Source organism: Sungkyunkwania multivorans (assembly GCF_042675645.1).
In the GTDB taxonomy this organism is placed as follows: Bacteria; Bacteroidota; Bacteroidia; order Flavobacteriales; family Flavobacteriaceae; genus Sungkyunkwania; species Sungkyunkwania multivorans.
The window spans coordinates 1152400-1209157 of the sequence record NZ_JBHTJH010000017.1 but is presented as its reverse complement, the minus strand read 5'-3'; the positions used below and the strand labels follow the sequence as shown (position 1 = coordinate 1209157).

Below are 56758 nucleotides of genomic sequence, written 5' to 3'. Positions count from 1 at the left end.
TTTTTAAATCTAATTCCAGTAAATGAGCCCATATTTCGCCGATTTGTCGCAAAATCTTCCCTAAAAATGGGCGTTCACAGCCCGTTTGTCGCAAATTGTTGATTGTCAAGAAATTAGAATATAATTAATTAACTGATAATCAGTTAATTAAAAACTAAAAGGAATCCGAAACATCGCGCAGCGTGTTACCCTCTTGCTATTCCTTTTCGTCCCGCGAGCGGGACAAAAATCCATACAATCCGGCTAAAAAGCCGATTGCCATTTTCAAGGAAAATGATTTTCCGATATGTTATTTTTCGATGTGCAAGGGTACCGGCGAAAGTCAAAAAGTGGATAACCTTACTGTAATTTGTGTGCTGAATTTCAGCGAAATAAAGATACGGTTTTTTATTGACTTGAAATTGATTGAATACAAAAACACCTCTAAAAATATAGAGGTGTATCAATTAGCTTTTCAAATTTCAAGGATTGAAAACATAGGTGTACGAATACAAATTTCGCATCGCTTCTTCTTCAATCATCGTTTCAAAACTAGTATGGTTTTTATTTACGTATTTGCGAATGCTATCGTCAAATTTTCGTTTTACATCCTTTTTAGAATTTTCTAAAAGTCGGTTTTGAGCCTCTTCGCTCAAGTCTGTAAAATTGAGATATATCATAGCTGTAAATTTTACAGAATTCCATTGTCAGAAAAGCTATAGTAATCGCCATCGGGCGCAAATATCAAATGGTCAAGAATGGTGATATCAAAAAGTTTGGATGCTTTTTTAATCTTGTTTGTGAGTTGTTTATCCGCATCACTTGGTTGTAATTTTCCACTTGGATGATTGTGCACCAAAATGATGGCTACGGACAAGGATTTTAAAATTACTGCAAACAATATTCGTAGGTCTATTAATGTGCTTGTTATTCCGCCCTGCGAAAGTTGATACACACCTTTTACCTTATTGCTGTTATTCAATAAGACGACTTTAAAAGTTTCTTGAATACCAATAGTATCTTTATCCCAGTCTTCAAAAAGCAATTCTGCTGCATCTTGCGAATTTCCTATTTTATGCCACATTGAGGATTTCAATTCCCCCTTATAACTAATCTTTATTTCATTAACTTTGTGTTTCATTGTTTCTATTATTAATAAGGATAATGAAAAGAGGGCGCATCTTTCGACGGTTACGCCCTCTTTAATTTTAGGTTTACTTATCGCCTTTACTTCCAAGTAAAAGGATTTCATCGGCTACTACTTCCGTAACATAGCGTTGCTCATTATCATCGGTTGTGTAGCTTCGGGTTTTTAGTTTACCCGATATTCCAACTTCTTTTCCCTTAGCAACATACTTCTCTACTATTTCGGCAGTCTTGCCCCAGGCTACAATTGTATGCCAATTCGTATCTGTTTGCTTTTCGCCTTTGCTGTCTTTGTAATACTCATTTGTGGCTAATGAAAAACGGGCTACTTTCTTTCCGCTTTCAAGGTTCGTAATGGTTGGCTCTTGTCCAACGTTTCCAATTAACTGTACGTGATTTTTAATAGTACTCATAATAAAATATTTAAGTGATTTATATTTCCCCTATTGATTTAAAACAGATTAAATTTTAAGGGGTGTTTGTTCTTTTCTTTCGTGCATCGCACAATGGATAGAGTGGGTTTTGTCAAGACTTTTAGGGTAAAATCAGGTGTGTTTGCGACGTAGTAAATTCCTTGGAATTTCAAGGAAGTAGAAGCCTTATTTTTCACTAAAACTCGTATAGTCTTGACAAGTTCCATAAGGGCATTAGCAATTCTTTTAAACGCAGTTGCGTTTGAGCGTACCGACAGTTAAGCGAAATAAGCAGCTGTGGTTAAATTAGAATTGGTTATGTCGTGCCTGTTTTTCGACGCCCCGAAAAACAATAAAGGCTTTATCCATTATAAACCCCTTAAAATCTGCAAGACAGCGGTTCGGTTTTTAAGGATTTTCGAGTGAGGGCTCAAGAAGACCGCGCCGAAAATCCTGTTAAGAAAACCGAAGTGATGGCTTTCCGATGAAAAAGCGGACTTAATTCACAATTTTGGCTCGGGAATGTAGTGTTCCTTCCCAGAGCATCGGGAAGGGTTAACGGAATAGAAAGCTAAAATTGGGGATTGTGTCCAAGATATTTGTAGTGAAGCTCTTTTCCCAAAATGTAGCTTTCCGCGAAATGTAGAGGAATGTGCTGAGTGGGTTCAGAAAATCAGATTTTCTATATAAGCGAAAAAATTCCTCTCTATTCCATTTAAATTTATTACTCCCAATATTTAAGTATATTGTATATCTAAAATTGCTTTGCGAGCTATCGAAATTGGGACAACTAATCAACACATATTATTTATTTAAGTTTTTCAAATCAAATAAAATTTGGATAGTATTATTTTTACTACTAATTAGTGTTGCTGTTTTCCAAGATTATCTATTCAGTAGATTACAACATACAGGGTTCTATATTTCTGAATCCCTGCTTTATAATGTGCTTTGGATTTTAACCATTCCTTTTATTTTTTTTGAATTTATCCTTTTAAGAAAATTATCCTTCACACGTAAAACGCCACAAATCATTTCAACTATTGCAATCAGTACGATTTTAAGCCTTACACAAATATTGCTTTCGGCACTCTTTTTCGTAACAATCAGTTACTTTGTATTTTCTCCAACACACCGATTTGACAATATTTTTAATGCCTATCTATCTAATCAATTCTTCATTCTTTTTTTAATTTATTTAATAGCTCCATTTGTAGAAAGCGCCATAAAGACTTTCCAAAATAAAACAACATCTTTAACCATTAAATACTCAAACAAAATTAAAGTTAAAATAGGGACAAAAATGGTTATGATAAAAACAGATAGTATCTACAGTATTTCCACCGACAAACCATATTCTACAATTCTTACCGATAATAGAACCTACATAGACGACCGTAGTCTAAGAGCATTTGAAGCATTGCTGAACCCTAAAGATTTTATTCGTGTACATAGGTCTACAATAATCAATTTAAATCACATCAAACAACTTAGTTCTCGTAAAAATGGTGATTATGATGCGGTGCTTGTAAATGGGGGAAAAATTAGAATGAGTAGACATTATAGAAAAAACTGGAATGCGCTACTCCAGTAAGACAAGTTTCTACTCCACATAGAGTTTTTATTCTATCATTGGTTGCATTCAATCTCCCTTTATCCTATATTTTTGTTAAAAACAATAATAATGAACAAGATTTTCAACGCTTTAATTTTAATACTGTTATTATTAAGTTTATCGAATTGTAATGGACAAAATAATTCTATTTCTACACAAAGAGAGACTCTAAGTAAAGATTTTGATAAGTTGTTACCCTTCTACTTCAAGATGCCTTCAAAATTATTTTCAGAAGATAGAAGCCCAGGATGGAAACAAAATGGCACAAAAATACTTCTGACCGGAACGGTTTACGAATTTGACGGGAAGACACCAGCATCCGGTGTTATTCTCTATTATTATCAAACAAATGTAAATGGTATCTACAGTACTAATCCGAAAGAGCCACGTAATATGCCCAAAAACAAATTGGGTCAAACCCATGGACATATTAGGGGATGGGTTAAAACAAATGCTGATGGCGAGTATTCCATCTACACAATAAAACCTGGCACATATCCCAGTAGGGATGAACCCGCACATATCCATATTAGCGTTAAAGAACCTGACTTAGAAAACCACTATTATATAGATGACTTTGTATTTGACAACGACCCTATGTTGACTTCAAGAAGAAGAAACGCTATGGAAAACAGAGGTGGCTCTGGTGTCATTCGCTTTGTTGAAAAAGATGAAATCCAAGTTGGCGAGCGGAATATGATACTAGGATTGAATGTTCCTAACTATCCAAAAAAATCTCTTAAAAAATATGTGTCTGGAAAAAAAATAGGGGAAGATGTAAGCTCATTTACACCTTTTCATGCCTTTGGCCCGGATAAGGGCACAAAAACCTGTCCTATTTGTAAATACGGATGGTACCACGGTATATTATATTTTGTTGGCAATGACCCTGATTGGATAGAAATTAGAAAGTGGCTTGTGTTTTTAGATAGCGAGAGTATTAAAAGAGAAAAATATCTTAAATCATATTTTGTATATGGCAATGATGAAAATTTCAATAAGGAAGACATTGAGAGAAAACTGGAAGAATTAGGCAAGGAACTTCAACTTAAAAATATTGCCTTGACCTTTGTACCCTCTCTTTCCGACAAAACTTCTGAAATCTATTTAAACAAGATAAATCAATATATTGCCAACACATTTCTAATCTATAGAAGAAGCAATATTATTGGAAAATACACAAACTTAAAACCAACACAAGGAAACTTTGATATGATAAAAGCACAACTTAACCAGCAAAGTGAATACTTCAAATTACCAAAGTCATCAAATAAATAGAGTGACCTTAAAAAGGTTAAGTAAACCTTTTTAAGGTAGTCATACTCTAATATTAAATTTAAAATCCAATTTAAGATACTGGGTAAACCTATAGACCTTAAGCCATTTCATAAACTTCATCGAATAGTTTTTTGTCCAACCGTTCTTGCTGACCAAAACTCTTCTTCAAAGTGTTATGTAATACTGAGTTAAAAGCGTTGTAACCTAACCACAGATTTGGTTCTTCATTGAGCAACAAGGCTTCGTAGTTCAAAATCTCAATGACCTCACGAGACTTTTTTGAAGGGTCACTATTCTTATCGCTACATTCATATCTAAAGAGCTTAGTCTTATCGAGAACTGCTTTTACAAATTCCTGCGTGTTGATGATTTTAAATTCCTTCATCTTATCGAATTTCTTGGTAATGGTGTAGAACTCATTATCCAGAAATTTATCGAACAGATTGCTCAACCTCGGCATTATGAGGTGTGTATTGTTCTTGATGTGCTTAATGGAAAACTCAATTTCCGCTTGTGAAACGTGCAAGCCATTGGAACACACTTTCCGATAGAATCCGAAGTGGCCAGAGGTCTTTTCGCTTCCATCGTATGAATTCTTAAATCGAAGCATCGGTAATATCAAATCTTTGTCGTTCTTCACCGTAAACTGGCTTTTGTCGTCGATTATAAAGTCGGTAATAAATGACCTATCGTTTTTATTAATGGTGCGCTTGTGGAAGTTCAGTTGTGCATCGGTCAGCATTTCTTCGGCTTTCTTGAAGAACATTTGATTCGGAATGTGGCCATAGCTGTTCGAGACCACATTGACGATTTTGCCATTTGATATGATGGCATTTTCAAGCCCTCGTCTGGATTCCATCTGTGTCAGGCTTTTTAAGGATTTCATTTCTGATGGAATAAAGATTTCATCCTGTTGCAAATTTTGTAAATACATAGCTTTTGAATTTTAGATTAAACATTTTGTAATAACACCGCATAATAGATTGGATGTTTTTCTCTGTAATAAGCCAAGTGGCTTTCTGCACTTTCAATGGTGTAATTTTCTTTACTCGATTGATAATGCATTTCAGCCTCTTGTGGCGAAATTTTAGGTTTTTCCGATACTCGTTTCATAATGATATATTTTGATTAAACAATATTTGAGCAGTACCCAAACGGAAGCTAAAATCTCAGCTCAAAAGGAAACGGAATAAATGAGAAGAGGGATGAGCGCAATGGCTTTATGCCGTAGTCTTTTGATGGGTGTATTTTACGAGTTTATCTTTGCGCTAACTATTGATTGATAACCCCTTCCTTGCGAATACATTCTTTTAGGCACTATTATTAAAAAGAAAAAGGGCCAGCACGAATGCCGACCCTTCTTCTAACAACAAAAGCTAATCGTTGAATTCCTGAATTTTCTTTTCAAGAACTGTGATACGCTCTTTCAAACGTGCTTCACGTTTGTCCCTCTTTTCGGCATATTCCTTCTCAATGCCGTCAATCTTGGATTTGTAATATCCCTGCATCGCACTGTAGAATGAAATGTTTGTCAGGTTATTCACGTGATTGCTCTCGCCAAAATGCACTTGCTTTGTGAGCATATAGCGTATCAGCTTGTGAAAGATTTCCTTTTTGAAATTCTTCTTGAAATTCCCGACCATTTCAACTTTGGTCATCTTGGACGTGTCGCTTAAGAACTTTGAAAAATACTTTTGTTGGCTCATATAGTCCACATTATTTTCAAAAAGCGATATTGAGAATGCCACCATTTCGTCTGTTGAAAGTGTCTTTTTCGTATTGATGTATTCGGTCTCACGAATCATCTGAACAACTTCTTCAAACTGCTTATTGTTCTCTATTTGCTTCTTACGGATTTCCCTTTCGTTGATTTTAATGATTTGTTCTTCAGGCGTACAATCGGCCATTTTCCTATTGGTCAATGGTGCTGAATATTCCGTGGATTCATCTTTTGATTTCTCAATTATCTTGACAAACACTTCCTTGTTCTGGTATGTCTCACGATGGAATACGATACCATTTACAAATCCATTGTCCGCTGCTAAATTGTAATTTTTCAACTCTTCTTCGTAATTCTGAATCGCTTCTTCCAATTCTGCCTTCAGTTCATCTTCGGAATAATCGTAATGTTGATATTCTATTTTGATGGCCTCTATTGTCGGCTTGGTAGGTTCTTCGATTAGTTCAACATCATCGAGAAGATAGACCTTCAATCCATTTTTTTCCAAATGTGAAATAATGAGCTGATTATTTTCGTCATCTACCCAATACTGTCGTATTTCAGGAATCAGTAGAATATTCTCTTTTTTCGATTTTTCAATCAGGTTCAAGAATGACTTCGTTTTCTTCGTTTCAAAACAAGCTGATTTTGTACAGACCATTTTACCCTCGCCGAACAGATTGCCTTGATTGGCCGCATTGAACGGACATTCTACACAAGACCCTGCTTTCGGCACCAACTTCTTATCCATTACATCAAAAGATGCTTTTTCCAAGTCATAGGTCTGGTCTTTAATCATCCTGTTGATTTGATGGGCACTAAAATCCTCGCCCATCGTTTCCAACATAATTTGTTGTTCTTCTGGTGTAAAAAGTGCGACACCTACACCCAATGAAATGGTCATTTCGCCATTGCGAACAAAGTGTTTGAAACCTTCTATCAAACCTGCCAATTTTAGGCGTTGTCTTACAAAGTTGTCCGTTCTGCCCAATCGCTTTGCGATTTCGGCAGGTACATACTTTTCACTTAGATAAGCAATCGCCTCAGCTTCTTCGGTAGGTTCTACATCTTGTCGTTGTAGATTTTCTATGATTTGAACTTCAAGAACATCATTGTTCTCATAAGTCCTCACGATACAGGGTATGGTCTTTTTTCCTGCCAGCTTACTTGCCCGATATCTGCGTTCGCCCATCACGATGACATAATGACCATTTAGTTGCCTTACCGTGATTGGCTGTAATACACCGTGATTTTCGATACTCGCAGAAAGTTGCTGTAATGCATCCTCGTTAAAAGTCTTTCTCGGTTGCTTAGGGTCAGGCTTGATTTTGCCAATGGGAATGTTCTCAATTTGAAGTGCCGGAACTTTCTTTCCGTTCAATTCTTTCTTCGCAGTAGTCGTTGTACTTCTGCGCTTTCTTGTGGTACTCGCTTTTGTTGTCATAATACTCAAATTTTAGATTAAACAATATTTGAGTAGAAACCAAACGGAAGATAAAATCTTGGCTCAAAAGGAAACGGAATAAATGAGTAGTGGAAGAAGCGTTGGCTTTATGCCGTAGTCTTTTGATGGAAGTATTTTACGAGTTTAACTTGCGGATATATTGTATGATAATAAACTTCCCTTCCGAAGAAAAAAGGTTGTGCTTTGGCAAAATTTATTATTTCATTGGTCAATTCATATACACTAAATTGAAATAATAGCATTTAGCATTAATACAAATGTTATCTTAAAAATACTGAAATGTTGTACCTATGTTGTACCTAACATTTTTTCCGACCCGATTTCAAACCAAAAAAAGCCGAAGATTTCTCTTCGGCTTTTGTGCGGGTGAAGGGACTCGAACCCCCACACCTTGCGGCATCAGATCCTAAGTCTGACGTGTCTACCAATTCCACCACACCCGCATAAAGTGCAATTTAACACTTTTTATTTGGTTTAATCCTAAGTCTAGCATGTCTACCAATTCCATCACATCCGCTTACTCATGATGTAACTTTACACGGTCGTGAAACAAGGTCTACCTTCTAAATACATGCTAGACTTCTAGCATGCCTGCCTATCGGCAAACAGGTCTACCAATTCCCAGCCCGTACCGAAAAGGTACGTTCGGGCGGGCGTCACATCCGCAAAAGGATATCGCTATCATCATCGATATCGGGCTGCAAATATAAACAAGAATTTCAATATAGCAATTAAGCACCATAAAAAAATCAGTGTTTTTTTCGTTACATTTGAAGTAGTATAACTGATCAATTAATGGAAGACATACGAGACTACATTCAGCAAAACCAACAACGATTCATCGACGAACTCATCGCCCTCTTAAAAATACCTTCGGTAAGCGCCGATCCTGCCTTTAGTCAAGATGTGCTGGACACTGCCCAGGCCATCAAATCTAGCTTGGAAAAAGCAGGCTGTGACCATGTGGAAATTTGTGAGACCCCAGGCTATCCTATCGTCTACGGAGAGAAGATTATCGACCCCAATTTACCTACAGTATTGGTATATGGACACTACGATGTGCAGCCGCCAGACCCTTTAGACTTGTGGGAGAGCGGCCCTTTTGAGCCTGTTATCAAAAAGACCGAATTGCATCCAGAAGGCGCCATCTTCGCCAGAGGCGCTTGTGATGATAAAGGCCAAATGTACATGCATGTGAAGGCGATGGAATTTATGACGACGACGGGGCAATTGCCGTGCAACGTGAAATTTATGATCGAAGGTGAGGAAGAAGTGGGTAGTGAGAGCCTTGGTTGGTTTGTAGAAAATAACCACGATAAGTTGGCGAATGATGTGATCCTTATCTCGGACACGGGAATGATCTCTAAGGAGACACCAAGCATTACCACAGGATTACGCGGACTAAGTTATGTTGAAGTAGAGGTCACTGGCCCCAACAGAGATCTGCACTCGGGACTCTATGGAGGCGCCGTTGCCAACCCTATCAATATCTTAGCGAAAATGATCGCATCCTTACACGACGAAAATAAGCAAATCACGATTCCAGGATTTTACGATAAGGTAGAAGAACTTAGCAAAGAAGAACGAGCCGAAATGGCAAAGGCCCCTTTTTCTCAAGAAGCGTATAACAAAGCATTGGACATTGAGGCTGAATATGGAGAAGAAGGTTATACCACCAACGAACGCAACTCGATCCGCCCTACCCTTGATGTCAATGGAATATGGGGAGGATACACCGGAGAAGGCGCAAAGACGGTTATTGCCAGCAAGGCTTATGCCAAGATCTCTATGCGTCTTGTTCCCAACCAGGACTGGAAGGAGATCACCGAACTATTTATAAAGCATTTTGAAGGCATTGCTCCAAAGGGCGTCAAAGTGAAAGTGACCCCACATCATGGCGGACAGGGCTATGTAACTCCAATAGACAGCATTGGCTATCAGGCCGCTGCGAAGGCTTACGAGACCACCTTTGGCAAAACCCCAATTCCACAGCGCAGTGGAGGCAGCATCCCTATAGTCTCGCTTTTTGAAAAGGAATTGAAAAGCAAGACCATTTTGATGGGCTTCGGTCTGGATAGTGATGCCATACATTCACCTAACGAGCATTTTGGCATCTGGAACTATCTCAGAGGTATTGAGACCATCCCGTGGTTCTACCAATACTTTACAGCGCTTAGCAAATAATTCAACCCATCATCAATTAGCGGTAGACCGTTAAAAAAATACCTCTACGTTTGTAGAATTAAAATTTTATTCTACATTTGTAGAGAACTCGCTAATTTTGTAGAGAATGAAATTATCTAAGACCGAGGAGGAATTGATGAATTATCTCTGGAAACTAGAAAAGGCCTTTATGAAAGACCTCCTAGACTGTTATCCAGCACCTAAACCCGCCAATACCACGGTTGCGACCTTATTGAAGCGAATGACCGATAAGGGATATGTTGGGTACCGATTGTTTGGGAAATCGAGAGAGTATTATCCCTTAGTCGCAAAGAAGCAGTACTTCTCAAAGCATATCAATGGCCTGATCAAAAATTTCTTTAACGATTCGGCAACGCAGTTTGCCTCATTCTTCACCGAGGAAACGGACCTCAGCAAAGAAGAATTAGAAGATCTTAAAGCGATGATCGATGAACAACTTAAAAAAAGATAGCGATGCTCTTTTATCTATTAAAATCCAGCGCATGCCTCTTGGCCTTCTATCTTTTCTATCGTGTTGTTCTAGAGAAAGAAAGCCTTCATCACACCAAGCGATTCTACTTAATGGCGGCATTATTGCTATCTTTTTGTATCCCTCTGATCACCTTTAGCGAATACGTCCAAGTCGATTACCCACTAACTCAGAACGCATCCTTCATTGACGAGTCTGGAGCAGTGTTACCATCCTCAAATAAAACATTCGACTGGGATAGGGTTGCATGGGGAATTTATATGATTGGTCTTGCGCTGTTTGGAACCAAATTCCTCTATAATCTCTTTGAAGTGATCTTTAGGATAAAGCACAACCCGACACTCAAAAAAGGATCGCTATTTCATGTTTTGATACAAAAAGATATTGTTCCTCATACCTTTTTTAATTATCTCTTTTTCAACTATGATGAATATGAGGAGAACCGAATCCCCAAAGAAGTGTTTTTGCATGAGGAAGCGCATGCTCATCAGAAGCATAGTCTCGACATCATATTTATCGAATTACTTCAGGTGCTGTTCTGGTTCAACCCCTTACTATTTCTTTACAAACGAAACATCAAGCTCAATCACGAGTTTTTAGCCGATAATGCCGTCCTGAAACAAGGAATTGAAACCTCGACCTATCAAAACTTGATATTACACTATTCATCATCGACGCACGGGTCTACGATGACCCATGCCTTCAATTATTCATCAACCCGCCTGACCAATCTTTTCTTTATTAATCATTTCGGGCAGGTCAAAAAACGATTTACACTTATGAAAACACAAACCTCAAAAAGGAGTATTTGGATCAAGAGCTTCTTGATCCTACCTCTCGTATCGATTTTGCTCTATTCCTTTAGCGAAAGGGTCACCATTGCAAGGGAAACCAAATATCCGCCGAAACAGCTCATCGATGACAAGGTTGAGCACTACAATCTTTTGGCAAGGCATTATGCAAACGATATTGCCTTCTACTCAAAGTATCCCAATGAAAAAGAATATAGCGAGCTTTTGAGCAACTATAAAAATCTCGAAGATCTTTATCACAACTTCACAGAAGAGGAGATCAACGCCCTCGAGATTGCTGCGCCAAAGCAACCTCCACTTAGACAAAAGGAGAAGCTTATTGAAAATAACGTTCAGGGAGCTTCTAAGAAAGAACTCTCGGAGTACGATACCTTGGCCAGGAAATATAATGCACAAAGCGAAAAAAACCGTTTCTATATCAAAAAGGAAGTGGAGCGCATGAAATACATCTTCAGCATCATGACCAAAGAGCAACGAAGAGTGGCTGAGCCATTTCCTACACTCGCGCCAATGCCCGATCCACCGCCACCACCGCCACCGGCCCCCTCGGCTCCGAAAGTAAACTTCGAGACTCCCAAGGCCGTTTCACCTGCTCCACCACCTTCACCTCCACCATCGCCTGAAGAGCATCTTAAAGAAATGGGCGCAAAAGGTGCCAAATTTTATTTTGAAGGTAAAGAGATCTATTTGATGGATGCCTTGAAGCTACTTCGTACCCAGAAAAAAATTCATATTTCTAGCAAGGAAACAGATACGCTTACCCCAATGGTCTTTCTTTCGATCAAGCCCTTAACACCCGATGATTGTTAATGTATTCTAAAATGTAACATTTTCTATAAAAAAGCGTTTCATTAGTATTCATCAATCTTATGTTCACTATGAAACGTTTTTTTTGGATGTGTGCTGGTGCAGACGAAGACATCCTATCTCAGTCCTCTAAATCCGAACAAATTAAGCAAGCCGGTATCGGTGGCACCGTTTTTTTTACTGCCGTGATGGCCTTCATTGCTGCTGGGTATGCTCTTTATACCGTTTTTGATAATGTTTATACCGCAATATTCTTTGGGCTTATCTGGGGCTTGTTGATCTTCAATCTAGACAGATTTATCGTCTCCACGATCAAGAAACGTGATAATCGTTGGGCAGAATTGGGACAAGCGATCCCTAGGATCATTCTAGCGATCATTATCGCTGTTGTCATTTCCAAACCACTAGAATTGAAAATATTTGAAAAAGAGATAGACCGAGTACTTCTCGAAGAAAAGAATCAATTCACCCTTCAGAATCAAGAACAGATAGCCCTTCAGTATACACCTGCAGTAGAAGCGTTAAAGATCGAGATCGAAGAACTAAAGAACGAGGTCACTTCAAAAGAAAAGGATGTGAATGATCTTTACAACACCTATATAACGGAGGCAGAGGGCACGGCAGGAACCATGAAGCTGGGTAAAGGCCCCGTTTATAAGGAAAAGCGCGAAAAGCATGATGCTGCGCTTCAGGAACTACAGCAATTAAAAGAAAGTAACAATCAAAAGATAATAGATAAGGAGGGTCAAATTGCACTCTTGGGCAATGAGTATGCCCAAAAGGTATCGAATACACAACCGATCATTGATGGCTTTGACGGGCTTATGGCTCGAATCAACGCTTTGAATAAATTGCCATGGCTCCCCTCGTTCTTCATTTTTTTATTGTTCTTGGCCATTGAGACCGCTCCGATCATTTCAAAATTATTAGCTCCTAAAGGTGAATATGACCTGAAACTAGAAAATATCGAAGGATCGGTGAAGACTTGGGTGGCTCAACAAAAAGACCAACGCGTTAAACTACTTGCTACAGACGCTGTGATCAACGACCAAGTTTATCAAGACATCGCAGAAGAAGAGGAATTGTATGCCTATAAGCGAAAAGTGGCCAGAGAGATCATGCAGTTGCAAGCAGATGCTTTTTATGAAAAGCAGAAGAGGATCCTTTGAGGTATCGTCTGGGTATAAATTGGAATGGAGATAGTAGCCTGGGTTCCCCTTAAGTTAAAACTTTCGGTCTGGAGAAAAGGGGGCTAGATCCAAGGAGGTCTTCTTTTGATCGACCGTTTCTTGAACCAATTTTCCGGTAGCCGTTGCCATGCTCCAACCCATCATTGCGTGACCAGTGGCTATGATAAGATTTTTACATTTCGATGATCTGCCGATATATGGTAATCCATCGGGCGAAACGGGTCGCAAGCCGCAGGCGGCTTTCAATTTTTCTTCCTCCAAGATTTCTATCTCTGGATAATATTGGGTTACGGCATTGGCGATAGAATCTACTCGTACTTTATTTATCTTATGATTGATGCCTGCGATCTCCATGGTACCGGCAAAGCGTGTAAAGCCATTCATCGGTGTAATGGCGACTTTGCGCTCGGCGAGAATAGCCGGGATCGTAATACCGAGTTCCCTTTTTGAGTTGATTCGATACCCTTTGCCAGCTTCAAGTAGTAATCGTATGCCTAGCTTTTTGCTTAAAAGGCCACTCCATGATCCTGCGGACAAAATATATTCATCGGCTTTCAGTGCTCCCTTCTCTGTTACCAATGCCATGAGTTTCCCATTTTTCACAGAGAGATCTTTCACCTTTTCACCTAGAAGAAAGCGAACGCCTTCCTTTTTGAGATGATCTTTCATCGCCCTCATAAATTCGTGCGGCGTGGTGTGCCAATCACATTTGTAATAGGTGGCTCCTATAGCTTCAATAATCACATTAGGTTCCAAAGCTTTCAATTCCTGAAGATTCACCGTTTTGCAGTCCAGCCCATGTTCTTTGGCCATCTTCGCGACCTCGATTTCCTCCTCCAGCATTTTTTCGGTCTGACAGAGCATCAACAGCCCCTTTTTTTCGCGATGCGCTTCGAACTCTTCGACCATCATAATGTCGTCGAACAAATACTGACTCAAAATTGTGATATCCTTTATGATGGGTATAGCTTTGTTCACATGGGATACATTACACGAACGATTAAAGGCGAAGGCCCATCTCAAGAAATCATTTTGCAATCTAGGTCTAATGTATAAAGGGCTTTTAGCGTCGAACATCCATTTAAGACCCTTTTTCATCACACCCGGTGCTGCGAGCGGAACAAGATGACTCGGCGACAAGTAACCGGCATTTACATAGGAGGCCCCACTATTCAATTGAGATTGATCGATGATGGTGATCTTGTGTCCTGACTTTTGAAGGTAGTATGCCGTACATAGACCTATGACTCCTCCTCCAATGATAATGATCTCTTTGTTCATGTTCTATTTAACATTTTGCTTCTCAACTTATATCACTTGAAAGCCATGGGCATACGGATCATCCTCATTATCTATAATGATGGTATTGTATCCATACACCTTTGCCCAACCTTGTATACTAGGTACGATCGCCTTTATCCCTCCAAGGGTCGTCACCTCTTCCACCTTTCCGACAAATTTACTGCCTATGTAGCTTTCGTGAATAAAAGGTTCTCCCTCTTTCAATTTCCCTTTCGCATATAGCTGTGCGAGTCTAGCCGAAGTTCCTGTTCCGCAAGGGGATCGGTCAATGGCCTTATCGCCATAGAATACGGCATTTCTTCCCGAAGAAGCAGCATGTAGAGGATCGCCCGTCCACAACATGTGACTTACATCTCGGATAGCATCATTTTCAGGATGAATGAAGGTGTCGGGATATTTTTTATTGATCTTTGTGCGTACCTCTTGGGAAAACCGTATGATCTCCCCAGCCTTATAATTATGAATACCCAAAAAGTTCTTTTGTGGATCGACGATGGCATAATAATTTCCGCCATAGGCGACATCGAAGGTCAATTCCCCAAGTTCATCACAGTCGATCGTCAAACCTTCTGCTGCCAAGTATGACTTAATATTAATGATCTTTACCCATTCTACTTTATTCCCACTTTGTTGATATTCGATCTCCACCAATCCAGCTGGTGCTTCCATACGTACCTTCCCAGGTGTCTTTGGTTTTATCAATCCCTCTTGGATACCAATGGTGATCGTACCAATAGTGCCGTGCCCGCACATGGGCAAGCAGCCTGAGGTCTCTATAAATAGGATCGAAAAATCATTGGCTTCATCATGTGGAGGGTACAAAATACTTCCACTCATCATATCATGTCCACGTGGCTCAAACATCAACCCAGTACGGATCCAATCGTACTCTCGCAAAAAGTGCTGACGTTTTTCACTCATCGAATTCCCTATCAGATCAGGACCGCCTTCCTTGACCACGCGTACAGGATTGCCACAAGTATGACCGTCGATGCAAACAAATTTATGGGCTGCCATCAGTTATTGGCTTTGATATAGTCATTGACTCGTTCTTCTAAAATTGGAAGAGTTACGGTGCCCTGTGCCAAGATGATTTCATGGAATTCCCTTATATCAAATTTATCCTTGAGTGTCGCCTCGGCTTTCGATCGTAATTCTCGTATTTTCAATTCGCCTATCTTATAGCTTAAGGCTTGGCCTGGCCATGAAATATAGCGGTCAGTTTCGGTATTTACTTCGTGTATGGAAAGCGCCGTATGGTCTGCCAAATAGTCGACCACCTGCTGTCGCGCCCATCCTTTGGCATGAATTCCGGTATCTACCACAAGACGACAGGCGCGCCACATCTCGTAGGTAAGTTTTCCAAAGTTTTCGTATGGTGTCCTGTAAATTCCAAATTCATTGGCTAGATATTCTGAATACAATCCCCAACCCTCGCCATAGGCAGATAAATAAAGGTCTTTTCTAAACTTTGGGATGCTATCACCCAATTCGGCATTGAGCGCAATTTGTAAATGATGGCCTGGTACCGCCTCATGCACGGTCAAAGATGGCAACACATACAATGGCCTGCTGGGTAAGTTATATGTATTCACCCAATAGTAGCCCGGGTCGGTCCCGCCGATGTCCGCAGGGATGTATCTCCCTCCAGTATATTTGGGTGCTATGGCATCCGGTACAGGTGCCACGCCATAGGGCTGCCTTGGTAAGGTCTTAAAGAACTTAGGGAGTTGCGCATCCACCTGCTTCGAAAGATTCCTCGCGTGCATCAATAACTCATCGGGTGTCTTTGCATAGAATTGTTCATTAGTGCGGAGGAGGGTTAGAAAATCTTTGAAACTTCCTTCAAAGCCTACTTCGGCGATGATCTTTGTCATTTCTTCCTTGATACGCGCCACCTCTTGCAGCCCTATCTCATGAATTTCCTGCGCGCTAAGGTTCAAGGTGGTGTAATAGTGTATTCTGTTTTTATAGAAGGCACGACCGTTAGGAGTTTCAGAAATGCCAAGTGTGGTTCTGGTTTTAGGGAGATATTCTTCCTCAAAAAATCTCTTTATTCTTTTGAATTGTTCGATCACATCATTGCGGACAATTTCTTTACCAGCATTGACGATTGAATCTTTCAATGTAATTTCGAGGGTAGCTGGTAGTTTTTTGAAGGGTGAGAAGAAGAAACTCTCTTCTGGTTTCTCTACAATGTGCGTGTCATAAGTTGATTCGTAACCGTTAAAGATCACACGTGGTTGGGATCGGCCTTTTTCGAGTCCTTCGCGAAGCAATACTAGATGTTGATCGACAAAATCTGGTATCGCTTTTAGTTTGTTCAAATAACTTCTCGCTTGGTCAACATTGGCAATAGGTCTTACTTCGTAGGTAAGATTGTTATGGAAGCCCGAATCCGATAATAATGGATTGAGATATTGCTCAAAGGCTACAAAATCGATCGTTTCCTGAAGTTGAAATTTGAGGAGTTTGGCCGAGATACGATCGGTTTCTGAAAGTAATTCAATATCTATCCCTTCTATCTCGGTTAAGAGTTCTTGCGCAAATGCGGCCTCTGCCCGGTAATGATCCTTGGTAAAGTTTCCCAATGGAAACTCTTTCTCGTCATAGCCTTCGTGGTCTTCATATTTTTTGATCACTTCCTGCAATTGACAGGCAGCATCGCATGACTCTTTGGAAGGATTACATGATACCAGCCATAAGAACACTATGATCGTTAAACCTAAATATCTGGTCATCTCTGTATAATTATTTTAACACTTCTGGAAGCAGGGCCTTGGGAAAATCCTGATAGGAAAATGGACGAACCCATCGTCGAATGGCATTGATCCCTACAGCTGTAAATCTACTATCGGTCGAAGCGGGATAAGGTCCTCCATGGGTCATCGACTCGCAGACTTCTACACCGGTCGGCACCCCATTGAAGATGATTCTACCAACACGCTCGCGAAGGGTATCTACCAAGACACCGAGATCGGGCACATCTTCGTCTTCTGCAATAATCGTTCCTGTAAGCTGACCTTCTAAGGATTCGATGATTTTTAATAATTGATCCTCATCTGAACACTGGACCGCCAAAGAGAACGGCCCGAAAACTTCTTCGTGTAACTTTGAGTTTTCGAGGAACTCTGTCCCATTTACCGTAGTAATTCTAGGGGGAGCATAATTTTCGGCGAGCTCGCTATAATATTCAGCTACCACCTGCAACCCACTTTGATCGCTGACGAGGTCTCTTTTGTTGGTATATCCTTTTTTGATATTGGGATGTAACATACATTGTGGGTCCTTCGCAATCACTTTATCCCCTAGTTCTTGTATGAAAGCACTGAAGGCCTCGCTTTCGACACTCAGAATCAACCCAGGGTTTGTGCAAAACTGGCCTGTGCCCAAGGTGATAGAGTCTGCATAGGTGGAAGCTAATTCCGACGCTCTTCTTTTCAAGGCGTTTTCGGTGATAATGACAGGGTTTATACTGCCCATTTCTGCAAATACCGGAATGGGTTCTGGGCGCTTTGCAGCCAAATCGTACAGCGCTCTTCCCCCTTTGATACTCCCTGTAAAGCCAACACCTTTTACGTGGGGATGCTGAACCAATTGCTTTCCAACTTCAATACCGCTACTATTCAAATTAGAGAAAACACCATCTGGCATCCCTGTCTTTTGGGCAGCATTGATCACTGCCGTCGCAACAAGTTGGCCTGTTCCTGCGTGCATAGGATGACTTTTTACAATGACGGGACATCCCGCTGCTAGCGCACTTGCCGTATCCCCACCAGCTGTAGAATATGCTAAGGGAAAATTGCTCGCTCCAAAGACGGCTATCGGTCCTATTGGTATTAGAAACTTTCTCAGGTCTGGCTTTGGCGCAGGCTCTCTATTGGGTATCGCCTCATCGATCGTGGGCGCTCTCCAGTTTTCATCTTCGATTAAATTTGCAAACGATCGCAATTGGCCAACAGTTCTACCGCGTTCACCCTTGGCCCGCCCTTCGGGCAGTCCTGTTTCGGAGCAGTATGTTCGAATAAGAAGATCATCTAGCGCCAATATTTCATCCGCAATGGCATTTAAAAAAGTTGCCCTTTTGCTACCAGAAATATTACGATATATCTTAAAAGCATCTTTGGCGAGTTCTGCGGCTTTGTCGACCTCTTCCTCGGAAGCTTCATAAAAGAGCTGTTCATTTTCAATGTTAAGTTCGGGATTATAGGTCTTGAATGTTACCGACCCCAAGGCCGATTGTTGATTCCCTATTTGATTTTTACCTGTGATCATTTTGAACTATGTTGGTTATAAGCGAGGTCGATTATCTATCTATAGATTTAGATAATCTGGAAGTTTGGGTCTTGTCTTCATGCCGTTTTCAATAATGCTCAGCACCTGTGCTCGTTCTTCGCCTGCTAAAGGCAATCTCGGCGCTCTCACGTTTTCAGTCCCGATGCCAGTCGCTACCTCTGCCAATTTTATGTTCTGTACTAATTTAGGGTTAATATCCAATTCTAGCAATGGTAAGAACCAACGAAATATGGCTGCGGCCTCATCGATCCTTCCGGCTTTTACCAGCCGATAAATCGCAACCGTCTCTTCAGGAAATGCACATACCAATCCAGCGACCCATCCATCTGCTCCCATGACCAGACATTCTAATGCCAAGGTGTCTACTCCGCCTAATATTTTCAGGCGATCTCCAAATCTGTTAATGAGTCTTGTAATATTCGTAGTATCTCTTGTAGATTCTTTTACCGCTTGAATATTGTCATATTTCAAAAGCTCTTCAAACATTTCTAGGGTAACATGAATCTTATAATCTACCGGGTTGTTGTAGATCATGATCGGTAGAGAGGTACTTTTGGCTATCTCCTGAAAATAGGTTACCGTCTCTCTATCGTCAGCCTTGTATCGCATGGGAGGAAGTATCATAAGTCCGCTCGCACCATCTTGCTCTGCCGTTTCAGCAGCATTCATCGCTGCTTTGGTCGCCTGTTCGGCGATGTTCACAACAATTGGTATTTTTCCATCTACCATATCGACCGCGGCCCTTGTTAAGACGCTCTTTTCTTCTTCTAGTAGCGTGCTCGCCTCACCAAGCGACCCGCCCAAGATCAATGCATCTACACCAGCCTTCATCTGTGCTTTAAGATTCACTTCGAACATTTTCAAATCTAGCCGGTCATCATCGGTAAACTTGGTGGTCATTGCGGGCATAACGCCTTTCCAGCTCATATTCATAGGTACTGAAACAGTTAAATTAACTAGGACAAATGTACCCTTAAAAAGTACGGAGTTTTTATGAATTCTTACCTCATGGTAATACTATATTACCATAATCATTTTTATATTGATGTATATTGATTAATATTCGCATATATTTGATATGGGATAAGTAACCAACGACCTCCGGCTATGAAAGTTTTCCCATTTAAGATCCCTATGACGGAAGGTGACACTTTGATCTACCAAGAAGATCGTGTCATCAGATTTTACGATAAGCTTCATCAACATGAGGAGATTCAGGTTTCTTTTATCGTGCGTGGTGAGGGCTCTCTTATCGTTGCTGACACTATCAACCATTTCGAACCGGGAGATACTATTGTTATTGGCAGCAATATCCCTCATGTTTTTAAGAACGACGTGGTAGAAGATACCCATGCGTTCATGATCTCACTTTTCTTTACTAAGAACAGCTTTGGTGAGGATTTTTTCGACACGGCGGACCTTGCGGAGATCGACCCCTTTTTTACTGCGTCGAAAAATGGTTTTTTAGCTATGTCTGATAAAAACTACTTGAAGCATTTGTTCTTACAACTGCGTGAAAAATCGAAGATCGATCGATTTATCTCATTCTTAGAGCTCCTAAAGGTTCTTGCCAAAGGAGATAAAAAAGCACTCTCTTTATTCATTAATAAAAAGCGTTATACTGATAATGAGGGCAAGCGCATGAGTGATATTTTCGAGTATGCCATGTCTAACTATGATCAGAACATTTCACTTGAAACGATCGCCAGTATCGCCAATATGAGCAAAAACGCGTTCTGTCGTTATTTTAAACAACGTACGAACAAGACCTTCTTTCAATTTCTTATTGAGATAAGAGTTGAGAATGCCTGCAAGATGCTGATGAAAAATCACGAATTAATGGTTGGTGAGATCGCCGCACTTTGCGGATTTCAAAATATTTCTAATTTCAATAGGAAGTTCAAAGAAATAAAGGGAATCACTCCCTCTAAATATCGCCGTTCGTGGATGTTCTCTAACTAAGGACTCATTTGCATAACCGAATGATAGCATTAAAAGGGGCAAAATTGCTGACTGTAAAGGATAGAACTCATGTTGATAACTCCTGCAGCAAATAATTCATCTCTAAAATCGCTATAATTCCTTTCGAACTTTGGCTGGAAGTTTTGCCACTACGAGATCGTAACTATGATCGATAAGCTCATAGATGAGCGCTGGCGGAAGATTGGTCAACCTAAGGGTGTTCCAGTGTTTCTTGCTCATGTGATAGCCACCAAAGATCTCTCCGTCATATGCTTCACGAAGCTGTACGGCCCGATCAGGGTCGCATTTAAGATTCACTTCTGGCGGGACGCGTTCTAGGCCAGATAGTGCAAACATTTTGCCCATTACCTTAAAAACCAACGTATGGGCATCGAATGGGAACTCTTCGGTAACTCCTTTTTTTGATAAACAATAGTCTCGAAACTCTTCTATATTCATTTTAGGCGATCAACTTTCTCTGAAAGTAATGATTTTAGTCTAGAATACAACCAGCTCTAATTTGTAATAATGAAATATAAATCCATCTGCCCCATTGATAGCATTTTGATCTAGTGATAATCTTTCATTTTCGAAGAACAAACGCCATTGATTCGTATCACTTGTTTTCAATAAGATATTCTCTTGACCATTTGCCGCGAAAAAATCGATCTCAAAAGTTCCCTCAAAAGTCAGTTGACCGTCTTCGAACTTTTTGTAGTTTCCATCTTCGTCAAAGGAAATGGTGATGTCATCTTCTGTGGGAGTTTCTGGTAACCCGGCTATTCCGCCTTCATAACTGAATAGTGTCCACTCTCCCAATAATTTTTGTATGATGTCATCCTTAGGATTGGTACTATCATCCGAAGAACATCCTAAGTTTAAAGGAAGTATAAAAGACAGCAGCACCAATACAGTCAGGGTATTTTTCATGATAGATCGTTTGTCAATTAGATGGAAAACCTATATGAAGGTTGCGTGAGTGCCCTTAGGATTTGATTCTTTTTTGCTCGTTAGCGTTAAGTTCTAAGGCCGAGTAATCCAATTGCCAACCGATGGCCTGAACCATATTCTCTATCATGAGCACGGCATCCAAAGCCTCTTTCTTCGCCGTCTCCATCAAGCCACTCTCCGGTATTTTATTCAAAATATGTTGTTTGGCTTCCTTGTTTAAAGTAGAAAGATCTTCGTGGTCAAATCGATTAAAGAGCCCATTTTGAATATCATAGTATTGCACATCTGGTTGGATACTCAGCACTTCTGGTTGAGGAAATTCGTCAAGAATAATTCGTTTTCTTTGATCGTCTGCCCTAAGTTTCACCTTGCCTAGATCATAACCTATATAGGCCTTTGCGTTGATGACCAATAAGGCTTTTTTCTTGCTCATCAAAAGGTTTAGAAATTTACCTTTGGTATCTTCATGATGGTAAATTTCTGCAAAGTCCCCTTCAACGGAGATCAATTTGCAAACGCTCCGTATCTTCTCTAGCAAAACCACAGATTGCTTTTTCGTCACTTCTTTACTTTGTCGTTTTCTAAATAGTGAAAACACCCAATACATAACGATCGCGCCCAAAATAATGCCTAATATCGTGTCGAAGAGATTATCCATATACTTACTTTTCTTTACCTATAATTCCAAGGTGCGTGTGATTAAAACCGGTTACATACTTCAGTCCATACCCGAAAATACGGTCCATTGCTGCATGTGCAAATGCTATAACCCCTATCAATTGTACAACTTCTTGCTGAAAATAGATTCCCGACAAATAGACAACGATGGCGATTGCTCTATGGTGGAAGAGGTTGTAGGTAAAAGCCCCCGCCCTTTTACCAAATAGATAGCCGAGCATCCCGATATCGGGTAAAAGGATCAGTATTGGAAACCACCACCATTGAAAGGAAAGCAGGGAGAAAAGATAAACTCCCAATCCAAATAATCCTAACTCTTCAATTTTTAAAATACGTTCCATTATTTGATAATTTCATAGAGAACAGGTCTGCTTGGCGCAGCATCATTCTCAAATGGTGCAACCTGGATATTTAAGAAATAAGTCCCGTCAATGATATCGTTTGGAACGTAGATCAATTCGGTGATGGTCGCATTATGACGCATCTGACCTCCCATATCCCAGAATGCTCTATGGGCCAAAAGTTTACCATCGTCCTTTTCTTTATCCACAGAAGGTAAGTCGATCAACAAGTGTTGTATGTTACGATCCTTTATAAAAGCTGCAGCCTCCTCCATAAGATAGGGCGGGTTGGTGTTGGAGTATTGCCTATTGAGCTTGTCAGAAAAATTGGGCATGGTGCGAATGATGACCGCTTCGCGCTTCTTTTGACCCAAAAGATATTGTAGTTGTTTTCTTGATATCACATAGTCATCACCATCTTTCTCTGGAGCAACGGTAATGAGTTCCGCGAAAAAGAAATAGCGATTTAAAGCTTTATTTATCGAATGTGCTTCCTTTGTAATGTGACCTAGGCATTCGGTATGCGTTCCATGCCCGTGTGGATTGAAATGGATATCATTGAAATTCACAGAACCGCCTTCTGAAACTTTTCCGATCCAATGATCAGTTTCTACCGGCGCTATTTTGGGTGCATCGACATACCAGGCTTTTGGATTATCATTGGTGGCGCGTAACGGAATAGAAATATCTCTTGGAAGTGATAGGTCGATCTCGTGATTCTTGTTGTTGAAAAAAATGGTTGTCTTCACTTTGTACTATACATTAGGTCAAGTTCACTAAAAATAAGTCAGATGCGATACCATCTGCAAGGAATTTTCCCTTTTTTGAGGTTAAAAGTGTTCCTTTATCGATGAATAGCAAATGTTCTTCAATATATTTCTGTGCTTGCTTCAGCAAATATTGATGATACGTTGGACCAAAATCGTCTTTGACCTTGTCTAAAGAAACACCCCAAATCGTTCGCAAACCGGTCATCACATACTCATTATAACGATCGGTGCGCGTCAAATTCTCAATTTCTAAAGGCAACGCATTCTCTTCTAAGATTTTGAGATACTTGCTATTGCTTGAAATGTTCCAGCTTCGCTGCGAACCATTGAAGCTGTGCGCGGAAGGACCAATACCCAAATACTTCTTCCCTTTCCAATAGGCCGTGTTATTTTTGCTGAAATATCCCTTTTTACCAAAGTTTGAAAGCTCATAATGAATATATCCATGGTCCAAAAGTCGATCGACCAACAGATGAAAGTGTTCTTGCGCCACATCATCATCAACTGGGTCCACCACTCCTTTTTGGATAAATTTTGCTAAGGCTGTTCTAGGCTCTACGGTCAATGCATAACTAGATATATGCGGGATGTCATAAGACAGCGCTTTCTGAATATTCTGTATCCAGCGCTGATTGTCCATTCCGGGAATACCATAGATAAGGTCGATAGATATATTTTTGAAATGCTTGCTGGCCATTTCCACACATCTTTCCGCTTCTTTGGCGTTATGTGCACGATTCATCAATTTAAGGTCTGTTTCAAAAAAGGATTGAACACCTATCGAAAGCCTGTTGATCTTGGTATTCGCCAATGCTTCAATTAGACCCGCTGTTAGATCATCGGGATTCGCCTCCAACGTGATCTCGGGACTCTCTACAACCGAGTAATTATCAACCACAGTGTCTATAAGCACCTGTAGATCCTCAATCGATAGTAAAGAGGGAGTACCCCCACCAAAATAAATCGTTTCAATAACTTCCTCGGCAAATTCGTTCTTTCTTAACTGCAGCTCCTTTTGAAGGGCCTCGACCATCGCATCTTTTTTCTTCAAGGATGTTGAAAAGTGAAAATCGCAGTAGTGACAGGCCTGCTTACAGAATGGGATATGAAGATAGATGCCGGACATGCTCAACGCTTAAATGCATTTGTCAAAGATACGGAGATCTTTGACCAAGGTATCACAGACTCCGTCACTGGTCTCTTGAAACGATATGACCGATAAACCAAACGGAAGAAAATAAAATATAATAAATGGTCAATCGTCATCCTTTTTTTACCCTTTTCTCGTTCTGCTTTACAAATGCCGACCATCCTGTGTAGCTTTTTCCCACGTCCATCCTATCTTCGTTATAAAAATGACAGACAGCAGCTGCTAGACCATCGGTAGAATCCAAATTCTTAGGAAGTGCTTTCAGTTTCAGTAGAGTTTGGAGCATTTTGGCAACCTGTTCCTTGCTGGCATTTCCGTTGCCCGTAATGGCCATTTTGATCTTTTTAGGTGAATATTCGGTAATTGGAACCTGTCTAGAGAGCCCTGCAGCCATCGCCACACCCTGAGCACGGCCAAGTTTCAACATCGATTGGACATTTTTGCCAAAGAAGGGTGCCTCAATGGCGATCTCGTCAGGATAGAACGTATCTATCAGTTCAACGGTACGCTCAAAGATGAGTTTTAACTTTAAATAATGATCATCGTACTTCTTTAGATGCAGTTCGTTCAATTGTAAGAACTCCATCTTCTTGTTCACCACTTTGATCAAGCCAAAACCCATGATCGTGGTTCCGGGGTCAATGCCAAGGATGATCTTTTCTGTTTTCAATATTGGTTGCACCTCAGCTCCGATAGGATGACAATTATTGTTCGTAAATGTGTTTCTTTGTAGCTATGCTTTATAGCGTCTCATACAAAACTAGGCAATTTCTTTTGCTTTTAGTGAAGCTATCCATTGTAATTGGTATGGCCTACTTCGTATATCATCGATTAACTAACAACCAACGACTAGATATCGATATTTTTTGGGAAACAATTCAGAACAATCGTGTTTTTCATGTTAATAATATCCTTGTCCTGTTGCTACTAAGTGCCCTTAATTGGATATTAGAAGGGTTGAAATGGAAAGCATTGACCGCTTCGCTAAAAAGGATCTCCTTCAAGGATGCGATGGAACAGAGTTTGGGTGCGTTAACAGCTTCCTTACTCACTCCCAATCGCATTGGTGAATATGGTGCTAAAGTGGTCTATTATTCAAAAAATCATCGGAAAAAAGTGTTGTTTCTCAATCTATGGAGCAATATGTTACAAATGAGTGTCACCATCATTTTGGGTGCCATAGGGCTATACTTTTTTTTAAGCCATTTTGAGGTAGCCATAGATTACTATAGGATTTTGCGATCTGTCGCCATATTGATCGCCATTGTGGTGGCAGGTCTATTTGGATTACGACACCGAAGACTTCAAATAAAAGGATTTTCATTTCAAAAGATCAAGGAATTTGTACAGAAGATGACCTTACGACTGCACATCCAAGCATGGGCCTTATCATTGCTTAGATATGCCACCTTTTCTTTTCAGTTTTTCTTTTTGCTCCAGATGTTTGGAATCACATTGACCTATTTTGAGGCTATGATGCTCATAACTTCTATGTATCTCATCGCCTCGCTGGTGCCAACGGTATTTATCTTTGATGTGGTGATCAGAGGCGGAGCGGCAGTCTGGCTCTTTGGTTTCATGCAAATTAATGAATTGACCATCTTATGTATCACCAGCTTGATGTGGCTTCTAAATTTTGTTCTGCCAAGTGTCTTCGGCAGTTATTATGTATTGAATTTCAACGCTTGGAAAACTGATAACGAATGATCTTCTTCATCATTATTTTAATTAGTTATGCCATACTGATCTTTTGGTTGGTCTATGGACTCTACAAATCAAACGATTTTGTAGCGTTAATAGATACGCCAAAGACCACTTTCTCGATCGTTGTCCCTTTTAGAAACGAAGCCGATAATCTCTCAAGACTGCTAGCAAGTATCTCGAACTTGGATTATCCCAGCAACTTGTTCGAAGTAATACTGGTCGATGATAACTCCGAGGACAATTCTATTGAGGTCATCAATGCCTTCACAGAGAAGCAGAACAATGCCGAAATGGCTATTCTTAAGAATACGAGAACATCACCTTCACCAAAAAAAGATGCTATAAGATCTGCGATCGCAGTAGCGAAATACGATTGGATCATAACAACAGATGCCGATTGTGCTTTACCAACAACGTGGCTGTCGATCTTTGATACTTTTATTCAGCTGAAACAACCCAAACTTGTCGCTGGTCCAGTGACTTACGAAGTTGATGATTCTTTTTTACAGCAGTTTCAACTGCTTGACCTTTATAGTTTGGTCGGGGCCACTATCGGTAGTTTTGGTCTAGGAAAGCCGTTTATGGCCAACGGTGCAAATTTAGCATATATGAAAAAGGATTTCATCGGAGTAAATGGCTTTGAGGGTAATGATCATATCGCTAGTGGGGATGATGTTTTTCTGATTGAAAAGATGGGAGAAAAATTTCCTGGTCAGCTTTTTTATTTGAAGTCGAGAGAAGCACTAGTGCATACCTTACCCGAAACCACATGGAAACAGTTATGGAATCAACGAATACGATGGGCTTCAAAAACAGCTAGCTACAAGAGTATTTTTGCAAAAAGCACCGGAATCATCGTCTTATTGATGAACCTATGCACTGTAGTCGCTTGGGGGCTACTATTTTCGGGACAGATAAGTGTTGTCCACTTCATTATTTGGATGTTGAGCAAGTTTATTATCGACACACCGCTCTTGGCGAATACCTCCAAATTCTTTCAAAAGCCGATACGGATGTTGCATTTGATGCTAGCTTATTTGTGCTATCCCATATTTAGCACTTTAGTAGCGGTGTTCTCATTGTTCTCTGGGTATCAATGGAAGGGAAGATACTTTAAGCAGTGAATTCGTCTTTCTAATTTTAATATTCAAAACAAAAAAATTCCATTCATCAATCGAAATGAAAGACACGTGCCCCAATTGGACATGGTGTTTCGTTTTTACAACAAATCTTTTCATCATTTTATGGCCAATTGGGGGAACATGTGGTATCAATTTTAATTTTTTTATTTTTACCTCATCTAAACCCCAATGTCATGATGAAGAAGTTGTTGTTAAGCGTTGCATTACTTATGTCCACCTATGTGGTACAGGCGCAGGAATCCTATACAGTTAATGGTGAAACATTGATATTGCAGAAGGAAGCCGAAGGCACCCTCACCTTACTTTGGAACGCCAACCGTTCTAATTATCGTTACTTTATTAAAAAAGGAACAGAGATCGTCGAGCTAAAGAATACACTCGGCATGGACCAGCAATATAAACAAGAGTACAAACAAACCTTAGAAGACTTGACGGGCAATGAAAATACGCAACGGGTGAAGTTTGTATTATATAGCCTTAAAGACTTTGTTGATGCCTACAATAAAAGCCAGGACAGCAGTTACGTTGTGAAAAAGCGGAGCAATCCACTAGCTACTAGTTTAGCGGTCATTGGCGGAATTACCAATAATCCTTTTGTAACCAATCCTGATAATAAGACCAATTTGTTTTTAAGAGCTGAATTTGAAGTAAGCGATCAAAATGTGTTGCCTTCCCATTCGCTTGTATTGGGCGCTAAACATTCTTTTAAGAGCGATGCGTTTGATTATTCGGCCACTCAATTATCGCTTAATTACCGTTATAAGATCATCAATGCACCCAAATTCAATGTCTTTGCCAACCTGAACATTGTCACCTACAACAATTTTAGTTCAAATTTGCCTCCAATCATCGATGGAGATGGTGAAGAGATCATCAGAGCGAGTAGTGGGTCTAACTTTAACGCCCCACTGATCTTAGGCATTGGCGCAAATTTTCGTGTAGCCGAAGGACAGTACATAACCTTTACCTCGTTAGATATGTGGGGGCTTAATGCAGATGATAATGGTCAATTTCCTGTAAATATTGGTCTGGGATACAGATTTGCTCTGTGACAGCAGAACTTCTGGATATAGCCTCTATTTTAGCAAGCGGTCGTCGAATATGAATTTTTCTGTTTTCAGGATCTTTATCCTCTTGAAGTCTTTGTGTATGGGATTGATTATAAAATTGTATTCTGAAGGAACCACGACCGAGGGCACCCTTAACACCAAGCCTCTCTCTTGCTTACAAAATCTAGTGAATATCTCTTGTGTCTCGTAGTTGTAAGGAAGACGGCGCCAATCTGTTGGTAATTTCTCTAAAGTTTCGATCTTGATGGTATTTGGTATTTCGATATGCACAAGGATACGATCTGTAGGCAAGCTCATCGTCATATTGAGATGCATGGCTACTTCCAGATATGCCAATGAAACATGTTGTGATGCGTAGATCGCTTTTGTACCGATCTTATTCCACCGACCTCCATATTCTTGAGCGCCGACACCCGAAAGCAGATCATTTTTACGTTTTTCGCGATCTATTCGGTAAACGACCATTTTTATGCGAAGATACCGTGGTCTATTCTTCCCAACTCGTTAAGTACTATCTGAACACCATAGCTAGTGTCCAATAGTGAAAACGGGGGTATTCCTCCAAGCGCAAGGTTGGCCTCATGAATCCAATTATTGAATTTTTTTTCATCGCCGAACACCTCGAAACCCTTGGCATACACTTCGGCTATCTCAAAAAGACGCTCGCTCACCTCCTTGTCATAATTACTTTTTTTGGAGAGCGTAGAATAGGATGCAGGGACTACCTCGGAGATCTTGGTCAATGGCAGTGCCACGCGCAGACTGAATTTTTTAAGGTCAGAGCGTGAGACTCCACTACGTGATGCGTGAATAATTCGCAACTTAGTCTGTGGTGATTGATTTTTAGTTTCCACAAAATCACTCAATGTAAATGCTTCCATATTGGTTTATTTACCTATTAGGTTAAGTAAATTTACAAAAATATTGTCAGTAAAAATAATTTGACAACTTAATTTTTTATAATTTTAACATCTTTCAAATTCACAAAATATGGCCATTTTTGGACTAAGTACCTCCAATCCTGCTTTTACAAACCATTTTTGGGACCGTCCTTCAAGAAAAATGGGGCGCATGAGCATCAGAGGCATCCTTATCAAATCGCTCTTTTGCTTGGCACTCACCTCAATCACTGCGGGATATACTTGGAAGTTGTTTTTCGAAGGCGCGAACATAAAATGGTATACAAATGGTGGTATCATAGTTTCGCTAATATGTAGCGTTCTAATATCCTTTAAACCGCAATGGGCCAAATGGCTGGTAATTATTTACGCATTATCCAAGGGGTTCCTTCTTGGTGGTATCAGCGCATATGTGCACAAAAGTTTCCCAGGCTTTCCCTTTCAGGCGGTCGGAATGACCCTCATCACTTTCTTTGTAATGTTACTCCTGTATTCGGCGAGGATCATCAAGGTTACCAAACAATTTAAAAGTGTGGTGATCTCCGCCGCCGTGACCATATTTACCATCTACATCATCACTTGGATTCTACGTTTTTTCGATATTGAAGTCTCCTTTATCAGAGGGACGTCTTGGTTTGCCATCGGTTTCAATGTGATTGCAGCGATTGTCGCTTCGCTTTCGCTACTATTGGACTTTGACTATATCGAAAGGTATCGTGGGCGCGCACCAAAAGAACGCGAGTGGATCGCCACTTGGGGATTATTGGTTACACTGATTTGGCTGTATGTAGAGATTCTAAGACTCATGCGGAAATTAGCGACTCGCTTTTAAAAAGCCCTGATGATCAGTGGAAGTGCACAGGACACCTCTACTGGAACCATCTCGGAAACATCTCCGGTCGCCACTTTTTTAAGACCAGCATACAGGGAAGGTAATTTTTCTAGCGATGCATGCAGCAAGCTATCCAAATGTGGGATCTCCTTTTCTATCAGAGGGCTCTTGTCGATCTTGTCTAGTGTTAAAATTCCATCTTTAGAGATCGTGAAATGAAGCATCACTGTATCGTTGACAGTTTTACTGACCGTGATCTGCTGTTGCGACAATTCTGCATAAAGATTATCAAAAAGGGTATTTTCAAAGCAGTTGCGCTGCGCATCTTTGGCCATTGTTTCCTCGCAATTTTCAAATAATGGATATTGGTCCAAGGTATCCCAACTCACACTTTCGAGGTATTTATCACTCAAGCTCTCGGCACTTTCCTTAGGTTGAAAAAGTTCGCAACTTGTTAAAAGCAATGTAAGTATAAGTGGTAGTATTCCGCAGGTCGTTTTCATTTGCGATTGAAAAGTTATGGGAAAATACAACTTTTTATGGATTCTTATTCGGCTGCTAGATGGATTTCAGCCTTATAGTGCGAAATTCTACTATTTACATATTCCAAAATATTTGGTCGGGCCTTTGGGAAGCGTTTTTTGAACTTCAAAAAGAAGTGCAATTTAATTTTTGGGTCTTTCATACGACCATCGATTCTTCGAATGATCGAATAATTGAGAAGAAGGCTTTTGGGCGACTCGTCCATGGCCTTATCCAAATATTTTACCGCATTCTTATCATCGCCCATCGTCATGTAAGTCTCGCCAATGGCATTGTACTCTGCAGTGAGTGCTGGGTCTTTTAGCTTTAAAGCTTCCTTGTAGTGCTTCAACGCCTCTTCATGTCTGTTAAGGCGGCTATAGGCCCTTCCAAGCTTAAAGTGGATCTCTGCTGTTGCCTCACCCAATTCGAATAGCTGTTGATAGGCTTCTAGAGCTTTTTCAAATTGACGCAATTCAAAATTACAATCGCCTAATTTCTCCAGTAGACCTTCTGAATGCTGCCCAAGTGACATTAATTTTTCGATTCCTTCCTTTGCCTCTCCATAAAAACCTCTTGTAAAATGATATAGCATTTTTATATTTATCAGGTCCACATTGTTCGGGTCAAATTTTAGGCCCTTATCGGCATAGTGAAAAAGTGAGTCCTTGTCCAGTTCTACAAAATAATGTCGTGTTACTTGATAGATGCTTTTTAGATGTCTCCGGTCTAATTGTACCGCCTTCTTGAAATATGCCAAAGCCATGGAATCTTGGGTTTGTTTTGCAATGAGTCCCAATTGATAGTGAAAATTTGGGTTTTTAGCATCTGACTGGACTAACTTTTCGAATAACGGTCTTGCCTTCTCCGGCTTTGAGATCTTCAAATACAGTTTCCCCAATTCGTATTTCGCCAATAGCATTGTTGAATCCTTCTTCAGCGCTTTTTCGTATGCCTCGATTGCTTTATGATAATTTCCCAGGGCATTATAGCCTTTTCCAATTTTTACCGCAACGCTCGGAGATTCCTGCTCTTGTTCATAATACGAAATTGCTCTCGAATAATTCCCTAGGGCATAATGGCGGTCTCCATCTACTGTTTTTGATCTTTGAGCCTCTATCTGTCCGCAAAGGATCGTGAACAATAGAAAAATGCGTTTCGTCATCAATTTATTTTTAGCATGTTATAACTGGAATGTGATAGGCATCGCGTATGGTACCAATACCGGTTCTCCTTTATGAACGCCCGGTACAAACTTTGGTAGTGAACCGATGATCCTTTTTGCCTCTTCCTCTAGATCTTTAACGGGCCCTCTTACCCGAAGAATCGCGATCTCTCCTTCCTTGCCGATTACAAATTGTATATAGACCTTGCCTTGGATTCCTGCTTTGATTGCAGGCTCTGGATATTGCAAATTCGCTTGGACAAACGCTTCCATTTTTTCTCTAAAACAAGCTCGCTTATCCGACGCATCCTCACAACCGGGAAAGACGGGCACCTCGTCGATCACAGCAAAGGGGATATGAATTGTATCCTGAATTAAATTTGACTTTTGTTTTATTGATTCATTTACATCATTATGCCCATTTATCTTAAATGTAATAGGTATCGAAAAAGGCACAGACACAGCTTTCCCTTTGCTTTTCCCTGGCACGAAATCCACTGGCAACAACGAAATGATCCTTTTTGCTTCATCTTCCAATGAACTATCAGGGCCACGCATCTTTACATTTGTTAATGTCCCCTTCTCCGATACGGTAAATTGGACATATACACGCCCCTCGATTCCAGCTTTCTGTGCGGCCCCAGGATATTTAAAATTTGAAAGTATGTGCTCGTGTATCTTATCCTGAAAACATTGTCGCTTATCATCCGAATCTTCGCATCCTGGAAAGATTGGAGCTTCCTCAACAAGTGCGAAGGGCACCACCCTATCCACAGGTTGTTCAAAGGTGTCAATTTCGGTTTTAATCCCAGTGGTGCTTTTCTCCTCACACGAAGTGTAGATAAGAATTCCCATAAAAACAGGAATCATCAACAGATATTTCAATTTGAAGATATTCTTGGATCTTTGTCTTGCTAGCATCATGATTCTTTTCTTTATAAGTGAATGATTAAAGAATTGATTGACGAATGACACTTCCTTTACCTGAAATACCTCCTGTAAAAGTTGGTCGTAATGTGCGCTTTTACCTTCTTTCGAGACCTGAGCATCAGCTATGAACTCATGCAATTCGGCCATTCGCTTTTGATAGACATAGATCAAAGGATCATACCAAAAGACAATACGGAGAATTTCAAAATAAAGTAGGTCCCAGGTATGCTTCTGACGAATATGTACGAGTTCGTGATCGATGATATGCTGATGCGGTTTTTTGATCGTTTCTGTTCCTAAGAAAATATAGTTGAAAAAAGAAAATGCGACATTAGATTCACTGAGTATTACCTTTTTAAAACCTTTGAAGGAATGGAGCTCCCCTTTCCGAATCAGTGTGATGATCCTATAGAACTTAGAACAAAACCACAAAAAACTTATCAACGCCCCAAAATAGAGCAGTGACATCCAACTAAGCTGGAGGGAACTTGTACTTTCGCCAGCGGTCAACTCGCTAACCTGCGTTTCCATCACCACTGGGAAGGAATAGGTATAGGTCGCGGGAATCACCTCTCGCACCGTTTCGAACTCAATAAAAGGGAGCAGGATTCCCGCCAAGGGTGTGACCAGGAGGTACGCCCGATTCCAATTGAAAAAGGTTTCCTTCTTCAGGAATAGGGCGTAGACCAATAAGAACAACAACTGAAATGCCAAGACCTCTATTAAATATGCTATCATAACTCCTCTTTTTTATCGTTAATTTCTTTCATGACCTCCTCGAGCTCACTGATGCTTATATCATTCTTTTTCATAAAGAAGGACACCATGTTCTTAAAAGAACCTTGAAAGTATCCGTCCATTAGCTTGTTGATGGATTGATTGCTGTAATCTGATTGTCTGACCAACGGGAAATAGATATGTCCTTTACCCACCTTCTCATGCGACACAAATCCTTTGCTTTCCAGAATTCTTACAATCGTAGAGATCGTATTGTAGGCAGGTTTTGGTGCCGGAAGCTCTTCAATAATGCTCGCCACATTGGCCTTTTCCAATTGCCAAAGCACGTGCATCACTTCTTCCTCGGCTTTCGTAAGTTGTTTCATTTTGTCCATCTTTAGATTGCTAATATAACTATTTTTTTAGTTTAAACTAATTAATTAGTTAAAAATTTGTAACAGATGTTACGTATCTTCGTCTTATAGCAAATATATTTATGGATATCTTATTGCTTTTTTTGGGTTTCATCTTTATGTTACTAGGGCTGTTAGGCAGCTTTCTACCGGTCTTGCCAGGACCTCCTGTGAGTTGGATAGGCCTTTTGTTATTGCACCTCACTAAGGCGGTACCACAAGATTGGTGGTTCTTGGGCATTACCTTGGCGGTGGCGCTCTTCATCTTTGTAATGGATTATATCATTCCGGCTGTTGGTACCAGAAAATTTGGTGGCAGTAGAGCTGGGATGATCGGAACTACAATTGGACTGGTCGTTGGTATCATTGCGCCGATTCCATTTGGGATTATCATCGGACCATTTGTCGGTGCTTTCGTTGGAGAAATGATACACCAAAGCGACTCCAACAGGGCCTTTAAAGCTGCATTTGGATCTTTTCTGGGATTTTTGACCGGCACTTTTATGAAGTTTGTCGTGTCTGCGATCTTTTTAGGGTTTTTCGTTTGGAAAACCATTCAAAATGGCGAGGCCCTATTCACATTTTCATAATAATCTCCTTTTGTCTTCGTTATTTTGTAAACCAAATAGACATTTATATCGTACATATTTGTACTTATAGTTATATTTTACATGAATAATCAAAGACCTACGACCACAAAGACCCTGGAAGCAAAAAAACTGAGCATACAACTGATCAATGCGACACGAGTGTTCATTGTTTTTTGTTTGTTTCTTACCTACGAGATCATTTCCAGCACTATGACCAAAGGAGAATTCACTTTTCCCGAATTTACTTCTGCAGACTTCATTATGAAAATGCTCTTTATGTATGCCATTTCATTGGGAATCTCCAGAATATACTCTCATAAGGCGATTTTAAAAAACCAACAAAAAGAAGCGACCTCAGATAAGGTCGCTAGCGAGGTCATATAAGCATTCTCTTTTATTTAAAGGCAGCGTGTCCGGTGATATCCATTCCGGTGATCAATAGATGAATATCGTGAGTGCCCTCATAGGTAATTACACTTTCTAGATTCATCATGTGTCGCATAATGCTATATTCGCCTGTGATACCCATACCTCCGAGCACTTGCCTCGCTTCTCGAGCAATTTTGATGGCCATATCCACATTATTTCTTTTCGCCATAGAGATCTGGGCCGAAGTGGCCTTTCCTTGTTCTCGCAATACGCCAAGTCTCCATGCAAGCAATTGCGCCTTGGTGATCTCTGTGATCATCTCTGCCAATTTCTTTTGTTGAAGTTGTGTAGCGGCGATGGGCTTATCAAACTGAATCCGTTCTTTGGCGTATCGCAATGCCGTATCATAGCAATCCATTGCTGCTCCGATAGCACCCCATGCAATTCCAAATCTTGCCGAATCCAGACAACTTAGTGGTGCGCCCAAACCACTCTTACCTGGTAAGAGATTCTCTTTTGGCACCTTCACATTATCAAAAATAAGCTCTCCTGTTGCAGAAGCTCTCAAGGACCATTTATTGTGCGTCTCCGGTGTTGAGAATCCTTCCATTCCACGTTCGACAACGAGCCCGTGCACCCGTCCTTCTTCATTCTTGGCCCAGACGACCGCAATGTCTGCAAAAGGTGCGTTAGAGATCCACAGTTTGGCTCCGTTCAACAGATAATGATCACCCATATCTTTGAATTTTGTCTCCATACCTCCCGGATTGGAACCATGATTGGGCTCTGTAAGTCCAAAACACCCCATAAATTCTCCTGAAGCTAATTTTGGAAGGTATTTTTTGCGTTGTTCTTCAGAACCATATTTCCAAATAGGATACATTACTAGAGAGGATTGAACCGATGCGGTAGAACGTACCCCACTATCACCGCGCTCGATCTCTTGCATGATCAATCCATAACTTATTTGATCCAGTCCTGCTCCACCATACTCTTCAGGAATGTAAGGTCCAAAAGCACCGATCTCTGCCAAACCTGTGATGATCTGATCAGGAAACTCAGCACGTTGTGCATAATCTTCAATAATAGGTGACACTTCGCGCTTTACCCAGCTACGAGCAGCATCTCGCACCAACTTATGTTCATCGGTGAGCAATTCATCCAAGTTATAATAATCGGGAGCTTCAAAAAGATCTGGTCTCATCTATCTACAATTTTTCATCAAAGGTATGCAAAGAAAATATAACTAAAAATAGTATCTCAGTTATATTTATAACATCATAGGCCAAAGGCTGTCAACACTAATTTCCTACCTCCTCCATGATTGCGATGCTCGCAGAGATAAATTCCTTGCCACACACCCAAATTCAATCTTCCATCTGTTATAGGTAGTTGCAAAGTAGCTCCCAATAATGAAGCCTTAATATGTGCGGGCATATCATCTGGACCTTCATAGGTATGAATAAAGTATGGTGCATTTTCGGGAATCATTTCATTGAAATGACTTTCTAGATCAACTCGGACACTTGGGTCCGCATTCTCGTTTATAGTTAAGCTTGCAGAGGTATGTTTGATGAAGATCTGCAGTTGTCCGTTCCGTATCTCAGCAAGCTCGGGCAGCGCTCGGATAATATTGTCTGTAATTAGATGAAAACCTCTTTTGAAAGGTTGTAATTGTATTTCTTTCTGAAAGAATTTCATACTTACAACTTTAAATAAAAATCTTTGGTCAAGGCAATGTATTCTTCGGTGTACTGATGCCGTGCTTTCTCGATGATCAATTCTTCCTCAACTGCCGTAACTTCATCAAAGGAAAAGGTAAGAAGGCTTCTCACCAGTGGAGCATGATCATTGCCCCTTACCCTAGTGATCTTTTGCGGAAACAATGAGAAACGCGAGGATAGATCTATGAACTTTTTCTCTTCTGAATGAGGAATGATGACCGAAAATAACCCTTTTTCAGATAAGAGTCTCGCCACACCATAGCATAAATGTTCAAAAGGCAAGGCATCTTCAAAACGAGCTAGGTCGCGTTTCGGGTCATTGGACTTATAGGCTTCTGAATAAAATGGTGGATTGCTTACGATCAGGTCATATTTCTGGTCGTCCATCTCCTCCCAAAACTCTTGAAAAGAAGCATGATAACAAAACAAGCGGTCATTCCAAGGTGACGCTTCAAAGTTTTCTGCGCATTGTACGTAGGCCGCATCATCTATTTCCAAAGCATCCAACTGCAATGCAGCAGAGCGTTGCGCCAACATCAATGATATGATTCCTGTGCCCGCACCGATATCCAAGATCGTTTCGGGTTTGTGTGACAAAGGTGCCCATGCACCCATCAAGACCCCATCGGTACCTATTTTCATGGCACAGCGGTCTTGCTCTACAACGAATTGTTTAAATGTAAAGGGCTTGGACATGAAAAAATCTATTGAATATTATTGGAGATAAAGGTCGATAAGACCCTCGGGCGTGGCAACCACCACTTCTTTCTTTTTTCTATTCACTTCTTTGATGAATTCGTCATTCATCGGAATAAGGATCTCTTTTCCATCGCGCTCCACCTCAAAAAGCGCTTGGGCGGTCGTGTCATTAACGCCCTTAATGACCCCTACGCGACCGAAACTCTCATCTATCATCTGAAATCCGACGATCTCATGAAAATAGAATTTGTTTCCATCCAACTTTGGCAAAAATGCCAACGGAAGATATAATTCGGACCTCATCAAGCGATCGGCATCCTCTTCAGAGTTGACATCTTCGATCTTTAATCGAAGAAGATCCGATTTGTGCAATCGAGCCTTTTCAATAAAAAAAGGAACCAGGTCATTGCCATGAGCAATAAACACTGATTCCAGATCTTTGTAAAGCTGAGGTTCGTCGGTATCTAGCTTTGCCAGCACCTCTCCCCTAAAACTGAATTTTGAAACGATCTTACCAAGGTAGAAGCATTCTTCCTTTTTCATCGCTTCAATAAATTACTCAGCAGCTTCTTCTTTGTTTTCTTCAGTAGCAGCTTCCTCGGCTGGTGCTTCTTCAGCAACAACTTCTTCGGTAGCTTCAGCCTCGGCGGCAACTTCTGTCTCAGCTTCAGCTGCAACTTCTTCTGTCGCCTCTTCAACTGCTTCTTCTGCGGTTTCTTCAACAGGGGTATTCGCCGCGATGCGCGCCTCATTTGCCTGCTTCTCTGCCTCAAAAGCTTTTGCCTTTGCATCAGCTTCTGCTTTTGCTAGACCGTCTTTCTTAGCATCGATCTTCCCAGTCTTTTCTTCCAACCAAGCTTGGAATTTCTTCTCAGCTTGCTCTTCGGTCAAAGCACCTTTTTTAACACCTTCGGCCAAATGCTTTTTCAACAACGCTCCTTTATAGGATAGAATTGCTCTAGCAGTGTCCGTTGGTTGAGCACCATTTTGTAACCATTTCACAGCACCGTCAACATCTAGGTCGATAGTGGCAGGATTGGTTGTTGGATTGTAGATACCTAACTTTTCTAAGAATCTACCATCTCTTTTAGCTCGCGAGTCTGCGGCTACGATCCAGTAAAAAGGCTTTCCTTTTTTACCGTGTCTCTGTAATCTGATTTTTACAGGCATAATTATAAATTAATTAGTGAGGTTCACGACCTCTATTATTAATGAGGGTGCAAAGATAATTTATTTTCTTTATCGCAAAGAATTATACCGAAGGAATTTACAGTATATTTCATTTGGCTTCCTTGGGGTCGCATTAAACCAAAAGTGATATGTTCCATTTCGTTTTGTCTAATTTAACCTAGCATACTATATAAATATTGGAACATTTTACGTTATTTGTATCAAAGAAATTGAGCACTATGAAAAAATACGTATTTCTCATCCTAACCATTCTTTCATTTTCCTGTGATGATACCGAGTTTAATGATCCAGCATTCGAAGCCACGAGAAACAATAGTTTTTGGGAAGCCAGTGTTTTCGAAGCTACGCTAGGTAGCAATAGCTCGTTGAGAATTACGGCCATAGCTAGCGGACAGGAAACCATTGTACTCGACATACCATCTGCAGCGGTGAATGCCACCTACGTATTGGGCCCAGAGCAAAATAGTGTGGCTATCTATCGCATTGGAGGTGAGGCATCTTACACTACAGCTGACAGAGGAGAAGGGGAAATCCGAATTACCGATATATCTAACAATACGGTTTCGGGAACATTTAAGTTCGTCGCCTTCCAAGAGGGAATAGATATTCCTATCAGTTTTCAAAATGGGAATTTTATCGGAGTACCCATCAACACAAACCCATCATTATAGTGAATAGCCTTTGCGGTTATTGAGTACGACAAGATCTTCATTTTAGCCTCTCACTGTTAGCATTCTGTTAACAACATTTTCGGCTTCAAAAGCGTTTATTCGTTACTTTTGAGGTGTATTTTCTTTTGACAACAGCATCCTATGTATTTGATATTTGATACGGAAACAACCGGACTTCCCAAGCGTTGGGATGCTCCGATCACGGACACCGATAATTGGCCGCGAGCTGTACAGATCGCTTGGCAATTGCACGATGCTGAAGGAAATTGTCTCGAGCATCAGGATTACCTGATCAAACCAGATGGGTTTAATATCCCCTATGATTCTGAGAAAATACACGGTATTTCTACTGAACTCGCCGAAGAACAAGGCGTCTCCCTCGAAGAGGCATTGAAGAAATTCAATATCGCGCTTTCTAAAACCAAATTCGTCGTTGGTCAAAATGTTGGATTTGACATTAATATCATGGGATGTGAATTTCACCGACTTTCCATAGACAATGAACTATCCAACTTAAAGGTTCTGGATACCTGTACCGAAACTACGGCAGAATTATGTCAAATTCCCGGTGGTCGAGGTGGCAAATTCAAGTTGCCAACACTCACGGAATTACACCAATATCTTTTTGGCGAGCCTTTTGCAGAAGCGCATAATGCAACCGCTGATGTGGAAGCCACCACCCGTTGTTTCTTCGAATTGATAAGAAAGCGTGTATATACCTTAGAAGAATTAGATGTTTCCTCGGACTATTTAAAGAACTTCTCTGAGGCCAATCCACAACCGATTCAGCTTATAGGGTTAGAACACCTCAATCTTAAAGCAGCGTCCGATAGAATAAGGAAACGCCTTCAGAAGGAAACAAAGACAGATGAAATCTCGCAAAAAGAACTTGATCAGAATGCAAAGGATCTGGCCGATGTATCTTTTGTTCATTTGCATAACCACTCACAATTTTCGGTATTACAATCTACAGCCAGTATTAGAGACCTGGTAAATGCAGCAGCTAAGGCTAAAATGCCAGCCGTTGCATTGACAGATCATGCAAATATGATGGGAGCGTTTCACTTTGTAAGCGCCGTAGAGAATCACAACAGAGCTGCGAAAGCCAAGAACAAAGACGCAGAAGCGAAGGGCGAAACACCCTCTGAAGTGATCATGAAGCCCATTCTAGGGTGTGAATTCTTCGTCTGTGAGAATCATGATGACAAGACCAGAAAAGACAATGGGTATCAGGTCTTATTGTTAGCAAAAAACAAGAACGGCTATCATAACCTAGCCAAGATGTCATCGATCGGATATGTCGATGGTTTCTACTATGTGCCAAGAATAGACAAGAAGGTCATCAAACAACACAAAGAAGATATCATCGCCCTTACCGGAAATTTATACGGGGAAGTTCCTAGCAAAGTGCTGAATATTGGCGAAAAGCAGGCCGAAGAAGCATTGCTTTGGTGGAAAGAAGAATTTGGAGAAGATCTCTATATCGAACTCATGCGGCATGGACAAGAGGACGAGAACCGTGTTAATGAAGTGCTTATACAATTTTCAAAAAAGCACGACATTAAGCTTGTCGCTTCCAATAACACCTATTATGTAGATAAAGAAGATGCCAATGCACACGATATTCTATTGTGCGTGAAAGATGGCGAGAAGCAGGCAACTCCTATAGGAAGAGGTCGAGGATATCGATATGGGCTTCCCAATCAAGAGTACTATTTTAAAGGTGCCGACGAGATGAAAGCACTGTTCAAGGATATTCCTGAAGCGGTCATTAACATTCAGCAGGTGGTGGACAAGATAGAACCATTTGAGCTAGCCCGCGATGTATTATTGCCCGCTTTTGATATTCCTGAGGCTTTTCGATTCGAAGAGGATAAAATTGACGGTGGCAAACGAGGCGAGAATAAGTATTTACGTCACATCACTTACGAAGGTGCCAAAAAGCGTTATGGCGAGATCACCCCTGAAATCGATGAACGACTCGATTTTGAATTGAAGGTCATCGAGAATACAGGATATCCAGGGTATTTCCTTATCGTTGAGGATTTTATCAGAGAAGCCCGGAACATGGATGTTTCCGTTGGTCCAGGCCGTGGATCGGCAGCAGGCTCGGCAGTCGCTTATTGTTTGGGCATCACCAATCTAGACCCCATAAAATACGACCTGCTTTTTGAGCGTTTCTTGAATCCTGATAGAGTGTCCATGCCCGACATCGATATCGATTTTGACGACGAAGGTCGTGGTCGTGTCATGCAGTATGTGATCGACAAATACGGTGCTAACCAAGTGGCACAGATCATCACCTATGGGACCATGGCCGCGAAGTCTTCGATCAGAGACACGGCAAGGGTATTGGACCTTCCATTGCCTGATGCCGACCGCATCGCCAAACTGATTCCGAATATGAAGCTCGGCAAGCTTTTCTCTATGGACGAGAAGGAACTGAAAGAGAAATTGCGTGCCGAGGAGATCCAAAAGGTGAACGAACTAAAAAATCTCTCCGAAGGAGAAGATCTTGAAGCACAAACGATCAATCAGGCTAGAGTGCTGGAAGGGTCGGTGAGAAACACAGGTATTCACGCCTGTGGAGTGATCATTACACCAGACGATATTACCAAATTCGTTCCGGTGGCCACTGCAAAAGACTCAGATCTTTACGTGACCCAGTTTGATAATTCGGTAGTAGAAAATGCGGGGTTATTGAAAATGGACTTTTTGGGGCTTAAAACGCTTACGCTGATCAAGGATACGGTGAAGATCGTAAAAGCAAAGCATGGCGTTCAATTGGATCCTGACAATTTCCCACTCGATGACGACAAGACATACGAGCTTTTCCAACGTGGAGAGACCGTCGGGATATTTCAATATGAATCACCTGGGATGCAAAAGCACATGAAATCGCTAAAGCCAACCACCTTTGCCGATCTCATTGCGATGAACGCGCTTTACAGACCCGGGCCAATGGAATATATCCCAAGTTTCATCAGGAGGAAACATGGAGAAGAGGAAATCACCTATGACCTTCCGGTAATGGAGGAGTATCTTAAGGAGACCTACGGCATCACGGTGTATCAAGAACAGGTGATGCTACTTTCACAAAAGCTGGCAGATTTTACCAAAGGTGAAGCTGATGTATTGAGAAAGGCCATGGGAAAGAAGCAAAAGGCCGTGCTAGACAAGATGAAGCCCAAGTTCATCGATCAAGCCGCTGCAAAAGGACACGATACCGAAAAACTGGAAAAAATATGGAAAGATTGGGAAGCGTTTGCCGCCTATGCGTTTAACAAATCGCATTCTACATGCTATGCTTGGATCGCCTATCAAACGGCATATCTAAAGGCACATTATCCTGCTGAGTATATGGCTGCTGTCCTTTCGAACAACATGAACGATATTAAGCAGGTTACCTTTTTTATGGAGGAATGTCGCCGAATGAAGCTGAATGTTCTAGGACCCGATGTGAACGAATCATACTATAAATTCTCAGTGAACAAGGACAATGCCGTGCGCTTTGGTATGGGTGCCATCAAAGGAGTTGGAAAATCGGCCGTAGAGAGCATTGTTGCCGAACGTAAGGAAAATGGCCATTATCGATCCATATTCGACATGGCGAAACGCGTAGACCTTAGAGCCGCCAATAAAAAAGCCTTTGAAAATCTGGCGCTGGCCGGAGGTTTCGACTCCTTCTCCGATACTCACAGGGCGCAGTACTTTCATGACGAAGGTGATGGTATCTCATTTTTGGAAAAGGCCGTAAAGTATGGCGCCAAATTTCAGGAAAATGAAAACTCTTCACAAGTGAGCCTTTTTGGTGATGCCAGCGAAGTTCAAATTCCCGAGCCAGTGATTCCCCCTTGTGAGACATGGGGAACTATGGAAAAACTACGCAGAGAAAAAGAGGTGGTCGGTATCTATATCTCTGGCCATCCTCTAGATGATTTTAAAACAGAATTGGATTGCTTTTGTAATGCGACCGTCTCCAATTTTGTCGATCTGGAGCAATTTGTGAATCGAGAACTCGCCTTCGGGGGCGTCATCACCGATGTACAGCATAGGATATCCAAAAACGGAAAAGGTTGGGCAGCGTTCACTGTAGAAGATTATACCGATTCTTTCGAATTTAGGATGTTTGGAGAGGAATATTTGAAATTCAGACATTTCTTGGTCCCCAACTCCTTTATCTATGCAAAGGCTTTTGTAAGAGAAGGTTGGGTAAATAGAGACACTGGAAAAAAGGGAGACCCGAGGTTGCAGTTCAATCAATTCCAGCAGCTGCAGGACGTGATGGACACTTATGCAAAAAAACTTACCATCAGATTGGAGATAAACACGCTAGAAGAAGAGAAGATCACTCGCTTAAAAGAACTGATATCCACTTACAAAGGCGATCACTCGTTAAATTTTGTGCTCTATGATATGGAAGAGAAGTTAAAGCTGCACATGCCTAGCAGAAAGCAAAAAGTGAAAATAAACAATGAGCTGCTTGCGGCTTTGGACCAAAAGGAAGTTTCTTGGAAATTGAATTAAATGAGAATCGCAGATGCGGCTACTAAATTATTGGCGCTAATGACTACATAAACAAACCTTATTGGCCGTGTAAGGTTTGGAGAAATATTTGACTACTTTTGTGTAAACAATTAGAAGAACATTTAAATTTTAAGAGATGGCTTTAGAAATAACAGATGCTACCTTTGAAGATGTAGTCCTTAAAAGTGACAAACCGGTACTGGTTGACTTTTGGGCTGCATGGTGTGGACCTTGTCGTATGGTAGGACCTATCATTGATCAGGTGAGTGATGAATACGACGGGAAAGCTGTGGTCGGCAAAGTGGACGTTGATGCGAATCAAGAGTTTGCTGCCAAATACGGTGTACGAAATATCCCAACGGTCCTTGTTTTCAAAGATGGGGAATTGGTTGGTCGCCAAGTAGGCGTAGCTCCCAAGAATGCATATACAGATGCATTGGATTCATTGATTTAAACAATACATCATAATAAATTTATAAAGGTTTGGCTTTTGGCCAGACCTTTTTTACTTTTAGAAGGAAAATTATTTTACATGGAAAAATCGAAAAAAGTTCAAGACGAAATAGCAAAAAAATTACTTGAAGAACGCAAAATATTCCTTTGGGGAATGGTGAATGACGCTTCTGCAAAACATGTCGTAGATCGCTTGATGTATCTCGATCTATTGGATAATACTTCCGAGATAAAACTTTATATCAATAGCCCCGGAGGCTACGTGACATCGGGTTTTGCCATGTACGATTGCATAAGAACCATTAAAAGCCCCGTTTCCACTATATGCACCGGCCTCGCGGCCTCTATGGGCTCGATCTTACTTTCGGCAGGCGAAAAGGGACGACGTTTTATCTATCCGCATGCAAGGGTCATGATACATCAACCAAGCGGCGGTGCAAGAGGTCAAGCTTCCGATATAGAGATCACGGCACAGGAAATCCTCAAGACCAAAGAGTTGAGTGCAAAGATCCTGGCAGATAATTGTGGGCAGACTGTAGAGAAGGTAATGAAAGACTTCAACAGGGACCATTGGATGGGAGCGGAAGAGTCCGTATCCTACGGAATTGTCGATGGGATCATAGAGAATTAACTCTTATTTTGAATTTACAAAGTGAATTAAATAAGGCCCAGGGATTCAAAAATCTAGAACTGCTTGCGAAGCAAGTTGTGGAAGGATTTATTTCTGGCATGCATAAAAGTCCTTTTCACGGGTTTTCCGCAGAATTTGCCGAACACCGCATTTACAATCAAGGTGAGAGCACCAGACATATCGATTGGAAACTGTTTGCAAAGACCGATAAATTATATACGAAACGATATGAGGACGAAACCAACCTTCGATGTCATATTATCGTAGACAATTCCTCCTCGATGCACTATCCGGCGGTCAAGGAATTAAATATCAATAGTCTGAACAAAATAGGGTTCTCGGTCCTCGCAGCTGCATCGTTGATGAACATTTTAAAGCGGCAACGGGATGCCATTGGCCTGAGTATTTACTCAAATGATTATGATTATTATGCTCCCGAAAAAGGGAGTGAGCGTCATCATCAAATGTTATTGGAGATGTTGAGTAAGACAGCCGTTTACAGACATACGTCCAAAACCACTCAAACCTATACCTATTTGCACCAAATAGCCGAAAAGATCCATCGTCGGAGTATGATCTTTCTGTTTACCGATATGTTTCAGACAGAAACCGAAGACGAGAAGGTCTTTGAAGCGCTTAGACACCTTAAATACAATAAGCATGAAGTGATACTCTTCCATGTTTTTGACAAATCAAAGGAGTTTTCCTTTGATTTTGATAATCGTCCCAAGCGATTCATCGATGTCGAAACCGGAGAATACATCAATCTTTATGCAGAAAATATAAAAGATAATTATGAGGAAGCCGTACGGGCCTATTTTGAAAATCTCAAGATGAAGTGTGCACAATATCGCATAAAATATGTCGAAGCAGATATCAACGAGAATTTCAATAAGATTTTGACCACCTATTTGGTGGAGCGACAGCAATTTGCCTAATGATCTTGAAATGTTTTCCGATTTTTTGCAAAAATTTATTTGTTCAATATAAAAAGGGGTGTATATTTGCACCCGCCTGAATGACATAAATGATATATCGTTATGTCGGGCAGGTCCGCAATCAAGCAACGGTCTGGTAGTTCAGTTGGTTAGAATACATGCCTGTCACGCATGGGGTCGCGGGTTCGAGTCCCGTCCAGACCGCCAACAGTTAAGGAAGCTCTCTCAAGGTGGGAGCTTTTTTTGGCGATGAAGATCAGTTGTGTTGTTTATGGTAAATCACTGATTTACCTAGGTTTAGTAGTTAAACCAATGAAAAGCTTTCCTTTTTTTGAGCAATCAAAATAGGAGGCTTTTTTGCTTTTAACAGTTTCCGTACCGATATTCCCATACATGTTCTACACCTATATCATACAGAGCGAGAAAGATGGGTCCTACTATACTGGATACTCCAGTGACCTCGACGACAGATTACTGAGGCACAATACCGGGAAGAGTCGCTACACCAGTAAGAGAATGCCTTGGGTCTTGGTATATTCCGAAGTCTTCACAACAAAGACCGAGGCCATCAAAAGGGAACGCTTCCTAAAACGCCAGAAGAGTCGCGAGTTCTACGAACGGATGATCGCATCCAAATGAAAAGCATGATTCCCACGGTCTCGGGTTTCCCGAGTACTCGGGATCCAGACCGCCAACAGTTAAGGAAGCTCTCTCAAGGTGGGAGCTTTTTTTGGCGATGAAGATCAGTTGTGTTGTTTATGGTAAATCACTGATTTACATAGGTTTAGTAGCCCCGAGGCCTCGGGGTGAAAAGCTTTCCTTTTTTTGAGCAATCAAAATAGGAGGCTTTTTGCTTTTGGGAAGGTCCCGATGACCATTTATCTATGTTTTAGTATCATAATAACGGACTGAACATCCTTGCAAAACCTTCGAGCAACTTATGTCGTATTGGCCTTTTTTTGAACGTCTCTAGGTCTAGTAAAACACTTTCACTACAGTCATTCTGAAAATCCTCTTTGACAAGTCGAGCTATAATTGAATCATAAACGACCGCATTGGCTTCAAAGTTTTGTTCAAAACTACGATGATCGAAATTGCTAGAGCCGACCGACACTATTTCATCGTCGATGACCATCATCTTACTGTGCAAAAATTTCTCCCGATGTAAGTAGATCTCAATGTTAGCACTGAGTAATTCTTCGAAATATGAGAACATACTATGTTTTACCAGGGAAGAATCCGATTTTCGAGGCACGAGGACTTTTACCTTAATACCGCTTAATGCTGCCATTTTAAGGGCCTCTATCACAGCAATACTTGGAATGAAATAAGGATTGGCAATACAAATGTAATCTTCGGCCAAATTGATGAGCATAATATATTGTTGCATGATGGCCGAATAGTTTGAATCTGGCCCACTTGCGACAAATTGCACGATCGTCTTACCATGATCTGGAATCTTTGGAAGATAACGTTCATTCAGCAGATCTTCCTTGTCATCACTCGCAAAATAATAGTCCTTGATGAAGATTCGATGCAAATCGTTGATCGCAGGACCTTTGATGCACAAATGCATATCGTCCCAAACACCCAACGAATTTGTAGATCTTATATACTTGTCAGAAACATTGACACCGCCCGTGAATCCAACTACACCATCTATGACGATTATCTTCCTGTGATTTCTGTAATTAAGCGTAAAAAGAATGCTTCCCAAACGGAGAGGCATCGAAGAAAATACCTGAACCCCCAAAGCTTTGAACCTATTGATGGAACTCCGCCTCCAGGCCAAACTCCCTATAGCATCATAAATGATCCTCACCTCCACTCCTGCAGCGATCCTTTCTTCAAAAACCTGACATAAACGCTCTAGGAGTTCTCCCTCTTCAAAAATGTAGAATTGAATATGAATGAATTTTCTAGCCGCTTGCAACTCTTTGAGAATCATCTCAAAGGTCTTTATGCCATCTTCTAAGATCGTCACTTCATTACCCTGATAAGGATAAAGCCCTGCGTTCTTCGTGATCAGCTTCATTAACTTATATCCTTTTTTAGACATAAGCGGTATCTGGGCATTGTTCTGCCGCTTAGCGGACAAATGCAGATCGTAAGACTGTCTTTCCTCGGTTTGTTTCAATCGGAAAAATTTTAGTTTACGACGATTGATTCCAAACAACACATAAAACAATACCCCGAAAAACGGAAGCATAAGAATGACCACGAACCAACTGAGTGATTTTGACGGTCTGGCACCATAAAGAATGAGATTGAAAATAGCCCAAAGAGTGATCAACCCATAAATGACAATTATCGCGACAGTCATCGGGTTCGATTATTTGTTCCTGCTGGCCTTAAGAATGCCCTCTGTATACTCAAAGATGTTCTTTTTGAGCTTTTTGAATTTTTTTAGATGGCCTACGATCTCTTCGCCCAAACGGTCATGCTCCAGTAGATATGCTTGGTCACATTCCAATTGGTCACATTCTTGCATGCCGCTCAGGTGATTCTCATGTTTACGAACAAGGTCAAGATCTTCCATATTCCTGTTAAGGACTTCTTGCATCTGTTGCCGAAAAAGTTGCAATTTCTCGAATAAGTTTGGCGTTGTTGGTTCGAAAGAATAAGAGCGCAACAACTTCTTAAAGAATCTTATCTCATCCTTTATAAAATCTAACTCGGAAATCCAATTCAAGGAGTCTCGATGCAATTCTTCTATTCTCTTCTTTTCTGATGGCAAGGCCATTGAATCTGATGTTTTCATGATTTCCCAACTTCAAGATGACTATAATTCCAATGTAGGTTGAAAATTAACTTGTATCAATGATTAAAGTCATGATTCCCAACTAAGTGTGAAAACTTCGTATAATCTTGGAATTATCGCTTCCCATTGAAATTCGTCCTTTAGCTTTACTCTAAGAGCATCTGTCGCCCCTGGCTCTCCATGGACAAGGAATACATGCGTTGGTGGTTTTTCTATAGCTGACAACCAACCCAACAACTCTAGTTGATCTGCATGCGCAGATAACGACTGAAGATGCATGATCTTTGCCCTTACGGGATAATATTTTCCGTAAAACTTAATTTCATCAACACCTTCCAGAAGATACCGTCCACGCGTGCCCTCGGCCATGTAACCAACCAAAAGTACGGTGGTGTGTGGCTCATCGATCAATTGTTTCAAATAAGTAAGAACACGCCCTCCAGTGACCATACCACTACCAGCGATGACGATCTTAGGCCTTGCATCATCGATGGTCTTCCAGGTTTCGCTATAGTCTTTCACTATTTTCAAATGGCGACGCATTTCTGCATATTGCTCCTTTGGAAGCTTATGCCAATTAGGAAACCGCTGAAATAGATCCAAAACGTTGCTTCCCATGGGACTGTCTATCACAATATCAATATTGGGAATCTTGTTTTTCTTATAAAGTTTCCAAAGCAGGTAAGCTAACATTTGGGCGCGCTCTACCGCAAAACTGGGTATGATGAGCTTACCTTGCTGTTGAATCGTTTTGTTTATCAGTTCAACAAAGAAGGCCTCGAGATCCTCGATCGGGTGATGCCTATCGCCATAGGTGCTTTCTAAGAACAGGAAATCGGCTTTTTGCGGACGTTTTGGCCCGAATAGCAAAAGGTCGTCTGGTCTGCCAACATCGCCCGAAAAAACAAAACGCTTCCCAAAAATGTCCAGCTCTATAAAAGTAGCTCCGATGATATGGCCATTATATCTAAATCGGCAGGAAATATTCTCAGATAAGGTAATCCACTCATCTTTTGGCTCCGGACTAAAAAGAGCGATACACCTTTTGGCCTCTTCCATGGTGTAAAAGGGCAATGCTGGCATGTGAGAAGAATACCCCTCCTTATTTGCCCTCTCGGCATCCTCCTCATGAATTTTCGCACTATCGAGTAAAATGATCTTAGCGACAGCCAAGGTTGGAGCAGTCCCTATGATCTGCTTCTCAAATCCTGCCTTCACCAGTCGTGGTAAATAGCCCACGTGATCCAAATGGCCATGGGTCAAAAGAACGACATCGATATCGGACACATCGAATGGTAATGGCTCCCAATTTAGCTGCCGTAGTTGCTTTACGCCTTGAAACATCCCACAATCGACCATGATATTCAAAGTCGGGGTTGCTATCACGAACTTAGAACCTGTGACCGTCCCTGCGGCCCCTAAGAAATGAATTTTTACTTCGGTTTTCATGGCTAAAATGTGCAGAGTTGTCGTATCTCTTTTATGATATTTTCTTTCCTAGTGTCGGATATCCCCAGATGATCGAGATAAAAGTCGTTTGCTTGTAAATCTCTGCAGAGTACCACGCCTCTATCTAAAAGAAATTGCTTCTCGTATTTTGTCAACCGTGATGCCGCGGTAATCGGATACAATCCAAGACGATCGATTCGCGCCTTTAAGCTATTTTCCTTCGGAAAATCCCAACTAAGGAGGTACAGCCCTACGCATTTCCCATATTGCTGTGCATGTGAGGTAAAGCGTGTATTGGTCACTACCCACCCTTGAGAAAGTGGTTTTATTAGGTTTTTGTTGTTATAATGTTCTTTTAGATCATTGTATCGGCTATGAATGTACAGGGGAATCTTGACATCGCATTTTCTACCTTCATCTGCATGAAATTTGCACTCGACCAATGTTGCTTCTCCATTTTTTTGTGCTAAGACATCTATTTCATGGGTCACACAGGACCCTTGAAGTTCAAGATTCACCTCTACGTCATATCCAGAGTATTTCAAGATAGCGGCAACGAATTTTTCAAAAGGAAAACCCGATGGTCCTAACTCATAAATGGCTTTTTTAAGCTTATACTTCGAGGCAAATACGGACTTCCCCTTCTTTAACAACGCATACGCTCTGTTATAGACCTCCTTGGTACTGATGCCGTTATATAGTTCGTCTTGAACGGTGGTGAGAATATGAGATACGAGGGCATCCTCGGCTCCGGTGCGCCTTAAAGAAGCTTCTAGCTTTTCAAAGGAAAAATCAACAATGTCCCCTGAGGCTTTGACGATTTTAAAATTCGATCTATTCATTTGTCGGATACCTACAAAACCGCCAAGCGCGCTAATGGCACTTAGCGGTTTTCACTTAACAACTAACATCGGAAACTAACGGATCAACCGTTCTCTTCAAAATAGGTTCTCACCATGGCCTTTATCTGATTGCTCGTCATGCTATCTGCCTTTTGAGCAGTTTTTACTTTTTTGGCAAGATCCTTATAGTTTTTGTCTAACGTATCCTTTAATTTGAAAAAGGTTTCGGCCGGGCCAAAAATTGCGATACCATCAACATCCTGAAGATGACCTACTATTTGGCCGAAATAATCCTTCAATCGCTTATTTTCCCGCTCTAGCTGAACACGGTCCTTCAAAACCTCTGTGTGCCCCCAGTCCGTTTTAGGCCGCGAGCCGTCATATAAAACTTCGGCCTCCACCGTAACTAAGGTTTCCTTTTTGTTTTCCAAAAACACCAGATGTGCTTTCTCTTTATCGATCCAAATACCTACATTTTTCATAACTTCTATTTTTTCTTGTTAAGAGGAACGGTGCATTACCAACATGGGGACTCTACTATGAATTCCGATTCCTTTTACCAGGGGCGGATTTATAATTCGTCCGAAGAAACTGTGCTTTCTATTGATCATGGCGATCATATCCATATCCCTACTTTCTACAAAACATTTGATCGCCGTCTCTGGGTCGATATTGGTGAGCAAATGATAAGAGTGTTCAATACCTTCCAGGTCAAACTCTAGCAGTTGTTTGTTTTTCCGTTGTGTATCAGACAACTCATCCTCCTGCACCACGTGCATAACGCGGATTACCGAGTTATGCTCCCTCACAAGCTCTAACAGAGGAGCAATTTCTTCAAGTTTATAGTTGTGCGTATAGGATGTCGGATATACGATTTCGCTGGGAACCTTTATTGGGGCACTTTCGGGAATAGCCAGTACGGGGCAGTCGATCACCTTTTCCATGATAGTTACGGCATTGCTTCCGAAAATTACCTCTCGTTTTCCTGAAGCGCCTTTGGTACCCATAACGATGAGCGAGATATCCTTTTTCTTTATCTGAAGGTTCACCTCGTCTAAGAGCGTATTGTATTTTGCAAGTATGTCAAAGGTATGTTTTGGGTTGCGTTTTATTTCCAATTTGTCCATTACACGCTTTAGTTCCTTTTGAGCCGCAATTTGAGCAGAATCGAACGCAGGATTTCCTGGCTCCGCAATCATCAGATTAGCGGTCGAATAGTTCTGAACAGTAAACACATTAAGGAGGTAGAAAGTACATTCCTTATCTTTGAAAAGCTCAACGGCATATTGCGCAGCATTGTAAGCATTGGAGGAGAAATCGGTAGGAATCAAAATATTTTTCATGGCGGTCATTATTATTGGTTAGACAATTTCAGGGAGTACTAGAAATGGCACATTGGTTTTAAAGGCTATCCGTTTTATGACGGGTTCGTGGGTGAGCTTCTCAAAAAAACTATGCTTATTATTGACCATGGCGACCATTCCAATATTTGCTTTATCAGCAAATGCATTGATCACCTTTGAAATATTCGAATTTGGTTCGACATCCTCGAAGATGTGGGAGATTCCTTTTAGACGCTGTTTTAGCAAATCCTTATTGCGCTGCTGCTCATTACTCAATTGTTGTTCCTCATCGATGTGCACCACACGAATACGGGAGTTCCAAAGTCTGGCCATATCGATCAACGGCTTTATCTCTACCTCTTCGAAGTAACGCTTAAAATCTGTCGCGAACATAATATCGTCTGGCACATCATAGTCATAATCTGACGGAACAGCGACGATGGGACATACATCGATATTCTTGATGATCCCGACCGTGTTGCTTCCCATAAAGACTTCCTTAGCTCCTGTGGCACCTTGCGTTCCCATAAAAATATAATCGATATTATATTTCATGGTTGCACTTCCAACTGCATTGACCAAAGTACTGGCTACTGAAAGACCTTTGAAATTATGACGTGGATTGCTTTTGACCACCTCAAGTCGCTGCATCCAATTCTCCAATGCTCGTTCGTGCTCTTCTTTGGTAACTTGATACAAACGCGTGTCTCTCTCTTTATTGATCTTACTGGTCAAGCCTGAAGGACTAACTTGATAGGAATGTAGCACATAGAAAATGCATTGTTCTTTCTCAAAAAGATACACAGCATAATTCATCGCATTCCATGCATTCTCTGAAAAATCTGTAGGGAGCAAAATGTGTATCATTTTTATCTTTTTTCTATCCTAATTTACTGGTCAGAAGCGCTAAAAACTATGACATCGGTCATTCGAGTTCTGGTAACACAAGCATTGGCACTTTGGTATGAAAGGCCACCTTTTTGATCACAGGCTCTTGGGTAAGGTTTTGTAAAAAGCTGTGCTTGTAATGAATAAGGGCTACCATATCTGAATTGCTTTCTTCTACGAAATTTGAAATAGCATCTTCTACAGTGGTATGAATGTCTACCTTATGAAAAGTATATTGCAGGTCTCTAAAATGCTTTTTCAAGGTCTCCTTATTATACTTTTGGATCTCATCTAAATGCAACTCTTGGGCTACATGAAAGATCCTGATGTTCGAGTTCCACTGTAGTATGAGGTCGATCAGGGGAACCAGTTCTGATCTATTGTAAAAACGCTTGAAATCTGTTGGGAACACCACATGTTTCAAACTCTTGAAATCATGAGCGCTAGGAATCACCAAAATCGGACAACTGCGCATGACCTTTAAAACCTTCACAGTGGTACTGCCGATAAAAACTGCCTTGGCACCGGTGGCACCATTGGTCCCCATGACCACAAGGTCTATTTGTTTTTCCTTGACTGTCTCGGTAACCGCTTTGGAAATATCTTCAAACTTGGAGATGCTCTCGAAAACATGTTTGCTTTGCTGATGATGTTTCTTCAGGTATTCCAACATCCTGTCCAGTTGTTCCTGAGATCCTTTCGCCGCAGAATCAAACAACATTCCACTTCGCTCCTCACCAAGCGTCCTAGAAAGGTTGATAGGGCTTACCTTAAAAACATTCAAAAGATAGAAATGACATCCTTCGGCACCGAACATCTTTAATGCAGAAAAAATGGCATTCCACGAATTATCCGAAAAGTCTGTGGGCAAAAGGATTCTTCTCATCTTTAGTTATCATTTAGAAATTTTGGCTGTATCTCTCATTACCAAGAATGGTATTTTTATATGAAACCCTATGGAATCTACATTCTGCCTTAACAATAAACGCTCTAAAAAGGAGTGTTTTCTATTCATCATGGCCAGCATATCGTAATCGTGTCCTGCAATGTACTCTTGGACCGCGTTTGGCATATATTGCTTTCGAATCTCTTTGAATTCATGGTCCACTCCTTCCAAACACTCATCCAAAAACTCCTTGTTGACCTCTTGTTTCTCCGAAAGCTCAAATTCTTCAACCACATGTAAGACGGTAAGTTTTGCCTTGCACATCTTAGTTATCTCAACCAAGGGCTTAACCTCTCTACGTTTATAAAATGTGAGGTAATCTGTAGGAAAAAGGATGCTTTTTATCTCTTTGAATCTATAGCCTTCAGGAATTGCCAATACTGGGACATTGGATTTGCGCATCACGAAGACCGTATTACTACCAAAGAGTACTTCTTTCGCACCTGTGGCTCCTTGCGTGCCCATAATGACCATATCAATATCCTCGCGTTCCACCACCTCGTTGATCTCATCGGTTAAGATATTAAAAGCCGACAAGGTGTGAAATTGGTGCTTTGGGTTTGGAAATCTCTTCTTTATATCCTTTAAAGTATTCTCCAATCCCAGCATAGAGTTATCGATCATGGGATCTGGAATCCCGCTAAATGCCGGACCACCCATGGCGTAATCCATTCTATAAAAAGCAGGAGAATACGTGTTCAAAATGTAGAAGGAACACTTGTCATTCTTGAAAAACTCTAGAGCATAGGTGATCGCATTCCATGCATTGGCAGAAAAATCTGTAGGGAGCAGTACTTTTTTCATGGTTCTAACGGTTTTGATCTATCACAAAACTATTGGTGAAACAAGCCAAAAACTATGATAATTGTCATTCGGATTTACATGCATATGCAGAATTAGCAGTCCTTTAACCTATTAATAAAGCCGTATCCACTATCTTGAAAACAAAAAAGCTTTACTATGAAAATCTCTGCAATGTCAATGGTGGCCATTACGACCATCATGCTTGTTCTGGTAACCCTCATGGTTTCTTTAGAATTTGCGTTCAGCTGGGTATTTTATGCCACCTGTCTAGGCCAAGCGTTGGTTGTAATTATGGTATATAAGGTGTTGACCGACGACTATTCTACCGAGAAAACCTTTGATGATTTTTATGAAGACCGCCCTATAGATCAAAAAGATCAATAGTTCGACCACGTTTTTCCAAAGCTGACAATTGTCATATGACAGCTTATTGCTTTTTAAAACATTTGCTCTTTCAGGTAATAAAGAGCAAATATTATGGGCGATACCCAATGTTTTCATTGTGGTGATGATTGCGACAAAGGCGAGATCATCTTTGAAGAAAAGTTTTTCTGCTGTCATGGGTGCAAGACCGTGTATGAGATATTCTCCCAGAACGACCTATGTAGTTATTACGATCTGCAGCAGGCGCCAGGAGCCATTCCCACTGAAATTCAAGGCAAGTACGATTATCTATCCAACAACGAGATCGTAGAAAAATTACTCGAGTTCAATGATGGAAGAACGCAGATAAGTACTTTCTATATACCACATATTCATTGTAGCTCCTGCATCTGGATACTAGAAAATTTACATAAGCTTTTACCATCGATCACCACTTCGCAGGTAAATTTTCCAAAGAAGACGGTGAGAATCGTCTTTGAGGCTGAAAAGACTTCACTAAAAGAAATAGTCATTTTACTGTGTAACATTGGCTACGAGCCTTACATCAGCCTAGAAGACTATGGCGAAGAGAAGAAAAAGGTGGATAGAAGCCTTATCTATAAGCTGGGACTGGCTGGGTTTGCTTTTGGAAACGTGATGCTTTTATCGTTTCCAGAATATTTTGAAGTTGAAGAATATTGGTTAGAACAATACAAACATGTGTTCAGATGGTTGATGTTCGCTTTTTCTGTTCCCGTGGTGGTTTATGCCGCAAAAGACTATTTCATATCTGCATACAAAGGGCTTCGGTCTAGATTATTGAACATTGATGTTCCCATAGCCTTGGGAATTACGGTTCTTTTCCTAAGGAGTACTATCGATATCATCTTTGATTGGGGCTCTGGTTTTTTCGACAGCTTGACAGGACTGGTATTTTTTCTACTGATCGGTAAATTCTTTCAACAAAAGACCTATAATTTTCTCTCCTTCGAACGCGATTATAAATCCTATTTTCCTATAGCCGTTACCCGTATCACTCAAAACAAAAAAGAAGAAACGGTCAATGTGTATGACATCCAGGAAGGAGATCGATTATTGATACGAAATGAAGAGTTGATTCCCGTGGATGGCATCTTGATCAGCGGCAATGCCAACATCGATTACAGCTTCGTTACCGGTGAAGCCGAAGCAGTGAAAAAGCAATCTGGGGACAAGCTTTTTGCCGGTGGGAAACAACTTTCCGAAGCCATCGAAGTGGAAGCGCTAAAATCTGTAGAACAGAGTTATCTAACTCAGTTGTGGAGCAATGATATATTCAACAAAGACAAGCTTGGCAGTTTTAAAACACTTACCGATGGCATCAGCAAGAACTTTACGATCACAATCTTATCTATCGCCATCATAGCAACTACCTTTTGGCTCATAACCGACGCTAGTTTGGCAATGAATGTATTCACGGCAGTTCTTATCATTGCTTGTCCGTGCGCCATTGCACTCTCGGCACCATTTACATTGGGAAACGTACTACGCATCTTTGGTAAACGGCGATTCTACCTAAAAAATGCCAGCATTATTGAACAGTTGGCTAAGATCGATACCGCCATCTTCGATAAAACTGGTACGATC

Annotated in this window: 61 protein-coding genes and 2 tRNA genes (2 of these 63 running past the window's edge); 23 read left to right on the top strand and 40 right to left on the bottom strand. The window is 40.9% G+C overall.

The genetic code is table 11. The annotated features are described in order from the left end of the window. The 4 genes from ACFQ1M_RS16855 to ACFQ1M_RS16840 all read right to left on the bottom strand — a co-directional run. Positions 1–32, bottom strand: partial view of a BfmA/BtgA family mobilization protein gene (locus ACFQ1M_RS16855; protein WP_386410463.1) — the 5' end (the start) only. 349 nt of this gene lie to the left of the window's left edge; the window shows 32 of its 381 coding nt (coding positions 1–32); it begins with the start codon at positions 30–32; the stop codon falls past the left edge of the window. Between the two features lie 429 nt (positions 33–461). Next, on the bottom strand, positions 462–659 hold the full coding sequence (locus ACFQ1M_RS16850) for a hypothetical protein (RefSeq protein WP_386410460.1): 198 nt from the start codon (positions 657–659) through the stop codon (positions 462–464). 11 nt (positions 660–670) lie between these two features. Then, positions 671–1120, bottom strand: a complete 450-nt coding sequence (locus tag ACFQ1M_RS16845; protein ID WP_062054439.1) for a JAB domain-containing protein — start codon at positions 1118–1120, stop codon at positions 671–673. Positions 1121–1193: 73 nt separating this feature from the next. Beyond that, complete coding sequence (locus ACFQ1M_RS16840) at positions 1194–1538, bottom strand: single-stranded DNA-binding protein (RefSeq protein ID WP_099543840.1); 345 nt, start codon at positions 1536–1538, stop codon at positions 1194–1196. Positions 1539–2319: 781 nt separating this feature from the next. Between ACFQ1M_RS16840 and ACFQ1M_RS16835 the strand changes: the two genes are divergently transcribed. Both ACFQ1M_RS16835 and ACFQ1M_RS16830 read left to right on the top strand, forming a co-directional pair. Next, complete coding sequence (locus tag ACFQ1M_RS16835) at positions 2320–3132, top strand: LytR/AlgR family response regulator transcription factor (protein ID WP_386410456.1); 813 nt, start codon at positions 2320–2322, stop codon at positions 3130–3132. 90 nt (positions 3133–3222) lie between these two features. After that, the gene (locus tag ACFQ1M_RS16830) at positions 3223–4431 is read left to right on the top strand and encodes a dioxygenase family protein (RefSeq protein ID WP_386410453.1); all 1209 of its coding nucleotides are present in this window, start codon (positions 3223–3225) and stop codon (positions 4429–4431) included. A 97-nt stretch (positions 4432–4528) separates the two neighbouring features. Here the strand turns inward: ACFQ1M_RS16830 and ACFQ1M_RS16825 are convergent, their stop codons facing one another. The 4 genes from ACFQ1M_RS16825 to ACFQ1M_RS16810 all read right to left on the bottom strand — a co-directional run bounded on the left by ACFQ1M_RS16825 (position 4529) and on the right by ACFQ1M_RS16810 (position 8059). After that, a complete protein-coding gene (locus ACFQ1M_RS16825) occupies positions 4529–5365 on the bottom strand; it encodes a DUF932 domain-containing protein (protein WP_386410450.1) in 837 nt (278 codons plus the stop codon). A 17-nt stretch (positions 5366–5382) separates the two neighbouring features. Continuing rightward, on the bottom strand, positions 5383–5544 hold the full coding sequence (locus ACFQ1M_RS16820) for a hypothetical protein (protein ID WP_208080213.1): 162 nt from the start codon (positions 5542–5544) through the stop codon (positions 5383–5385). A 263-nt stretch (positions 5545–5807) separates the two neighbouring features. Continuing rightward, positions 5808–7595: a ParB/RepB/Spo0J family partition protein gene (locus ACFQ1M_RS16815; RefSeq protein ID WP_386410446.1), complete on the bottom strand. Its 1788-nt coding sequence runs from the start codon at positions 7593–7595 to the stop codon at positions 5808–5810. Positions 7596–7977: 382 nt separating this feature from the next. Further along, positions 7978–8059: transfer RNA gene (locus ACFQ1M_RS16810), tRNA-Leu, on the bottom strand. 352 nt (positions 8060–8411) lie between these two features. On the opposite strand from ACFQ1M_RS16810, the gene ACFQ1M_RS16805 reads away from it, so the two are divergent. The 4 genes from ACFQ1M_RS16805 to ACFQ1M_RS16790 all read left to right on the top strand — a co-directional run bounded on the left by ACFQ1M_RS16805 (position 8412) and on the right by ACFQ1M_RS16790 (position 13078). Then, the gene (locus tag ACFQ1M_RS16805; RefSeq protein WP_386410443.1) at positions 8412–9800 is read left to right on the top strand and encodes a dipeptidase; all 1389 of its coding nucleotides are present in this window, start codon (positions 8412–8414) and stop codon (positions 9798–9800) included. Between the two features lie 106 nt (positions 9801–9906). Next, on the top strand, positions 9907–10272 hold the full coding sequence (locus tag ACFQ1M_RS16800) for a BlaI/MecI/CopY family transcriptional regulator (RefSeq protein WP_386410440.1): 366 nt from the start codon (positions 9907–9909) through the stop codon (positions 10270–10272). A 2-nt stretch (positions 10273–10274) separates the two neighbouring features. Then, positions 10275–11912 carry a M56 family metallopeptidase gene (locus ACFQ1M_RS16795; RefSeq protein ID WP_386410437.1) on the top strand — a complete coding sequence of 546 codons (1638 nt, stop codon included), beginning with the start codon at positions 10275–10277 and terminating at the stop codon, positions 11910–11912. A gap of 68 nt (positions 11913–11980) precedes the next feature. Further along, positions 11981–13078 carry a DUF4407 domain-containing protein gene (locus ACFQ1M_RS16790; RefSeq protein ID WP_386410431.1) on the top strand — a complete coding sequence of 366 codons (1098 nt, stop codon included), beginning with the start codon at positions 11981–11983 and terminating at the stop codon, positions 13076–13078. 54 nt (positions 13079–13132) lie between these two features. Here the strand turns inward: ACFQ1M_RS16790 and ACFQ1M_RS16785 are convergent, their stop codons facing one another. From ACFQ1M_RS16785 to ACFQ1M_RS16765, 5 genes are read right to left on the bottom strand one after another with little or no spacing between them, the layout of a single operon-like run. Next, complete coding sequence (locus tag ACFQ1M_RS16785; RefSeq protein WP_386410426.1) at positions 13133–14380, bottom strand: NAD(P)/FAD-dependent oxidoreductase; 1248 nt, start codon at positions 14378–14380, stop codon at positions 13133–13135. A gap of 27 nt (positions 14381–14407) precedes the next feature. Continuing rightward, a complete protein-coding gene (locus ACFQ1M_RS16780; protein WP_386410423.1) occupies positions 14408–15418 on the bottom strand; it encodes a 4-hydroxyproline epimerase in 1011 nt (336 codons plus the stop codon). Then, positions 15418–17142, bottom strand: a complete 1725-nt coding sequence (locus ACFQ1M_RS16775; RefSeq protein WP_386410420.1) for a DUF885 domain-containing protein — start codon at positions 17140–17142, stop codon at positions 15418–15420. The genes ACFQ1M_RS16780 and ACFQ1M_RS16775 overlap by 1 nt, the downstream gene beginning before the upstream one ends. Before the next feature lie 10 nt (positions 17143–17152). Further along, complete coding sequence (locus ACFQ1M_RS16770) at positions 17153–18676, bottom strand: aldehyde dehydrogenase (NADP(+)) (protein ID WP_386410417.1); 1524 nt, start codon at positions 18674–18676, stop codon at positions 17153–17155. 39 nt (positions 18677–18715) lie between these two features. Beyond that, the gene (locus ACFQ1M_RS16765) at positions 18716–19630 is read right to left on the bottom strand and encodes a dihydrodipicolinate synthase family protein (RefSeq protein ID WP_386410414.1); all 915 of its coding nucleotides are present in this window, start codon (positions 19628–19630) and stop codon (positions 18716–18718) included. Positions 19631–19804: 174 nt separating this feature from the next. On the opposite strand from ACFQ1M_RS16765, the gene ACFQ1M_RS16760 reads away from it, so the two are divergent. Further along, positions 19805–20659 carry an AraC family transcriptional regulator gene (locus ACFQ1M_RS16760; protein ID WP_386410411.1) on the top strand — a complete coding sequence of 285 codons (855 nt, stop codon included), beginning with the start codon at positions 19805–19807 and terminating at the stop codon, positions 20657–20659. A gap of 111 nt (positions 20660–20770) precedes the next feature. On the opposite strand, the gene ACFQ1M_RS16755 is transcribed toward ACFQ1M_RS16760, so the two are convergent. Genes ACFQ1M_RS16755 through hemW form a run of 6 tightly spaced genes read right to left on the bottom strand, consistent with a single transcriptional unit; the run spans position 20771 to position 24525 of the window. Further along, complete coding sequence (locus ACFQ1M_RS16755) at positions 20771–21118, bottom strand: MmcQ/YjbR family DNA-binding protein (RefSeq protein WP_386410408.1); 348 nt, start codon at positions 21116–21118, stop codon at positions 20771–20773. 39 nt (positions 21119–21157) lie between these two features. Further along, entirely contained in the window at positions 21158–21589 is a 432-nt protein-coding gene (locus ACFQ1M_RS16750; protein ID WP_386410405.1) for a hypothetical protein, read from the bottom strand. 55 nt (positions 21590–21644) lie between these two features. Further along, a complete protein-coding gene (locus ACFQ1M_RS16745) occupies positions 21645–22268 on the bottom strand; it encodes a DUF4230 domain-containing protein (protein ID WP_386410402.1) in 624 nt (207 codons plus the stop codon). Positions 22269–22272: 4 nt separating this feature from the next. After that, on the bottom strand, positions 22273–22629 hold the full coding sequence (locus ACFQ1M_RS16740; RefSeq protein ID WP_386410399.1) for a DUF4260 domain-containing protein: 357 nt from the start codon (positions 22627–22629) through the stop codon (positions 22273–22275). Continuing rightward, positions 22629–23378 carry a cyclase family protein gene (locus ACFQ1M_RS16735; RefSeq protein WP_386410396.1) on the bottom strand — a complete coding sequence of 250 codons (750 nt, stop codon included), beginning with the start codon at positions 23376–23378 and terminating at the stop codon, positions 22629–22631. The genes ACFQ1M_RS16740 and ACFQ1M_RS16735 overlap by 1 nt, the downstream gene beginning before the upstream one ends. Positions 23379–23391: 13 nt before the next feature. Continuing rightward, complete coding sequence (hemW, locus tag ACFQ1M_RS16730) at positions 23392–24525, bottom strand: radical SAM family heme chaperone HemW (protein ID WP_386410393.1); 1134 nt, start codon at positions 24523–24525, stop codon at positions 23392–23394. Between hemW and ACFQ1M_RS16725 the strand changes: the two genes are divergently transcribed. After that, positions 24463–24621, top strand: coding sequence for a hypothetical protein (locus ACFQ1M_RS16725; protein ID WP_386410925.1), 159 nt, complete (start codon positions 24463–24465; stop codon positions 24619–24621). The two genes, hemW and ACFQ1M_RS16725, sit on opposite strands and share 63 nt — an antisense overlap. A 40-nt stretch (positions 24622–24661) precedes the next feature. Here ACFQ1M_RS16725 and ruvC read toward each other — a convergent pair whose 3' ends face one another. Further along, positions 24662–25219 carry a crossover junction endodeoxyribonuclease RuvC gene (gene ruvC, locus ACFQ1M_RS16720; protein ID WP_386410390.1) on the bottom strand — a complete coding sequence of 186 codons (558 nt, stop codon included), beginning with the start codon at positions 25217–25219 and terminating at the stop codon, positions 24662–24664. A 47-nt stretch (positions 25220–25266) separates the two neighbouring features. Between ruvC and ACFQ1M_RS16715 the strand changes: the two genes are divergently transcribed. The 3 genes from ACFQ1M_RS16715 to ACFQ1M_RS16705 all read left to right on the top strand — a co-directional run bounded on the left by ACFQ1M_RS16715 (position 25267) and on the right by ACFQ1M_RS16705 (position 28447). After that, positions 25267–26256: a lysylphosphatidylglycerol synthase domain-containing protein gene (locus tag ACFQ1M_RS16715; RefSeq protein ID WP_386410387.1), complete on the top strand. Its 990-nt coding sequence runs from the start codon at positions 25267–25269 to the stop codon at positions 26254–26256. Then, positions 26253–27377: a glycosyltransferase family 2 protein gene (locus ACFQ1M_RS16710; protein ID WP_386410384.1), complete on the top strand. Its 1125-nt coding sequence runs from the start codon at positions 26253–26255 to the stop codon at positions 27375–27377. The genes ACFQ1M_RS16715 and ACFQ1M_RS16710 overlap by 4 nt, the downstream gene beginning before the upstream one ends. A 191-nt stretch (positions 27378–27568) precedes the next feature. After that, positions 27569–28447 (top strand): hypothetical protein, encoded by an 879-nt coding sequence (locus ACFQ1M_RS16705; protein ID WP_386410381.1) that lies wholly within the window; start codon positions 27569–27571, stop codon positions 28445–28447. A gap of 24 nt (positions 28448–28471) precedes the next feature. Here the strand turns inward: ACFQ1M_RS16705 and ACFQ1M_RS16700 are convergent, their stop codons facing one another. Together ACFQ1M_RS16700 and parS are read right to left on the bottom strand one after the other, a co-directional pair. Then, on the bottom strand, positions 28472–28930 hold the full coding sequence (locus ACFQ1M_RS16700) for an RES family NAD+ phosphorylase (protein ID WP_386410378.1): 459 nt from the start codon (positions 28928–28930) through the stop codon (positions 28472–28474). A 2-nt stretch (positions 28931–28932) separates the two neighbouring features. Continuing rightward, a complete protein-coding gene (gene parS, locus ACFQ1M_RS16695) occupies positions 28933–29346 on the bottom strand; it encodes a type II RES/Xre toxin-antitoxin system antitoxin (protein ID WP_386410375.1) in 414 nt (137 codons plus the stop codon). 109 nt (positions 29347–29455) lie between these two features. Here parS and ACFQ1M_RS16690 point away from each other — a divergent pair, with 109 nt between their 5' ends. Then, entirely contained in the window at positions 29456–30196 is a 741-nt protein-coding gene (locus tag ACFQ1M_RS16690) for a Bax inhibitor-1/YccA family protein (RefSeq protein WP_386410372.1), read from the top strand. Here the strand turns inward: ACFQ1M_RS16690 and ACFQ1M_RS16685 are convergent. The 4 genes from ACFQ1M_RS16685 to ACFQ1M_RS16670 are packed head-to-tail and all read right to left on the bottom strand — an operon-like array spanning position 30193 to position 33916. After that, entirely contained in the window at positions 30193–30699 is a 507-nt protein-coding gene (locus tag ACFQ1M_RS16685) for a hypothetical protein (RefSeq protein WP_386410369.1), read from the bottom strand. The two genes, ACFQ1M_RS16690 and ACFQ1M_RS16685, sit on opposite strands and share 4 nt — an antisense overlap. Positions 30700–30743: 44 nt before the next feature. Beyond that, on the bottom strand, positions 30744–31883 hold the full coding sequence (locus tag ACFQ1M_RS16680) for a tetratricopeptide repeat protein (protein ID WP_386410366.1): 1140 nt from the start codon (positions 31881–31883) through the stop codon (positions 30744–30746). Positions 31884–31901: 18 nt separating this feature from the next. Continuing rightward, entirely contained in the window at positions 31902–33551 is a 1650-nt protein-coding gene (locus tag ACFQ1M_RS16675; RefSeq protein WP_386410363.1) for a TonB family protein, read from the bottom strand. Then, positions 33548–33916, bottom strand: a complete 369-nt coding sequence (locus ACFQ1M_RS16670; RefSeq protein WP_386410360.1) for a BlaI/MecI/CopY family transcriptional regulator — start codon at positions 33914–33916, stop codon at positions 33548–33550. The genes ACFQ1M_RS16675 and ACFQ1M_RS16670 overlap by 4 nt, the downstream gene beginning before the upstream one ends. 110 nt (positions 33917–34026) lie before the next feature. Between ACFQ1M_RS16670 and ACFQ1M_RS16665 the strand changes: the two genes are divergently transcribed. Both ACFQ1M_RS16665 and ACFQ1M_RS16660 read left to right on the top strand, forming a co-directional pair. Next, positions 34027–34533: a DUF456 domain-containing protein gene (locus ACFQ1M_RS16665; RefSeq protein ID WP_386410357.1), complete on the top strand. Its 507-nt coding sequence runs from the start codon at positions 34027–34029 to the stop codon at positions 34531–34533. 81 nt (positions 34534–34614) lie between these two features. Further along, positions 34615–34917 carry a hypothetical protein gene (locus ACFQ1M_RS16660; RefSeq protein ID WP_386410354.1) on the top strand — a complete coding sequence of 101 codons (303 nt, stop codon included), beginning with the start codon at positions 34615–34617 and terminating at the stop codon, positions 34915–34917. A gap of 10 nt (positions 34918–34927) precedes the next feature. Here ACFQ1M_RS16660 and ACFQ1M_RS16655 read toward each other — a convergent pair whose 3' ends face one another. The 5 genes from ACFQ1M_RS16655 to ACFQ1M_RS16635 all read right to left on the bottom strand — a co-directional run bounded on the left by ACFQ1M_RS16655 (position 34928) and on the right by ACFQ1M_RS16635 (position 38495). Then, a complete protein-coding gene (locus ACFQ1M_RS16655; protein WP_386410350.1) occupies positions 34928–36106 on the bottom strand; it encodes an acyl-CoA dehydrogenase family protein in 1179 nt (392 codons plus the stop codon). A gap of 74 nt (positions 36107–36180) precedes the next feature. Further along, entirely contained in the window at positions 36181–36603 is a 423-nt protein-coding gene (locus ACFQ1M_RS16650; protein ID WP_386410347.1) for a secondary thiamine-phosphate synthase enzyme YjbQ, read from the bottom strand. A 2-nt stretch (positions 36604–36605) separates the two neighbouring features. Further along, the gene (locus ACFQ1M_RS16645) at positions 36606–37322 is read right to left on the bottom strand and encodes a tRNA1(Val) (adenine(37)-N6)-methyltransferase (protein WP_386410345.1); all 717 of its coding nucleotides are present in this window, start codon (positions 37320–37322) and stop codon (positions 36606–36608) included. Between the two features lie 18 nt (positions 37323–37340). Continuing rightward, complete coding sequence (rimM, locus tag ACFQ1M_RS16640; protein ID WP_386410342.1) at positions 37341–37868, bottom strand: ribosome maturation factor RimM; 528 nt, start codon at positions 37866–37868, stop codon at positions 37341–37343. A 12-nt stretch (positions 37869–37880) separates the two neighbouring features. Then, on the bottom strand, positions 37881–38495 hold the full coding sequence (locus tag ACFQ1M_RS16635) for a 30S ribosomal protein S16 (RefSeq protein ID WP_386410339.1): 615 nt from the start codon (positions 38493–38495) through the stop codon (positions 37881–37883). A 239-nt stretch (positions 38496–38734) separates the two neighbouring features. On the opposite strand from ACFQ1M_RS16635, the gene ACFQ1M_RS16630 reads away from it, so the two are divergent. The 7 genes from ACFQ1M_RS16630 (at position 38735) to ACFQ1M_RS16600 (ending at position 46375) form a co-directional block, all read left to right on the top strand. Beyond that, positions 38735–39187, top strand: a complete 453-nt coding sequence (locus ACFQ1M_RS16630; protein WP_386410336.1) for a DUF6252 family protein — start codon at positions 38735–38737, stop codon at positions 39185–39187. Between the two features lie 141 nt (positions 39188–39328). Further along, positions 39329–43714, top strand: coding sequence for a DNA polymerase III subunit alpha (gene dnaE / locus ACFQ1M_RS16625; protein WP_386410333.1), 4386 nt, complete (start codon positions 39329–39331; stop codon positions 43712–43714). Positions 43715–43850: 136 nt separating this feature from the next. Next, on the top strand, positions 43851–44168 hold the full coding sequence (trxA, locus tag ACFQ1M_RS16620) for a thioredoxin (RefSeq protein ID WP_386410330.1): 318 nt from the start codon (positions 43851–43853) through the stop codon (positions 44166–44168). A 78-nt stretch (positions 44169–44246) separates the two neighbouring features. Continuing rightward, positions 44247–44798: a ClpP family protease gene (locus tag ACFQ1M_RS16615; protein WP_386410327.1), complete on the top strand. Its 552-nt coding sequence runs from the start codon at positions 44247–44249 to the stop codon at positions 44796–44798. 8 nt (positions 44799–44806) lie between these two features. Further along, on the top strand, positions 44807–45736 hold the full coding sequence (locus ACFQ1M_RS16610; RefSeq protein WP_386410324.1) for a DUF58 domain-containing protein: 930 nt from the start codon (positions 44807–44809) through the stop codon (positions 45734–45736). Positions 45737–45866: 130 nt separating this feature from the next. Further along, positions 45867–45943 (top strand) — tRNA-Asp (locus ACFQ1M_RS16605). 150 nt (positions 45944–46093) lie between these two features. Continuing rightward, positions 46094–46375 (top strand): GIY-YIG nuclease family protein, encoded by a 282-nt coding sequence (locus ACFQ1M_RS16600; protein ID WP_386410321.1) that lies wholly within the window; start codon positions 46094–46096, stop codon positions 46373–46375. A 256-nt stretch (positions 46376–46631) separates the two neighbouring features. Here the strand turns inward: ACFQ1M_RS16600 and cls are convergent, their stop codons facing one another. The 9 genes from cls to ACFQ1M_RS16555 form a co-directional block, all read right to left on the bottom strand. After that, the gene (gene cls, locus ACFQ1M_RS16595) at positions 46632–48059 is read right to left on the bottom strand and encodes a cardiolipin synthase (protein WP_386410318.1); all 1428 of its coding nucleotides are present in this window, start codon (positions 48057–48059) and stop codon (positions 46632–46634) included. A 9-nt stretch (positions 48060–48068) separates the two neighbouring features. Beyond that, positions 48069–48497, bottom strand: a complete 429-nt coding sequence (locus ACFQ1M_RS16590) for a hypothetical protein (RefSeq protein WP_386410315.1) — start codon at positions 48495–48497, stop codon at positions 48069–48071. A 69-nt stretch (positions 48498–48566) separates the two neighbouring features. After that, entirely contained in the window at positions 48567–49946 is a 1380-nt protein-coding gene (locus tag ACFQ1M_RS16585) for an MBL fold metallo-hydrolase RNA specificity domain-containing protein (RefSeq protein ID WP_386410312.1), read from the bottom strand. A 2-nt stretch (positions 49947–49948) separates the two neighbouring features. Then, positions 49949–50788 carry a restriction endonuclease gene (locus tag ACFQ1M_RS16580; RefSeq protein WP_386410309.1) on the bottom strand — a complete coding sequence of 280 codons (840 nt, stop codon included), beginning with the start codon at positions 50786–50788 and terminating at the stop codon, positions 49949–49951. An 83-nt stretch (positions 50789–50871) separates the two neighbouring features. Further along, positions 50872–51270, bottom strand: coding sequence for a hypothetical protein (locus ACFQ1M_RS16575; RefSeq protein WP_386410306.1), 399 nt, complete (start codon positions 51268–51270; stop codon positions 50872–50874). Positions 51271–51288: 18 nt separating this feature from the next. Further along, on the bottom strand, positions 51289–52131 hold the full coding sequence (locus tag ACFQ1M_RS16570; RefSeq protein WP_386410303.1) for a universal stress protein: 843 nt from the start codon (positions 52129–52131) through the stop codon (positions 51289–51291). Between the two features lie 18 nt (positions 52132–52149). Further along, on the bottom strand, positions 52150–52998 hold the full coding sequence (locus tag ACFQ1M_RS16565; protein WP_386410301.1) for a universal stress protein: 849 nt from the start codon (positions 52996–52998) through the stop codon (positions 52150–52152). A gap of 58 nt (positions 52999–53056) precedes the next feature. Beyond that, positions 53057–53905 carry a universal stress protein gene (locus ACFQ1M_RS16560; RefSeq protein ID WP_386410298.1) on the bottom strand — a complete coding sequence of 283 codons (849 nt, stop codon included), beginning with the start codon at positions 53903–53905 and terminating at the stop codon, positions 53057–53059. Between the two features lie 9 nt (positions 53906–53914). After that, complete coding sequence (locus ACFQ1M_RS16555) at positions 53915–54769, bottom strand: universal stress protein (RefSeq protein ID WP_386410295.1); 855 nt, start codon at positions 54767–54769, stop codon at positions 53915–53917. Between the two features lie 156 nt (positions 54770–54925). On the opposite strand from ACFQ1M_RS16555, the gene ACFQ1M_RS16550 reads away from it, so the two are divergent. Together ACFQ1M_RS16550 and ACFQ1M_RS16545 are read left to right on the top strand one after the other, a co-directional pair. Further along, positions 54926–55153 carry a hypothetical protein gene (locus ACFQ1M_RS16550; RefSeq protein WP_386410292.1) on the top strand — a complete coding sequence of 76 codons (228 nt, stop codon included), beginning with the start codon at positions 54926–54928 and terminating at the stop codon, positions 55151–55153. 93 nt (positions 55154–55246) lie between these two features. Beyond that, positions 55247–56758, top strand: partial view of a heavy metal translocating P-type ATPase gene (locus ACFQ1M_RS16545; protein ID WP_386410289.1) — the 5' portion only. It continues 864 nt past the right edge of the window; 1512 of the gene's 2376 nt are visible here — the first part of the coding sequence; its start codon is at positions 55247–55249; its stop codon lies beyond the right edge, outside the window.

Coding starts and splice junctions, on each gene's coding strand:
- ACFQ1M_RS16650 (WP_386410347.1), bottom strand. CDS start 36,603: ATGAAATTCTTTCAGAAAGAAATACAATTACAACCTTTCAAAAGAGGT.
- ACFQ1M_RS16680 (WP_386410366.1), bottom strand. CDS start 31,883: ATGACGAAACGCATTTTTCTATTGTTCACGATCCTTTGCGGACAGATA.
- ACFQ1M_RS16665 (WP_386410357.1), top strand. CDS start 34,027: ATGGATATCTTATTGCTTTTTTTGGGTTTCATCTTTATGTTACTAGGG.
- ACFQ1M_RS16790 (WP_386410431.1), top strand. CDS start 11,981: ATGAAACGTTTTTTTTGGATGTGTGCTGGTGCAGACGAAGACATCCTA.
- ACFQ1M_RS16740 (WP_386410399.1), bottom strand. CDS start 22,629: ATGGAACGTATTTTAAAAATTGAAGAGTTAGGATTATTTGGATTGGGA.
- ACFQ1M_RS16825 (WP_386410450.1), bottom strand. CDS start 5,365: ATGTATTTACAAAATTTGCAACAGGATGAAATCTTTATTCCATCAGAA.
- ACFQ1M_RS16590 (WP_386410315.1), bottom strand. CDS start 48,497: ATGAAAACATCAGATTCAATGGCCTTGCCATCAGAAAAGAAGAGAATA.
- ACFQ1M_RS16550 (WP_386410292.1), top strand. CDS start 54,926: ATGAAAATCTCTGCAATGTCAATGGTGGCCATTACGACCATCATGCTT.
- hemW (WP_386410393.1), bottom strand. CDS start 24,525: ATGTCCGGCATCTATCTTCATATCCCATTCTGTAAGCAGGCCTGTCAC.
- ACFQ1M_RS16645 (WP_386410345.1), bottom strand. CDS start 37,322: ATGTCCAAGCCCTTTACATTTAAACAATTCGTTGTAGAGCAAGACCGC.
- ACFQ1M_RS16655 (WP_386410350.1), bottom strand. CDS start 36,106: ATGAGACCAGATCTTTTTGAAGCTCCCGATTATTATAACTTGGATGAA.
- ACFQ1M_RS16850 (WP_386410460.1), bottom strand. CDS start 659: ATGATATATCTCAATTTTACAGACTTGAGCGAAGAGGCTCAAAACCGA.
- rimM (WP_386410342.1), bottom strand. CDS start 37,868: ATGAAAAAGGAAGAATGCTTCTACCTTGGTAAGATCGTTTCAAAATTC.
- parS (WP_386410375.1), bottom strand. CDS start 29,346: ATGGAAGCATTTACATTGAGTGATTTTGTGGAAACTAAAAATCAATCA.
- ACFQ1M_RS16830 (WP_386410453.1), top strand. CDS start 3,223: ATGAACAAGATTTTCAACGCTTTAATTTTAATACTGTTATTATTAAGT.
- ACFQ1M_RS16845 (WP_062054439.1), bottom strand. CDS start 1,120: ATGAAACACAAAGTTAATGAAATAAAGATTAGTTATAAGGGGGAATTG.
- ACFQ1M_RS16560 (WP_386410298.1), bottom strand. CDS start 53,905: ATGAGAAGAATCCTTTTGCCCACAGACTTTTCGGATAATTCGTGGAAT.
- cls (WP_386410318.1), bottom strand. CDS start 48,059: ATGACTGTCGCGATAATTGTCATTTATGGGTTGATCACTCTTTGGGCT.
- ACFQ1M_RS16565 (WP_386410301.1), bottom strand. CDS start 52,998: ATGATACACATTTTGCTCCCTACAGATTTTTCAGAGAATGCATGGAAT.
- ACFQ1M_RS16690 (WP_386410372.1), top strand. CDS start 29,456: ATGGCCATTTTTGGACTAAGTACCTCCAATCCTGCTTTTACAAACCAT.
- ACFQ1M_RS16750 (WP_386410405.1), bottom strand. CDS start 21,589: ATGAAAAATACCCTGACTGTATTGGTGCTGCTGTCTTTTATACTTCCT.
- ACFQ1M_RS16765 (WP_386410414.1), bottom strand. CDS start 19,630: ATGAATATGAGCTGGAAAGGCGTTATGCCCGCAATGACCACCAAGTTT.
- ACFQ1M_RS16775 (WP_386410420.1), bottom strand. CDS start 17,142: ATGACCAGATATTTAGGTTTAACGATCATAGTGTTCTTATGGCTGGTA.
- ACFQ1M_RS16585 (WP_386410312.1), bottom strand. CDS start 49,946: ATGAAAACCGAAGTAAAAATTCATTTCTTAGGGGCCGCAGGGACGGTC.
- ACFQ1M_RS16705 (WP_386410381.1), top strand. CDS start 27,569: ATGATGAAGAAGTTGTTGTTAAGCGTTGCATTACTTATGTCCACCTAT.
- ACFQ1M_RS16635 (WP_386410339.1), bottom strand. CDS start 38,495: ATGCCTGTAAAAATCAGATTACAGAGACACGGTAAAAAAGGAAAGCCT.
- ACFQ1M_RS16795 (WP_386410437.1), top strand. CDS start 10,275: ATGCTCTTTTATCTATTAAAATCCAGCGCATGCCTCTTGGCCTTCTAT.
- ACFQ1M_RS16575 (WP_386410306.1), bottom strand. CDS start 51,270: ATGAAAAATGTAGGTATTTGGATCGATAAAGAGAAAGCACATCTGGTG.
- ACFQ1M_RS16710 (WP_386410384.1), top strand. CDS start 26,253: ATGATCTTCTTCATCATTATTTTAATTAGTTATGCCATACTGATCTTT.
- ACFQ1M_RS16780 (WP_386410423.1), bottom strand. CDS start 15,418: ATGGCAGCCCATAAATTTGTTTGCATCGACGGTCATACTTGTGGCAAT.
- ACFQ1M_RS16820 (WP_208080213.1), bottom strand. CDS start 5,544: ATGAAACGAGTATCGGAAAAACCTAAAATTTCGCCACAAGAGGCTGAA.
- ACFQ1M_RS16580 (WP_386410309.1), bottom strand. CDS start 50,788: ATGAATAGATCGAATTTTAAAATCGTCAAAGCCTCAGGGGACATTGTT.
- ACFQ1M_RS16570 (WP_386410303.1), bottom strand. CDS start 52,131: ATGAAAAATATTTTGATTCCTACCGATTTCTCCTCCAATGCTTACAAT.
- ACFQ1M_RS16700 (WP_386410378.1), bottom strand. CDS start 28,930: ATGGTCGTTTACCGAATAGATCGCGAAAAACGTAAAAATGATCTGCTT.
- ACFQ1M_RS16760 (WP_386410411.1), top strand. CDS start 19,805: ATGAAAGTTTTCCCATTTAAGATCCCTATGACGGAAGGTGACACTTTG.
- trxA (WP_386410330.1), top strand. CDS start 43,851: ATGGCTTTAGAAATAACAGATGCTACCTTTGAAGATGTAGTCCTTAAA.
- ACFQ1M_RS16800 (WP_386410440.1), top strand. CDS start 9,907: ATGAAATTATCTAAGACCGAGGAGGAATTGATGAATTATCTCTGGAAA.
- ACFQ1M_RS16660 (WP_386410354.1), top strand. CDS start 34,615: ATGAATAATCAAAGACCTACGACCACAAAGACCCTGGAAGCAAAAAAA.
- ACFQ1M_RS16685 (WP_386410369.1), bottom strand. CDS start 30,699: ATGAAAACGACCTGCGGAATACTACCACTTATACTTACATTGCTTTTA.
- ACFQ1M_RS16785 (WP_386410426.1), bottom strand. CDS start 14,380: ATGAACAAAGAGATCATTATCATTGGAGGAGGAGTCATAGGTCTATGT.
- ACFQ1M_RS16770 (WP_386410417.1), bottom strand. CDS start 18,676: ATGATCACAGGTAAAAATCAAATAGGGAATCAACAATCGGCCTTGGGG.
- dnaE (WP_386410333.1), top strand. CDS start 39,329: ATGTATTTGATATTTGATACGGAAACAACCGGACTTCCCAAGCGTTGG.
- ACFQ1M_RS16745 (WP_386410402.1), bottom strand. CDS start 22,268: ATGGATAATCTCTTCGACACGATATTAGGCATTATTTTGGGCGCGATC.
- ACFQ1M_RS16670 (WP_386410360.1), bottom strand. CDS start 33,916: ATGAAACAACTTACGAAAGCCGAGGAAGAAGTGATGCACGTGCTTTGG.
- ACFQ1M_RS16755 (WP_386410408.1), bottom strand. CDS start 21,118: ATGAATATAGAAGAGTTTCGAGACTATTGTTTATCAAAAAAAGGAGTT.
- ACFQ1M_RS16675 (WP_386410363.1), bottom strand. CDS start 33,551: ATGATAGCATATTTAATAGAGGTCTTGGCATTTCAGTTGTTGTTCTTA.
- ACFQ1M_RS16630 (WP_386410336.1), top strand. CDS start 38,735: ATGAAAAAATACGTATTTCTCATCCTAACCATTCTTTCATTTTCCTGT.
- ACFQ1M_RS16815 (WP_386410446.1), bottom strand. CDS start 7,595: ATGACAACAAAAGCGAGTACCACAAGAAAGCGCAGAAGTACAACGACT.
- ACFQ1M_RS16615 (WP_386410327.1), top strand. CDS start 44,247: ATGGAAAAATCGAAAAAAGTTCAAGACGAAATAGCAAAAAAATTACTT.
- ACFQ1M_RS16805 (WP_386410443.1), top strand. CDS start 8,412: ATGGAAGACATACGAGACTACATTCAGCAAAACCAACAACGATTCATC.
- ACFQ1M_RS16715 (WP_386410387.1), top strand. CDS start 25,267: ATGTGTTTCTTTGTAGCTATGCTTTATAGCGTCTCATACAAAACTAGG.
- ACFQ1M_RS16840 (WP_099543840.1), bottom strand. CDS start 1,538: ATGAGTACTATTAAAAATCACGTACAGTTAATTGGAAACGTTGGACAA.
- ACFQ1M_RS16555 (WP_386410295.1), bottom strand. CDS start 54,769: ATGAAAAAAGTACTGCTCCCTACAGATTTTTCTGCCAATGCATGGAAT.